The 46743-nt window shown below is 62.3% G+C and carries 39 protein-coding genes and 2 pseudogenes; 24 read left to right on the top strand and 17 right to left on the bottom strand.

All coding sequences use genetic code 11. The features are described from left to right. Positions 1–369 precede the first annotated feature (369 nt). The 8 genes from AC0L3L_RS32555 to AC0L3L_RS32520 form a co-directional block, all read right to left on the bottom strand. Entirely contained in the window at positions 370–774 is a 405-nt protein-coding gene (locus AC0L3L_RS32555) for a Fur family transcriptional regulator (RefSeq protein WP_473641308.1), read from the bottom strand. 268 nt (positions 775–1042) lie between these two features. Continuing rightward, positions 1043–2089 carry an L-glyceraldehyde 3-phosphate reductase gene (gene mgrA, locus AC0L3L_RS32550; RefSeq protein WP_123151711.1) on the bottom strand — a complete coding sequence of 349 codons (1047 nt, stop codon included), beginning with the start codon at positions 2087–2089 and terminating at the stop codon, positions 1043–1045. A gap of 393 nt (positions 2090–2482) precedes the next feature. Then, positions 2483–3646, bottom strand: a complete 1164-nt coding sequence (locus AC0L3L_RS32545) for a Gfo/Idh/MocA family protein (protein ID WP_473641306.1) — start codon at positions 3644–3646, stop codon at positions 2483–2485. Positions 3647–3658: 12 nt separating this feature from the next. Next, the gene (locus AC0L3L_RS32540) at positions 3659–4405 is read right to left on the bottom strand and encodes a sugar phosphate isomerase/epimerase family protein (protein WP_473641304.1); all 747 of its coding nucleotides are present in this window, start codon (positions 4403–4405) and stop codon (positions 3659–3661) included. 54 nt (positions 4406–4459) lie between these two features. Continuing rightward, complete coding sequence (locus tag AC0L3L_RS32535) at positions 4460–5557, bottom strand: ABC transporter ATP-binding protein (protein ID WP_473641302.1); 1098 nt, start codon at positions 5555–5557, stop codon at positions 4460–4462. 2 nt (positions 5558–5559) lie between these two features. Next, positions 5560–6495 carry a carbohydrate ABC transporter permease gene (locus AC0L3L_RS32530; protein ID WP_473641301.1) on the bottom strand — a complete coding sequence of 312 codons (936 nt, stop codon included), beginning with the start codon at positions 6493–6495 and terminating at the stop codon, positions 5560–5562. After that, the gene (locus tag AC0L3L_RS32525; protein WP_473641299.1) at positions 6488–7381 is read right to left on the bottom strand and encodes a carbohydrate ABC transporter permease; all 894 of its coding nucleotides are present in this window, start codon (positions 7379–7381) and stop codon (positions 6488–6490) included. Before AC0L3L_RS32525 ends, AC0L3L_RS32530 begins: the two co-directional genes overlap by 8 nt. Before the next feature lie 112 nt (positions 7382–7493). Beyond that, positions 7494–8732, bottom strand: a complete 1239-nt coding sequence (locus AC0L3L_RS32520; protein ID WP_473641297.1) for an ABC transporter substrate-binding protein — start codon at positions 8730–8732, stop codon at positions 7494–7496. Between the two features lie 400 nt (positions 8733–9132). Between AC0L3L_RS32520 and AC0L3L_RS32515 the strand changes: the two genes are divergently transcribed. Together AC0L3L_RS32515 and AC0L3L_RS32510 are read left to right on the top strand one after the other, a co-directional pair. Next, positions 9133–10203, top strand: coding sequence for a LacI family transcriptional regulator (locus AC0L3L_RS32515; protein ID WP_473641295.1), 1071 nt, complete (start codon positions 9133–9135; stop codon positions 10201–10203). Positions 10204–10529: 326 nt separating this feature from the next. Beyond that, positions 10530–13652: an MFS transporter gene (locus tag AC0L3L_RS32510; protein WP_473641293.1), complete on the top strand. Its 3123-nt coding sequence runs from the start codon at positions 10530–10532 to the stop codon at positions 13650–13652. A gap of 384 nt (positions 13653–14036) precedes the next feature. Here the strand turns inward: AC0L3L_RS32510 and AC0L3L_RS32505 are convergent, their stop codons facing one another. Further along, positions 14037–15050 (bottom strand): IS110 family RNA-guided transposase, encoded by a 1014-nt coding sequence (locus AC0L3L_RS32505; RefSeq protein ID WP_473641310.1) that lies wholly within the window; start codon positions 15048–15050, stop codon positions 14037–14039. Between AC0L3L_RS32505 and AC0L3L_RS32500 the strand changes: the two are divergent. The 4 genes and pseudogenes from AC0L3L_RS32500 to AC0L3L_RS32485 form a co-directional block, all read left to right on the top strand. Next, positions 15049–16421 (top strand): annotated as a pseudogene (locus tag AC0L3L_RS32500) (transposase). The gene AC0L3L_RS32505 and the pseudogene AC0L3L_RS32500 sit on opposite strands and share 2 nt — an antisense overlap. Before the next feature lie 606 nt (positions 16422–17027). Beyond that, entirely contained in the window at positions 17028–17492 is a 465-nt protein-coding gene (locus AC0L3L_RS32495) for an SET domain-containing protein-lysine N-methyltransferase (RefSeq protein ID WP_128185026.1), read from the top strand. 386 nt (positions 17493–17878) lie between these two features. Further along, on the top strand, positions 17879–19645 hold the full coding sequence (locus AC0L3L_RS32490; RefSeq protein WP_473641291.1) for an adenylate/guanylate cyclase domain-containing protein: 1767 nt from the start codon (positions 17879–17881) through the stop codon (positions 19643–19645). 174 nt (positions 19646–19819) lie between these two features. Further along, positions 19820–19993: pseudogene (locus tag AC0L3L_RS32485) on the top strand (carbohydrate ABC transporter substrate-binding protein); the annotation flags it as partial. Between the two features lie 230 nt (positions 19994–20223). Here the strand turns inward: AC0L3L_RS32485 and gndA are convergent. From gndA to AC0L3L_RS32455, 6 genes are all read right to left on the bottom strand, one after another. Then, the gene (gene gndA, locus AC0L3L_RS32480; protein ID WP_473641289.1) at positions 20224–21651 is read right to left on the bottom strand and encodes an NADP-dependent phosphogluconate dehydrogenase; all 1428 of its coding nucleotides are present in this window, start codon (positions 21649–21651) and stop codon (positions 20224–20226) included. 167 nt (positions 21652–21818) lie between these two features. After that, positions 21819–23444 (bottom strand): copper resistance CopC/CopD family protein, encoded by a 1626-nt coding sequence (locus tag AC0L3L_RS32475; RefSeq protein ID WP_473641287.1) that lies wholly within the window; start codon positions 23442–23444, stop codon positions 21819–21821. A 53-nt stretch (positions 23445–23497) separates the two neighbouring features. Further along, a complete protein-coding gene (locus AC0L3L_RS32470; protein ID WP_473641285.1) occupies positions 23498–24016 on the bottom strand; it encodes a YcnI family copper-binding membrane protein in 519 nt (172 codons plus the stop codon). A gap of 58 nt (positions 24017–24074) precedes the next feature. Beyond that, complete coding sequence (locus tag AC0L3L_RS32465) at positions 24075–24614, bottom strand: copper chaperone PCu(A)C (protein WP_473641283.1); 540 nt, start codon at positions 24612–24614, stop codon at positions 24075–24077. A 103-nt stretch (positions 24615–24717) separates the two neighbouring features. Continuing rightward, positions 24718–25071: a DUF2946 family protein gene (locus AC0L3L_RS32460; protein ID WP_473641281.1), complete on the bottom strand. Its 354-nt coding sequence runs from the start codon at positions 25069–25071 to the stop codon at positions 24718–24720. A gap of 95 nt (positions 25072–25166) precedes the next feature. Continuing rightward, a complete protein-coding gene (locus tag AC0L3L_RS32455) occupies positions 25167–26087 on the bottom strand; it encodes a GntR family transcriptional regulator (protein ID WP_473641279.1) in 921 nt (306 codons plus the stop codon). Positions 26088–26358: 271 nt separating this feature from the next. On the opposite strand from AC0L3L_RS32455, the gene AC0L3L_RS32450 reads away from it, so the two are divergent. The 6 genes from AC0L3L_RS32450 (at position 26359) to AC0L3L_RS32425 (ending at position 33943) form a co-directional block, all read left to right on the top strand. After that, positions 26359–27864, top strand: a complete 1506-nt coding sequence (locus tag AC0L3L_RS32450) for a UxaA family hydrolase (RefSeq protein ID WP_473641277.1) — start codon at positions 26359–26361, stop codon at positions 27862–27864. 62 nt (positions 27865–27926) lie between these two features. Beyond that, positions 27927–28925 carry an aldo/keto reductase gene (locus AC0L3L_RS32445; RefSeq protein ID WP_473641275.1) on the top strand — a complete coding sequence of 333 codons (999 nt, stop codon included), beginning with the start codon at positions 27927–27929 and terminating at the stop codon, positions 28923–28925. Positions 28926–29257: 332 nt separating this feature from the next. Beyond that, positions 29258–30253, top strand: a complete 996-nt coding sequence (locus AC0L3L_RS32440; protein WP_292209167.1) for an ABC transporter substrate-binding protein — start codon at positions 29258–29260, stop codon at positions 30251–30253. Positions 30254–30344: 91 nt separating this feature from the next. Then, positions 30345–31898 (top strand): sugar ABC transporter ATP-binding protein, encoded by a 1554-nt coding sequence (locus AC0L3L_RS32435; RefSeq protein ID WP_473641273.1) that lies wholly within the window; start codon positions 30345–30347, stop codon positions 31896–31898. Further along, on the top strand, positions 31895–32860 hold the full coding sequence (locus AC0L3L_RS32430) for an ABC transporter permease (protein ID WP_473641271.1): 966 nt from the start codon (positions 31895–31897) through the stop codon (positions 32858–32860). The genes AC0L3L_RS32435 and AC0L3L_RS32430 overlap by 4 nt, the downstream gene beginning before the upstream one ends. Positions 32861–32926: 66 nt before the next feature. Further along, positions 32927–33943 carry a zinc-binding alcohol dehydrogenase family protein gene (locus AC0L3L_RS32425; RefSeq protein ID WP_473641269.1) on the top strand — a complete coding sequence of 339 codons (1017 nt, stop codon included), beginning with the start codon at positions 32927–32929 and terminating at the stop codon, positions 33941–33943. A gap of 293 nt (positions 33944–34236) precedes the next feature. Here AC0L3L_RS32425 and phnF read toward each other — a convergent pair whose 3' ends face one another. Further along, positions 34237–34989 (bottom strand): phosphonate metabolism transcriptional regulator PhnF, encoded by a 753-nt coding sequence (gene phnF / locus AC0L3L_RS32420; RefSeq protein ID WP_473641267.1) that lies wholly within the window; start codon positions 34987–34989, stop codon positions 34237–34239. A 121-nt stretch (positions 34990–35110) separates the two neighbouring features. On the opposite strand from phnF, the gene phnG reads away from it, so the two are divergent. The 12 genes from phnG (at position 35111) to phnE (AC0L3L_RS32360) (ending at position 45759) form a co-directional block, all read left to right on the top strand. Next, on the top strand, positions 35111–35575 hold the full coding sequence (gene phnG, locus AC0L3L_RS32415) for a phosphonate C-P lyase system protein PhnG (protein ID WP_473641265.1): 465 nt from the start codon (positions 35111–35113) through the stop codon (positions 35573–35575). Beyond that, positions 35575–36186, top strand: a complete 612-nt coding sequence (gene phnH / locus AC0L3L_RS32410; protein WP_473641263.1) for a phosphonate C-P lyase system protein PhnH — start codon at positions 35575–35577, stop codon at positions 36184–36186. The genes phnG and phnH overlap by 1 nt, the downstream gene beginning before the upstream one ends. A 1-nt stretch (position 36187) precedes the next feature. Then, positions 36188–37297 carry a carbon-phosphorus lyase complex subunit gene (locus tag AC0L3L_RS32405; protein ID WP_473641261.1) on the top strand — a complete coding sequence of 370 codons (1110 nt, stop codon included), beginning with the start codon at positions 36188–36190 and terminating at the stop codon, positions 37295–37297. Further along, positions 37294–38205, top strand: a complete 912-nt coding sequence (locus tag AC0L3L_RS32400; protein ID WP_473641259.1) for an alpha-D-ribose 1-methylphosphonate 5-phosphate C-P-lyase PhnJ — start codon at positions 37294–37296, stop codon at positions 38203–38205. Before AC0L3L_RS32405 ends, AC0L3L_RS32400 begins: the two co-directional genes overlap by 4 nt. Beyond that, positions 38202–38978 (top strand): phosphonate C-P lyase system protein PhnK, encoded by a 777-nt coding sequence (phnK, locus tag AC0L3L_RS32395; protein WP_473641257.1) that lies wholly within the window; start codon positions 38202–38204, stop codon positions 38976–38978. Before AC0L3L_RS32400 ends, phnK begins: the two co-directional genes overlap by 4 nt. Before the next feature lie 55 nt (positions 38979–39033). Then, entirely contained in the window at positions 39034–39741 is a 708-nt protein-coding gene (phnL, locus tag AC0L3L_RS32390; protein ID WP_473641256.1) for a phosphonate C-P lyase system protein PhnL, read from the top strand. Continuing rightward, positions 39738–40355: a DapH/DapD/GlmU-related protein gene (locus AC0L3L_RS32385; protein ID WP_473641254.1), complete on the top strand. Its 618-nt coding sequence runs from the start codon at positions 39738–39740 to the stop codon at positions 40353–40355. Before phnL ends, AC0L3L_RS32385 begins: the two co-directional genes overlap by 4 nt. Before the next feature lie 79 nt (positions 40356–40434). Beyond that, complete coding sequence (locus AC0L3L_RS32380) at positions 40435–40875, top strand: hypothetical protein (protein ID WP_473487832.1); 441 nt, start codon at positions 40435–40437, stop codon at positions 40873–40875. A 352-nt stretch (positions 40876–41227) separates the two neighbouring features. Then, positions 41228–42085 carry a phosphonate ABC transporter ATP-binding protein gene (gene phnC / locus AC0L3L_RS32375; RefSeq protein ID WP_473641252.1) on the top strand — a complete coding sequence of 286 codons (858 nt, stop codon included), beginning with the start codon at positions 41228–41230 and terminating at the stop codon, positions 42083–42085. A 143-nt stretch (positions 42086–42228) separates the two neighbouring features. Continuing rightward, entirely contained in the window at positions 42229–43137 is a 909-nt protein-coding gene (gene phnD, locus AC0L3L_RS32370) for a phosphonate ABC transporter substrate-binding protein (RefSeq protein WP_473641250.1), read from the top strand. A 74-nt stretch (positions 43138–43211) separates the two neighbouring features. Further along, on the top strand, positions 43212–44186 hold the full coding sequence (gene phnE, locus AC0L3L_RS32365) for a phosphonate ABC transporter, permease protein PhnE (RefSeq protein ID WP_473487829.1): 975 nt from the start codon (positions 43212–43214) through the stop codon (positions 44184–44186). Positions 44187–44190: 4 nt separating this feature from the next. Further along, positions 44191–45759, top strand: a complete 1569-nt coding sequence (phnE, locus tag AC0L3L_RS32360; protein WP_473641248.1) for a phosphonate ABC transporter, permease protein PhnE — start codon at positions 44191–44193, stop codon at positions 45757–45759. Here phnE (AC0L3L_RS32360) and AC0L3L_RS32355 read toward each other — a convergent pair. Continuing rightward, entirely contained in the window at positions 45756–46610 is an 855-nt protein-coding gene (locus AC0L3L_RS32355; RefSeq protein ID WP_473641246.1) for a sugar phosphate isomerase/epimerase family protein, read from the bottom strand. The two genes, phnE (AC0L3L_RS32360) and AC0L3L_RS32355, sit on opposite strands and share 4 nt — an antisense overlap. Positions 46611–46743: the final 133 nt, after the last annotated feature.

Below are 46743 nucleotides of genomic sequence, written 5' to 3'. Positions count from 1 at the left end.
TTCGGCAATCTGAAACCTCAAATCAGGGGAAATTGTTAAACAGAATCAAAGCATTCCGAGTTCTTCACGGACGACTAAAGCTTGCCCTCTGGCTTCCTGATCTAAGCCGCCTCGACGCCCGCGCCCGCCGACAGCGGCCGACCAGTTGCGATCTGTAGCGATCCTTGGCGCCCCCCTCTGTCCTGCCGGACATCTCCCCCACGAGGGGGGAGATTGGCAGCTTCGGCGCACCGCTCGCTCTTGCGACAGTGGCGGTTCGCGAAGGCGGTGGTGACGGCCGATCTCCCCCCAAGTGGGGGAGATGTCCGGCAGGACAGAGGGGGGCGCTTCCCTCCGCCATCCACCGCTATGTCGCGGCATAACAGACCCTTAAGCCGCCTCGGCCAGGCATTTGGCGCACGTCCCGCGAAATTCTATCACCGCCTTCTTGGCGGCAAAACCGGTCGAGCGCACCCATTCGTCGAGCCGGTGTCCGACATCACGGTCGGAAAATTCGGTCACCTGCCCGCATGTGTCGCAGATGGCAAAGGCGGTCATCGAATGGCTGTGGTCGTGCGGCTCGGCGCAGGCGACAAAGGAATTGAGGCTTTCGAGCCTGTGCACGAAGCCGGACTTCACCAGCGTGTCGAGCGCGCGATAGACTTGCAGCGGTGCTCGAAAACCCCGATCGCGAAGTTGGTCGAGCAATGTATAGGCGCTGAGCGGCCCGCTGGCGGCCTCGAGTTTCTCGAGCACGCACAGCTGGTTTTTCGTCAGCACATCCCTTGCCGCCATGATCCTGTTTCCAACCCGTTTTGCGCCGGTTGCACGTCATTTCCGCATGCAAGCGGCTCCAGTCCTCTCCAGATAGCGACGAACGGGCCTCTTTGCTACTGTTCCTGTGCCGGCATGGCCCAAAGCCGACCAACTCCGACGCATTGGCGGCCGCGTAAATGAAACCAGCGGGAGGAGTTCCCGCACACCTGTTTGGCTATGCGTTGCCAATCACTTGCTAGGCAATCGCTTCAGACCAATTTTCGATGTCTGAAGTGATTGCCCTGAGTCACTTCCGTGGCGGACCCTTGCGCTCGGCGGAGGCGGCCCACAGATTGATGTCGGCTTCGCGCGCGTAGGTGTCGATATCGGCGAGCTCGGCATCGCTGAAGTCGAGCGCCTTCAGCGCGCCGACGCAATCCTCGACCTGTTCCGGTCGGCTGGCGCCGATCAGCGCCGAGGTCACCCGGCCCTTGCGCAGCACCCAGGCCAGCGCCATCTGCGCCAGCGTCTGCCCGCGTCGGCTGGCAATCGCGTTCAGCGCCTTGATGTTGGCGATGGTCTTGTCGTTGATGAAGGCCGGCCTCAGCGACTTGCCTTGGCTGGCGCGGCTGCCCTCCGGGATGCCGCCGAGATATTTGTCGGTCAGCATGCCTTGCGCCAGCGGCGTGAACACGATCGAGCCGACGCCGAGCCCCTCCAGCGTGTCGAGCAGACCATCGTCCTCGACCCAGCGGTTGAGCATCGAATAGCTCGGCTGATGGATGATGCAAGGCGTGCCGAGCTGCTTCAAAATGTCGGCGGCCTCGCGCGTGCGCTGCGAATTGTAGGAGGAGATGCCGGCATAAAGCGCCTTACCCGAGCGCACCGCGTGATCGAGGGCGCCCATCGTTTCTTCCAGCGGAGTATCAGGGTCGAAGCGGTGCGAATAGAAGATGTCGACATAGTCGAGCCCCATCCGCTTCAGGCTCTGGTCGAGGCTGGCCAGCACATATTTGCGCCCGCCCCATTCGCCATAGGGTCCGGCCCACATCTCATAACCGGCCTTGGTCGAGATGATCAGCTCGTCGCGATAGGAGGAGAAATCTGTCCGCAGGATTTCGCCAAAAGCCGTCTCCGCCGAACCGGGCGGCGGGCCGTAATTGTTGGCGAGGTCGAAATGCGTGATGCCGAGATCGAAGGCCTTGCGCGCGATCGCCTGCTTGGTCCGGTGCGGTGTGTCGTCACCGAAATTGTGCCAGAGCCCGAGCGAGATCGCCGGCAATTTCAGGCCGGATCGCCCGCAGCGATTATAGACCATTTTCTCGTAGCGGTTTTCGGCGGGGACATAGGGCATGGGAGATCCTCAAAGCAAAAGCGAGCCCGGCAGTGCCACCGCGAAAAGGTGAGTCGGCTCTGCCCTCACCCTTAGCCTCTCCCCTTTTTCATGGGGAGAGGGGTCGACGGAAAACAGCACGTGTCGCAATCACTGAAGCGCTTAGAGGCTGTTTGGAAAGTCGCTCCGGCGAGTCATATGGTGGTGGTTTCGAGAACCGGAGCGGAGCGGACATTTGGGTCCGTGAGCCCGCATGACCCCGAAAATCGGACGGATTTTCGGAGAGGATCATGCGCAAAATCAAAAGTGCTACAGCGTCCTTTGCGCGTCCAAAGGACGCGCGGCGCTGTAGGTAAGCGCAGAAAACGCCATCAGATGGCGGCTGGAGTAGAGTTTCCAAACAGCCTCTTACGCCTATTTCTTCTTTGCCAAGAGCCCTTTCTTCTTCGCCAACAGCCCTTCCGCGTCCTTGACGCCCAGTGCCGCAGGCCGTTCGCAGGTGGTCTGCATGGCAACGAACTTTCCGCTCGCGCCCGACCGCAACATGCCGGTCATCACATCCACGGCATGCAGCGCAAGTTCCATCGAGCACCGATGCGGTCGACCTTCCGTGATCGCCAGCGCCATGTCGGCGAGACCGGCGGTGCGATAGTTAGCCATCATGCCGTGCGAATGCATCTGGTTGGCCACGCCGAACGGATGCTTCCACTTCGGCAGCTTCTTGACCGGCTTGGCGGCATCGGTGATGCAAACGTCACCGCCGAAGAAATTCGGATCCGGCAAAAACACCGTGCCCAACTCGCCGTAGAGTTCCATCGGCGCATGGCCATGGCTCCACACGTCCCAGCTGGTATTGAGCGTCACCACGGCGCCATTCTCGAACTCCATCACGCCGTGGATCGTCGTCGGCGTGGCGACCAGGACTTTTTCGCCCGCGCGAGGCTTGGACGAGATGGTACGCTCCGTCTTCGGGATCGAAGCGAACGCCGCCACCTGCTTTACCGGCCCGATCAGCTGGATCAAATTGGTGATGTAGTAGGGTCCGATATCGAGCACCGGGCCAGCGCCAGGCTGGAAGAAGAAGTCCGGATTGGGGTGCCAATGCTCCATCCCATGGTTCATCACGTGGCATGTGCCGCTGGTGATCTTGCCGAGCTTGCCACTGTCGATCAGGTTGCGGACAAGCTGGTGCGCGCCACCGAGGAAAGTGTCGGGCGCCGAGCCGATGCGCAGTCCATCTCTCTCGGCCAGTTTCTTCAGGTCGAGCCCTTCCTTGACCGACAGCACGAATGGCTTTTCCGAATAGACGTGCTTGCCGGCATCGAGGATCTGTTTCGACACATCGGAGTGCACCGCCGGAACGGTGAGGTTGACGATGATGTCGATATCGCCGGCCTTGAGCAGCCCTTCGACTGTCTCGGCGCGCAGCTTGAACTCCTTCGCCCGCGCCTTGGCCGCATCCATGTTGATATCCGCGCAGGCGCGCATCTCGATGCCGCGAAACAGCGGCGCGAACGAGAAATACGCCTTTGAAATGTTGCCGCAGCCGATGACGCCGATCCCAAGTTTTTTTGCCATGCTGGTTTGCTCCTAATAGGTCTTGGCGGCTGCGATCGAGCGGCGGGCGAAGCGCTCGATATCGTTGGGGTTGTCCTGTTCCATGACGTAGTATTTGGCGGCGCTCTTGGCGCGCAGCGCCTTGATCAGGCCGGCCCAGTCGATCGTGCCGTGGCCGACATCCGACCAGCCGTCCTCGTCGAGACCCTCGCCAGGCTTGGCAATGTCCTTGACATGGACGGCGGCGATACGTTTGCCATACTTCTCGATCCAGGACAGCGGATCGTCGCCGCCGCGCACCACCCAGGCCACGTCCATCTCCCAGCCGATGTCGGGCGCTGCCGCCAGGATATGGTCCTGCGGCACCGAGCCGTCGGCAAGCTTCTTGAACTCGAAATCGTGGTTGTGCCAGGCAAAGCCGTAGCCGGCCTTATTAGCCGTCTCGCCGACCTTGGCCAGGCGTGCGCCGAAGCCGCGCCAGCCGGTCGTGTCGGTCGGCCTGCTCTCGGCGACCAGATAGGGGCATATGAGCAGACTGATGCCGAGCGCGTCGGCGATTTTGCGCACGCCGTCGAAATCATTCTCGAGCGCATCGATCGAGAAATGGCCGGTCGGCATGGCGAGCCCGTTCTTGTCGAGTTCGGCACGAAACGCCTTGGGATCGTCATAGACGCCGCCGAACCCTTCGACTTGCGCGTAGCCGAGCTCGCCCAGCATCTTGAGCACCCCTTCCCAAGGTTGGAAATTGCGGGCGCTGTAAAGTTGGAATGACCAATTCATCGTCTCTGTCCGTTCTCTGGGGGATGGATGGGCTTGAGGTGAAATTCTGGGGAGTTACAGGCGGTTGCCGGTTGCGGCGTCGAACAGCGAAGCGCGCATCGGGTCAAAACCGATGCTCACCGTGTCGGCATTGTTTGGCGTGCGCTCGGATGTCACCCTAACCGTGAAATTCTGATTTGCGAGCTTCAGCCAGACCAGCGTGTCGGACCCCATGGGTTCGACGACGACGACATTTGCCGTGGCTGTGAACGGCCATCCGGAGCCGCTGTTGAAGGCGACATGCTCGGGCCGGATACCGAACACCGCCGCTCCCGGCACGGGCTCCCTTTCGAAAACGTAAGTGGCGAGCGGGATCCGCACATCCTCGGCGACGAAGTGCCAGTTGCCATCATTTTTCTCCAGCCGGCCGTCGAGGAAATTCATCGCCGGCGAGCCGAGGAAGCCGGCCACGAACCGGTTGACCGGGCGATTGTAGATGGTCTGCGGGGCGTCGAGCTGCTGGATGACGCCGCCCTTCATCACCGCGATGCGGTCGGCCAGCGTCATCGCCTCGATCTGGTCGTGGGTTACATAGATCATGGTGTTCTGCAGCTTGCTGTGCAGCAGTTTGATTTCGACACGCAGCTCGGCGCGCAGCTTGGCGTCGAGATTGGAAAGCGGCTCATCGAACAGGAAGACGTCGACGTCGCGCACCAGCGCCCGCCCGATCGCCACACGCTGGCGCTGTCCGCCCGAAAGCGCCGACGGCTTGCGCTGCAGCAGCGGCTCGATCTGCAGGATCTCGGCGGCCCGCGCGATGCGCTTGGCGATCTCGTCCCTGGGAATACCGGCAACGCGCAGCCCGAAGGACAGGTTCTTCTCCACCGTCATCTGCGGGTAGAGCGCATAGGACTGGAACACCATGCCGATGCCACGGTCCTTGGGCTCCTCCCAGGTGACGTTCTTGCCCTTGATGAAGATGCGGCCGTCCGAAACGTCGAGCAGCCCGGCGATGCAGTTGAGCAAGGTCGACTTGCCGCAGCCGGACGGCCCGAGCAGCACGATGAACTCACCCTCGGCGACATCGATGTTGAGGGTTTCCAGCACCGAGATTGCGCCGAAATTCAGCGACAGGTCCTGGATCGAGACGCTGGGATTTTCGAGTCTTGTCATCATCATCCTTTCACCGCGCCGGCGGCGATGCCACGCACGAAAAGCTTGCCGGAAACGAAGTAGACGACGAGCGGTACCAGGCCGGTCAGGATGGTGGCGGCCATGTTGACGTTGTATTCCTTCACGCCTTGCACCGAGTTGACGATGTTGTTGAGCTGCACCGTCATCGGATAGGTGTCGGGGCGGGTGTAGACGACGCCGAACAGGAAGTCGTTCCAGATGCCGGTCACCTGCAGGATGATGGCGACGACGAAGATCGGCAGCGACATCGGCAGCATGATGCGGAAATAGATGCCCCAGAAGCCGGCGCCGTCGACGCGCGCCGCCCGGAACAGTTCTTCCGGCATGGAAGTGAAATAGTTGCGGAACAATAGCGTCAGGATCGGCATGCCGAAAATGGAATGGACGATCACCAGGCCGCTTAGGCTGCCGTAGAGGCCGATCTCGCGCAGGATGATGACGATCGGATAGATCATCACCTGATAGGGGATGAAGGCGCCGACGATCAGGATCACGAAGAAAGTATCGGTGCCCTTGAAGCGCCAGTTGGCAAGCGCGTAGCCGTTCACCGAAGCGATGGCGATCGACAGGACAACCGACGGAACGGTGATGCGCACCGAATTCCAGAAGCCGCGCGAGAGCCCGTCGCAGTTGAGGCCGGTGCAGGCGCTGGACCAGGCCTTCACCCAAGGCTCAAAGGTGATCTCCAGCGGCGGCGAGAAGATGTTGCCGAGGCGTATCTCCGGCATGCCCTTGAGCGATGTCACCACCATCACATAGAGCGGCAGCAGATAATACAGCGCCACCACGATGAGCGTGCCGTAGAGGAAGATGTTGCGGCGCGAGAACACATGCCGCGGCTTGGGCCCTCGCGGCCCGGATGCCTCAAGCCCGATAGAGCCCGTACCGGCAGGCAGGGGAACGGCAAGGTCAGCCACGCTTCTTGCCTCCGAATTCGAGATAGGCCCAGGGAACGATGACGACCACCACCGACAGCAGCATCATGGTCGAGGCGGCGAAGCCCTGGCCGAGGTTCTGGGCGAAGAACATGTAGTCATAGACATATTTGGCCGGCACTTCGGAGGCGATGCCGGGACCGCCGCTGGTCTGGGCGACAACCAGGTCATAGACCTTGACGATGCCGGCGGCGATGATGACCAGCGCGGTGATGAAGACCGGTCGCATCATCGGGATGATGATGAAGAGATAGGTCTTCAGGGTGGGTATCCCATCCACCCGCGCGGCCTTCCAGATATCCTCGTCGATGCCGCGCAGGCCCGCCAGCATCAGGCACATGATGAGGCCGGTGCCTTGCCAGAGCGCGGCGATCAAGATGCCGTAGATGACGATGTCGGAATTGTAGAGCGGATCGAAGCTGAAGCTTTCCCAGCCGAGGCTGCGCACCACCCCCTGGATTCCGAACTCCGGGTTGAGCAGCCACTGCCAGACAAGGCCGGTGACGATGAAGGAGAGCGCGAACGGGTAGAGAAAGATGGTGCGGAACGTGTCCTCGAAGCGGATCTTCTGGTCGAGCAGCGCCGCCAGTATGAAACCGATGACCAGAGAGAACACCAGCGACAGCACGCCGTAGACCAGCAGGTTCTCAATCGAGACCAGCCAACGCGGCGTCGACCACAGTCGATAATACTGGTCGAGCCCGACGAAGTTCAGCCGCGGCAGCAGTTTTGAATTGGTGAAGGAATAGAGCACCGTCCACGCGCTGCCGCCGACGAAGATCACCAGTGCGGTGAGGACCATCGGAATAGAGGCGACCTTGGCGTTAAGGTTGCGGAAGAGTTGGTTGGGGCGTTCGCTCTTGCTCATCTGCACAGCCGGGCTGGATCGGTAAGGCGGAAGGGTCAAGGCCGAAGGGTAAGGGCCTTGACCCGGAGCTCCCGGCCCCGCGGCGGGCCGGGAGCGAGCGGTTCGTCGACCGTCAGTCCGCTGAGGCGACGATGTCGGCGAAGCGCTTTTGCGCCTCTTCCACAGTCATGTCCGGCTTGGCGAAGAACTCGGAGAAAAGGTCCTCCTTCTGCTTTTGGGTGTCTTGCGACAGCAGCTGGTCCGTCCAGGGCATGACGCTGCCCTTGGCCAGGATGTCGAGCCCTTTCTTCATGCAGTCGTTCGCCGCCTTGAGGTCGATATCGCCGCGCACCGGCAGCGAACCCTTTTTGAGGTTGAAGGCGACCTGCGTCTTGGGATCGAGCAGCGTTTCGGCCAGCGCTTCCTGCGCCTTGGACTTTTCAGCGTCCTGCAGCAGCGGGAAGTAGAAGGCGTCGCCGCCGGTGGCGATGACCTCGTTCAGGCCAAGGCCGGGAAGACACGTATAATCCTTGCCGGCGGTCTGGCCGGCAACCTGGAACTCGCCCTGCGCCCAGTCGCCCATGATCTGGCCGCCGGCCTTGCCGGAGATGACGAGATTGGTGGCCTGGTTCCAGTCCTGCACATTGGTGTTTTTCGCCATCTTGCGGGCATCGTCCGCGGCCTTGAACACCTTGGCGACCTCGGGTCCGGCGGCGAATTCGGCATCCTTGTCGCGATAGACCTTCAAGAAAGTGTCCGTGCCGCCGACCGCCGTAAGCAGCACATCAAAGGCGCCCGAGGATTGCCAGGGCTGCCCGCCGACCGCCAGCGGTATGATGCCTGCCTTCTCCAGCGCAGGGGCGGCTGCAACATATTCATTCCAATTCTTCGGCACCGGCACACCGGCCTTTTCGAAGGCCGCGTTCGACAGCCATAGCCACTGCCAGGAGTGAATGTTGACCGGCACGCAATAGATCTTGCCGTCGAGGGTACAGCCGTCGAGCAGGCTCTTCGGCTGAACGATTTCCGCCCACTTGTCCCTGGTGGCGAGATCGGTCAAATCGCGCATCAGACCGGCCTGCACCAATTCTTCCGCTTGCCGGCCGTGGTTGAACTGGGTGGCGCCCATGGGGTCGCCGCCAGTGATGCGGCTGATCATGATCGGCCGCGCCGTGCCGCCGGAGCCGGCGATAGCGCCGTCGACCCAATGATTGCCTGTCGCGTCGAACGCCTTGGCGAATTCGGCGACCGCCGCCGCCTCGCCGCCTGAAGTCCACCAATGGGTGACTTCCAGATCCGTCGCTGCCGCCGGGCCGGCGAATGGCAGCGCGGTTGTGACCGCCAACGCAGCGGTCATGAATTGGTATCGCATTTCGGCTCCTCCCAGAATCTGAAACGTTACAGATTTTCGATACGGCAATTGTTGGAAGCGCGCAACCCCCGAACTGGAGCAGCTCGGCATTTTTTCGAGCCGCGAACAAGCTCGCCGCGCAATGTCCGTCCACCGCGCCGCAGCAAGATAGGTTGCATTGCAAAATTATGCCACAATGCGTGAAATTCGGCAAAACCTTGCTCCGTGGGCAAGTCCTTGCCGACGCCCACCGACTTTGCGTCGAACGGAGCGCCGCTCATCCAAGTTAGCTTTTACTGGGCCGCTGCGCGATGACAAGTGACAATCTGTAACGTTTCAGTATATAGGGTGTTCATCAGGCGGGCGACCCGCCGATTGCCGACCTGCACGGCAACTGCTATGCGCCTGACGGGCGGGATGAATGGACAGAGATCAGACGGAAAAGGACGACGAGGCCTCGGCACTGGGCCGGCCGACATTGAAGACGCTTGCCTTCATGACCGGGCTGGGCGTCACCACCGTGTCGCGGGCGTTGAAGGACGCGCCCGAGATCGGCGCCGAAACCAGGCGACGCGTCCAGCTCGTCGCCAGGCAGATCGGCTACCGCCCCAACCGTGCCGGTGTGCGCCTGCGGACCGGCAAGACCAACGTCATCAGTCTCGTGCTCAACACCGAGCGCGAGATCATGAGCTTTGTCTCGGACATCATTTACGGCGTCTCGGAAGTCATCGCCGACACACCCTACCACCTGATCGTCACGCCCTATTCGCGCTCGCAGGATCCCCTGGACCCGATACGTTATCTGGTGGAAACCGGCTCCGCCGACGGCGTCATCATTTCGCGCACCCAGCCGAATGACCCCAGGGCCCGTTACATGCTGGAGCGTGGTATCCCCTTTGCCACGCATGGCCGCACCGATATGGGGCTGATCCACCCCTATCATGATTTCGACAATTATGCGTTCGCGACCGAGGCCGTGCGCCACCTGGCCGGCATTGGCCGCCGCAGGCTGGCTCTGCTGGCGCCTCCAGTCGAGCTGACCTACCACAGTCATACGCTGAACGGCTTCACCGATGCGCTGAGCGAGGTCGGCGCCAGCGAGATCCCGTTCAACACCGTTTCGGTCGACCATTCGATCGAGCAGATCAGGATGAGGACCGCGCAGCTGATGCGCCGCGACGTCAGGCCGGACGGTTTCGTCAGCAGTGCCGCTGCCGCGACACTCGCCATCGTCGCCGGCATCGAGGACGCCGGCCTCAAGCTCGGCCGGGATGTCGACGTGGTGTCCAAGCAGTCGTCCGACCTGCTGCACCTGTTCCGCAGGGAATTGCTGGTGGTCAACGAGAACTTCCGGCTGGCCGGCGCGGAGCTCGCCCGCTCGGTGTTGGGCTGGATCGGCGGCGCAGCACCTGGCTCCCTGCAGAGCCTGAGCAAGCCGACCGGGGTTCTGGCCTATCGCCCTCCCGACCAGAGCGGGATACGTTCAAATTGAACTGGGCATCCCGCTCCATCTATTTGTCTTAGCCGCATTTCTGCGACGCCAAGTGAGTCCACTTGGCTGAAAAATGCGCGCTGCTGACTGGCAGCCTTGGGGCCGGAAGCAGTAGGTCCGCTTGTGGTGTAGGAAGGCTGATAGCGGACGTTCAACTCCCAAGTTCCGATGTCGTGAGTGACCCAAAGGTGACATTTGCCGGTCACCGGTTCCCGTCGTGCGTTCTGGGAGCGCTTCTACCGCAAGGCACTATCCTTCGCGCCAATGAAATGGTCTGGTTCCAAGAGACCCTATTGGCGCAACTTAGCTATTCGTGAATGCGACGTTTGACCAAGGCGGAAAAGATTTCGAGTGGCCAACCCATGAGTGCCCCCTCGGGAATTGAAATGCTCCTTCGCTGGCTTCGCAGGCTGCCGATTCCCAACGATCGCATCGGGCATCTCGTACTGAGCGCCTTCCTGCTCGCGACCGCAAACACCTTCGGTTCCTCCTTGGCGGCTGCCCGGTTTCTATCGACCCAAGGCGGCGAGGGGATCGCGATTTACTACATGGTGTTCGCTCTCGTCTCGATTCCCGCGTGGGTTGTCTATGCCCGGATGATCGACCGCGGCAGCCGTGTTGTCCTGCTGCAGCGGTTCATGGTCGCCGTCATTGTGATGACAGCATTGTTGATCCTCGCCAGCGGGTTTGGCGGTACGGCAGCGGACTATGCGCTCTACGCAGGAATCAGCGTGTTGGAGTCGCTGCTCTACAGCGTCTTCCAAGTGGTGTTGATCGACTATCTGACTGCGCGCGAAATGACGCGCTATTCGACGCGTGTCGCTGTCGCCTTGTCCGCAGGGGGCATGGTGGGTGGCAGCCTCGCCGGCTTGCTTGCAGGTTTCGTATCGCCCTTCTGGCTGCTCTTCGGCATGCCGCTGATACTGTGCCTCTGCCTCGCGCATCTGGCCTGGCTGTCTCTCCGCTGGAAGCCGGCGGGCGAAAGGGAGGAGCAGGGAGAGTCCGGAATACTTGAAAACCTTCGCAGCATAGGCAGCATGATGCGGGGATTTTTAATAGCAATTCTGCTTTCAACCGCACTTTTCCTGAATATTGTTACGCAATGCATCGCTGAGTATATGGTTTTCAACATCTACACCGACAGTTTTCCGGACGAACAGTCGCTTGCCAAGTTCTTCGGACTGATGAGCGGCGCCCTGAATTTTGTTGGCATGGCGATCGGGTTGTGGCTGACCAGCCCGCTGATGCAACGGCTCGGCATCGCGCGCATGAACCTTGTTTTCCCAGCCGCGTGCGGAGTGAGCTTCATCGCCATGCTTGCCAGTCCGGCGCTGCCGGTCGCGATGTTTGCGCACGTCGTCTATGATGGTCTTTCCAAGAATATCGATGCGCCGGTCACGGCAATCAACTACAACGCAGTTCCAGGGCGGTTTGCAAGCCGGCTGCGCGCCTTCAACGACAGCCTGATCTATCCGATGGCATTGGCCGTATCCGGGCTGCTGGTCTGGGTGGTGGCGCAATTCGCAGGTCTTTTCGGTGTCGGCGTGCTCGGCGTTGTTCTTAGCCTCTGCTTCCTCGCATGCGGATGGAGTATCGGCTGGCGCTATGTCAGCGGGCTTGTAGGGATACTGCGAGAGGGGGCTGTCGATCTCGATCGCGACGAGTTCCTGATACGCGAAGCATCGGCCGTCGCCGCGAGCAACAGTGCGGACCTCGTCGTGATGCTAAGTGGACAGGACAGAACTGCGACCGAACTTGCTCTGCGTATTGTTGCCCATACCTCGATAGGACCATTCCTCGAACCAATCACCGAGAAACTCACGACATCGGGCGACGAAACGGTCATCGCCCTGGCTCGTGGAGGCGACCGGCATGCAGCAGATCTGCTGACACTCTGGCCCAATGCGGAACCGGTGCTCCGCGTCCGCATCGCCCAGTACCTTGTGGCAGTGGGGCGATCCCTGCCCGAGGATCGGGATCAGGCACCGGTGATGATCGCGCTCGATTTGGCTGCACGCCTCGGCAAATCGCCGGAAGCGGCGCAAGCGCTCGTAACGATGGCCCAGTCTCAATTGGAGGTAGCCACGGCACTGCTGCCGCTCGCCGCCGCGCGGTGCGACGACGCGTTCACGCCGATGCTCGTCAGCATCATTCGCAATCATGCTTCGCTTGAAGAGGTCATAGTCAAGACGATCGCTGCCCTGCCTTATTCCAAGCCCGGGAGTACTGGTCTGCCCCAGGACCTGCTCGAGGAAGCCGTCCGTTCCAACGACACGGGACGACGAGTGATTGGTTATCAACTGGCGGTGCGAGGAGGCTGGCCGGCGAAGCGTATCGCTGTCGGGCTGACGGATCGGGATGAATCGGTACGCCGCGTCGCAATCGCGGCATTGGTCGCCCGCAAGGATTCCGTGGCAGCGGTATTGCCTATGCTGCGAGACGAGAATCCATCCGTCCGCCTCGCCGTCATCGAGGTGCTCGGCCACGTAGGCGCCACCGAAGCCCTCTTCAGCTATCTGCAGAAAGATGCCTTCCCCCGTATTGACAGGTATCGCCAATGGCGTCAGGCAGTGCCCGACAGCAACCTCGCCTGGGCTGCGATCGCCAGAATTGCAATGGCAGAGGCCAATCAGGCCGCGATCGACGAGGTCCTGGTGACGCTTGCTGCCCTGGGCCACAAACAGACGGTCAGCTATATCCGGCGCTTCCTGAGCGCCCGCGACGAGCGTATGCGTGCTCGCGCGGCAGAGGCAATTACCGCCGTCGACCAGCGGCGGTTGGTGACGCCGCTCATCCCACTGCTTGACGGTGATACGGCCAAGCGTGGCAAGACCCTCCCTATCAAAACCGTGCTCGATGCCATGAGCACCTCCTCGTTGCCCTGGCTACGCCGGGCCGCTGTGGCTGCACGATCATTGGAGTCCGATATGCCGAATGCCGAACACGGTTTGCTCGACCGCCTGCTTTTCCTGCGCAATGTGCCAATTTTCGAAAGCTGCTCGCTCGACGATTTGTATGCAGTGCAACAGGTCATGAAGCGCACCGACTACCTATCCGACGAGGTTATCGTCAAGCAGGGCGCGCATGGCGAGGAGCTTTTTGTCCTCCTTGAAGGCGAAGTCAAAGTGAGACAGCGCGGTCCTTCGGGCTTCACCGACTTTGCAACGCTGAAACCCGGCTCGATGTTCGGAGAGATGGCGCTGTTCGGCGAAGGTGAGCGCTCGGCGGATATAGTTGCGGTCGGGTACGCAAGCTGCCTTGTGCTGGAGCGTTCGCATTTCGAGGACCTTGCCCGGCAGCGGCCGGGTATTCTGCTGCAGATCTGCCGGGTGTTGGGTGGAAGACTGCGTGCCGCGAACCAGAAACTCCATGACCTGCAAACAGCGAAGTCAGCAAAGAGTGGGTTGCTGGAATCCAGTTCTACAGCCCAATCGCGCGGATTGCAGTGATTTTCAGGTAATCGGAATGTCCATTGCGCGGCGCAAAGCGGACGTTTCGGAACGCCATCGCTCGACGCCGTTAATTAGCCACAACATCAGCACGAGCGGCCCGCCAGCCAATTGTCGGCTTTTGACCGATTGTGTTCTCTAATGAGTCAAGGGCGGCCGCTCGGTTGTGAGCGTTCTCGACGCTTTCGGGTGCCTGGGTTCTCTTCGTGCTCACGTGGCACTTGATGGGGTAAGCTGGGTATGGAGCGGCTTGGTTGAAAGCGCAGTCGGCCGATCTGGTTGGCCGCATGCTACACAATCGGCGCCGTCATCCACTCCCTCCCTCGGGCGTCGCTCCGCTCGGGAGCTCGTTTCGGCCTCCTGTCTCGTTCGTCCTCGATTCCGCTATGCGGCCTTGAACACGGTGCCCTGCCTGAGCATCGCATGCATGATGATGGCCAGGCGGCGGGCAAGCGCGATCCGCGCCTTGCGCATGGTGGAGCGCTTGGCGATCGCCAACGCCCAAGCCTTCAGCTTCAACGCCCCTCGGTAACGCGTCAGCATGACGTTGGCCGCTTCATAGAGCAGCGTTCGCACCCGCCGGTCACCACATTTTGAGATGCTGCCGGTGTAGTCGACCTCGCCCGACTGGAAGCGGCGCGGCACCAGGCCGAGATAGGCGCCCAGATCGCGGGACCGTCTGAAGCGGTCGGGATCGTCCACGACAGCGGTAAAGGCGAGCGCAGTGAGATGGCCAACGCCGGGGATCGTCATCAGTCGGCGGCAGGTCGTGGAAGCTTTGGTCATCTTCTTGATGTCGGCATCGATCGCCGCGACGGCCGAGAGCACCGCGGCACGCGCTGCAATGAGGCCCTCCATGGCGGCAGACAATCCGGCTATTCCCTCGCTGGCCCGCAGCGCCTGTTTGATGAAGGCGGGGCTGAGGGCCCGCGGCAGGCGGACACCGAATACCACGGCGAGTCCACGGATCTGGTTCTCCAACATGACCCGCTGGCCGACTAGCTTCTTGCGCGCGATGATCAGCGCGCGGACGGCATGCGCCGGGAGCGACTTCACGTGCACAGGCTTGAAGAAGCCGGTGCGGGCCAGATGGGCTAGGCCACGGGCATCGTTGCGATCGGTCTTGTGGGTCGCAAGGGTCTTCAGCGCCTGGTACGCCTGCCGGCTTTCGATGCAGACGACCGGCAGGCCGAACGCTGCCAGCCCATGGTAGAGCATCGGCGCCATGCGGCCGGTCTCGAACACGATGCGCCGACAAGAGGGTGCTTTTGCCAGCGAGGCGACGATCGCCTCCGGCGTCGATGTCGTCTTCTCCTCGTGAACGACTGCTCCCTCGCGGTCGACGACGCAGACGTGCGTCTCTTCCATCGAGATATCCAGGCCGGAGGCGCTGCCGATGATGGGCGAACGGACGAACGTTCAGGATGCTCTGTTCTACGAGTTCAGCCTCGAGCGCCATGTGCCGGCCAATCACCTGTTGCGGTCGATAGACAGGTTCGTTGACCTGTCCGGCCTGCGCGCGCATCTGAAGCCATTCTACAGCGAATTGGGCCGCCCTCGGTCGATCCCGAATTGATGATCCGGATGCTGCTGGTGGGCTATTGCTTCGGCATCCGCTCGGAACGGCGGCTGTGCGAGGAGGTCCACCTCAATCTCGCATATCGCTGGTTCTGCCAGCTCGGGCTGGAAGGCGATGTGCCCGACCATTCGACCTTCTCGAAGAACCGCCACGGCAGGTTCCGCGATAGCGGCCTTCTGCGCGAATTGTTCGAGACGACGGTGCGCCGTTGCATTGCGGAGCGACTGGTAGGCGGCGAGGGTTTTGCCGTCGACGCCAGTTTGATCCGCGCGGACGCGCATCGTCAGAACGGCGTGAAGGTGAAGGAAGAGCTTGACCCATCCGCCAAGCGGGCCGTGGCCGAGTATCTTGCTGTCCTGGACGATGCGGCGTTCGGCGCGGCCACGCCGGTTGAACCGAAGTTCATCTCGCCTGTCGATCCCGCCGCGCGCTGGACGGCTTCCTGGGGCGGCCCGGCCGTCTATGCCTATTGCGCCAACTATCTGATCGACGTGGAGCACGCTGTCATTGTCGATGTGGAGCCATCGACTGCGGTGCGCCAGGCCGAGGTCACTGCGGCCAAGACGATGATCGAACGCTCCCACGACGATCACAATCTGTGGCCCGAGCGGCTGATCGCCGACGCTGGCTATGGCTCGGCCGAGATGCTGGCCTGGCTGGTCCATGAACGCGGCATCGAGCCGCATATCCCTGTCTTCGACAAATCCGAACGCCGGGATGGAACCTTTGAACGGGCGGACTTCGAATATGACCGCGAGCGCGATCTTTACGTCTGTCCCGGCGGCAGGGAATTGCGGCAAAGACAGCGCAACTTCACAAATGAGCGTCCGCCACCGGTCGACGACATCGGCATGGTTCGTTACCGCGCTCGCAAGGCCGACTGCGATGCATGCGCCTTAAAGGCCAGATGCTGCCCGAAGGCGCCGGCCCGCAAAATCCTGCGCTCCATCCACGAAGGCGCCCGCGACATGGCCCGGAATATTGCAACGACCGACGCCTACGTCGTCTCCAGACGACAACGTAAGAAGGTCGAGATGCTGTTTGCACACCTCAAGCGCATCTTGAGACTGGACCGCTTGCGCTTGCGCGGACCGAACGGCGCAAAAGACGAATTCCATCTCGCCGCCGCAGCCCAAAACCTTCGCAAACTCGCAAAACTGATACCGATGCCAGAACCGAGGCCGGTCTGAGGGCCGAGCGCCCACATTCAGCTCAAAGGTCCGAAAGTCGCCCCGATCAGAACATCGACTTCTTCAACACAATCGACCCGATACGAACGTCGAACTTTCGAGGCAATCGGACAACTACTCTTGAACGCTGCCGTCGTCATCTGACCTCGGCAGTGGTCCAGGTCGATCGATCCCAACTGTTTCGCTCGCCGACGCAGTGCCTTTTTTCAGCACGGCAACGTCGAGCAGTGCGGTGAGGGAACCGATTGCGGCGCGTGCCGGCCTTGGTGGTCACCTTTTGACCTCAAGGCACCTTTCTATCGCTGCAGCGCGAACAGTTTTCATATCTGCTCGAACGTGCACCGCACCTACGGGCGCGGCTGGAACAGGTGCTGACCTCGAGAGAGGCAGAAGGTGAAGCGGAGCGGCCTTTGACAAAGGGCGCTGCCCATGATCCTCTGACCCGAGGCGTCGGTTTATCGACGGCATGATCCCGACCGAAGCGACTATACAGTAATGATGCATCACACAAGCCTTCCCTTCGGAGCAAGATGCTAATTACGATAGTAGAGCCGCATCGTCGATTTCCCGAGTCCAACGAACCATCCGTTACGCAGGAGTTTGCTGATGCAAAACGAAATTGTTTTTGCCCATAATCCTTTTAGCGAGCTGACGGAAGTTCGCGCTAGCGCCTTGCATGGTTGGGGTGTGTTCGCGAGACGACTCATCCCTAAGGGGACAGTTTGGTGGCAGGCGCGTTCGCAAGATGTGCTGGTGATAGAGCGAGATCAATACGAAGCTATTGACTCCTTGCCCCGTACCGTTCTTGTCAATGGGCTTCTGGACGCCATTTTGCATTATAGCTACTACCCGAGTGGTCTTAACCGGCTTATTTTGATCCTGGATGGAGCACAATTCACCAACCATTCATTCACCCCCAACTCCGTCGACGACCCAACCAAACTTCAAAGCTTAGCGCTTCATGACATCGGACCGGGAGCCGAAATCCTGGAAGACTATTCCCACTATGGAAAATGTCCGTGGGCCCCTCTGTATGGCGAATTCGCGAAAGCGATTTGGGAACGGAATTGATGCTGCTGTCACGTTTTTCCGTTGATCTCATTACCAAAACTTGCTGATCAGAACCATGGCCCCATTTTCGCATTCCGGCCCGCGCGCAGTGTCGGCCATGTCGCTCAGGGGGGCTTTCCGGAGCCCGGAACGCGACCATTTCTCGGATTGCCTCTTGCTCGGCCTCGTGCGGGAGGTGTTCGCCATCGCCTCCGAACGTCCGAAAGGGGGCCGACAGCGGACAAGCAGCTTTCGGCCTCCGGAAAGCAAGAGCGGACGCGGCGCGACAGGTGCATTGTCTGGAGTTGACCGCCACAAGCCGACATCCTGGTGGGCATGGTTGACGCGACCCCTTGGATCGCTTGACCTGGGCGAATATGATCCTGACGCCTTGGAAAGGGACTCGGATGGAAATCGGCCGCATCGAGCGCAAGCTCTCGGCGATCCTTGCGGCTGACGTCGCCGGGTACAGTCGGCTGATGGGCGCCGACGAGGAAGGTACCCTCGACCGCTTGAACAGCCATCGCCGTGAGCACCTCGATCCCTGTATTGCCAGGCATCGCGGCAGGATCGTCAAAACGACGGGCGACGGGCTGTTGGCGGATTTCGGCAGTGTCGTCGACGCGGTGCGCTGCGCCGTCGAGGTGCAGGCCGGCATGGCAGAACGCAATGCCGCCGTGGCAGCTGACGAACGGCTCGAATTCCGGATCGGCATCAATGTCGGCGACATCATCGAACAGAACGGTGACGTCTTCGGCGAGGGGGTCAACATCGCCGCGCGTCTGGAGAGGATCGCCGAGCCGGGCGGGATCTGCGTTTCCGCACGCGTGCAGGAAGATGCAGCGGGAAAGATCGGCCTGCGCTTCGAGGATATGGGCGAGCAGGCGCTGAAGAACATCGCCCGGCCGATCCGCGCCTATCGTTTGCGCCCGGATGGAGCAAAGCAGTTCGGCCCATCGCGTCCAACGGAGCGCCTGCCCGACAAGCCGGCGCTTGCGGTGTTGCCGTTCCAGAACATGAGCGTCGACCCGGAGCAGGATTACTTTGCCGACGGCATTGTCGAGGACATCATCACGGCGCTCAGCCGGTTCAAGTCGTTTGCGGTGATCGCCCGCAATTCGAGCTTCGTTTACAAAGGCAAGGCAATCGATGTGCGTCAGGTGGCCAGGGAGCTCGGAGTTCGCTACGTGCTCGAAGGCAGCGTACGACGCTCCGGCGAGCGGCTGCGCATCACTGCACAGCTCATCGAGGCCGTATCCGGGGCGCATCTTTGGGCCGACAGGTTCGATGGCGTCGTCGCAGACGTATTCGACGTGCAGGACCGCATTGCCGAAAGCGTCATTGGCGTCATAGAACCACAGATCCGAGAGGCCGAAATCGAACGCTCCCGCAGGAAACGCCCGGAAAGCCTCGATGCCTACGATCTCTACCTGAGGGCACTGTCGAAGACTCACAGCGCGCGGCCCGAGGACAATGCCCAGGCTTTTGCTCTAATGATGGAAGCAGTCGCGCTCGAGCCGCACTACGCGCCGTTTCTGACCGGTGCCTGTTTTGCCCTTGAATTCCGCGTTGCCATGGGCTGGCCAGCGCTGACCGGCGACGACCGGGCAGCCTGTCTCGATCTGGTGCGCCGCGCACTCGCCGATCCGCAGGGCGATGCGACCGTGCTGGCGCAATGCGGCCTGACGCTGGCGACCCTGCGGGATTACGACCGGGGCATGCAGATCGTCGCCAATGCCGTCGAGGCGAACCCCAACAGCCAGTTTGTGCTGATGACCGCAGGTATCGCCGAATTCCATTGCGGGAATCTGGAGGACGCGCTCGCCCATAGTCGGCGCGCGATCCTGATGAGCCCGGGCGATCCGACGGTGCCGTGGGCCATGACCAATATTGCGCTCATACATATGGCGCTCGGCAACTATGCTGAGGCGATGAAGGCCGCGGAGCGGTCAATGGCGATCAATGCGGGCCTCGATCCGAGCTACTGGACCTTGATCGCGGCAAATGCCCAGCTCGGCCGAATGGATGAGGCGCGACGATACCTGGCAAAATTCCGGGCACTCGCGCCGGACGTCACGATCGCTAGGATCAGGGCAGGACTGCCAGAATACGATCCATCGCGCATGTCAGCGATCCTCGAGGGCTTGCGGATCGCAGGACTGGAGGAGGGCTAGCCACTGCGCGGATGAGACCCCCTGGCCGAGGTGCGATGCAGCTCCTCGGCGAGGGTGATCGCACACCTCCGAACGTCCATCGCCCATGACCGCTTTGCGTCCTCAAGGACTTAGGCGCGGTCTTTTCAAGAGAATCGGTCAAAAGTTGACCTACCCAAACGTCGGCTTGGCGGCAGCATGTTCGTCGTGAAAGACTTCTGGGCTGTGCCGTCCTATCCAAGGCTGCTTGAGCAACTGAACAATCGCCTCGGGCCCTACATGATTAGTGGGACGGGCACGGCAAAGGAGGCGCTCGACGCACTGGCACTCGATTGGGATGCGACGCTGCGGGACGACCGCTGCAACTAGCGGAACATAACGTGTCAGATATGCAGCGCGGGGCCGAGCGCCCTCGTCGCCGATTCCGGGAACGTCTTGCTACGACTTGGATGCGCGACCATGCGCGCCGGACTGAAGGTCGTCGGCGAGTCACGTACAGAACGTCTGCATATCGCGCGCAGAGCGCACCTTCGTGCCTGTTCGCTCGAATATCTGCTTTTGGGATACGGCTATAGTCTCCTGAACGACCGACCTGGGCGCTAACCTGCCGCTCCGCTCCCCCAAGGGCCATGGAAAGCGCCCGGCCCGTCGATGCGTTCGAAGCCGTGCGCGCCGAAGAAATCGCGTTGCGCCTGGATCAGGTTCGAGGTGCCGCGGCCCTGGCGGTAGCTGTCGAAATAAGCAAGCGCGGACGACAGCGCCGGCACGGGTGAGCCGGCTTCCGACGCCCGTGCCACGATGCGCCGCAGCGATGGATGCGCTTCCTGCATCATCGCAATGAAAGCCGGCGCCATCAGCAGATTGGTGGCCGCCCCGCCGGTGCCGAAGGCTTCCGCCATCGTGTCCAGCAATTGCGAGCGGATGATGCAGCCTGCCCGCCAGATCTTGGCGATGGTCGGCATCGGCAGGTTCCAGTTGAATTCCTTCGACGCGCCGCTCATCACCGCGAAGCCTTGCGCATAGGCTGATATCTTGCCGGCGAACAGCGCCAGTTCGAGATCGCCAAGAAGCGCGTCCTTGTCTCCGGAAATCTTGGTCACGCCGCCATTGCCATAGGCCTTTTCGGCGGCCAAGCGCTCGTCCTTGATCGACGACAAGACACGCGCCGCCACCGCGGCCTCGATCACCGTGGCCGGAATGCCGAGCTGCTGGGCCTCGATGACCGACCATTTGCCGGTGCCCTTCTGGCCGGCACGGTCGAGGATGATGTCGACCACCGGCTTGCCTGTCTTCGGATCGTCGGCGGCCAGCACCTTGGCGGTGATCTCGATCAGATAGGAGTTGAGCCGGCCCTTGTTCCAGCCGGCAAAAACCTGTGCGATCTGCTTCGGCCCCATGCTTAAGCCGTCGCGCAAGATGCCGTAGATCTCGGCGATCATCTGCATGTCGGCATATTCGATGCCGTTGTGGATGGTCTTGACGAAATGCCCCGCACCATCGGTGCCAAGCCATGCCGCGCAGGGCTCATCCCTGAACTTGGCCGAAATGGCGGTCAGCACCTTTTCGACGCGTTTCCAGGACTCTTCCGTGCCGCCGACCATGATCGACGGTCCATGGCGCGCGCCCTCCTCGCCGCCGGACACGCCCATGCCGATGAAGGTGAGACCCGAATCGGTCAGCTCGGAAAAGCGTCGCAACGTATCGCGGAAATTGGCGTTACCGGCATCGATGACGATGTCGTTGGCCGACAACACACCGCGCAGCGCTGCGATCTGCTCGTCGACCGGCTTGCCGGCCAGCACCATGATGATGATCGGCCGCGGCGGCCGAATGGCGGCGGCGAGTTCCTCCAGGCTGTAGCAGGGCACGACCATGTTCTTCAGCGCGCCGGCATTCTCGACGAAGGCGTCGGTGCGCGCGGCGGTGCGGTTGAAGACGGCTATGCGGTGCCCCTTCTCGGCGATATTGAGCGCCAGGTTGGAGCCCATCGTGCCAAGGCCGATCAGGCCGATTTCGGCTTTTTCCATCGTTTCTTCCCTGCTTTCGGATCTTTTGCCTGGCCGCGATTTGCGATGACCATTTTTGTTGGGATGCCATTCTTGCCGCGATGCCATTCTTGCCGAAATGAATGACGGGCCTTCAGGCCCGCGTCAACCGCACTCGCCGAATTGTGTTGCAAACGGCAAGCTTGTCCTCACGGCCTGATGTCGATCGGCGCCTCTATCTTCACGATCTCAAAATCCGAGACGAGAATATCGAGCCGCGCCGTCCATCGGCCGGGAACCGGGACGACGAGATCGTCGACGCGCCAGGTGCCGTCGCCTGGTTTTTTCGCCGCGCGTTTGATCGGCTCGATGCCGGAGTCGGGTTTTGACAGCACCAGCGTCACTTGCTCAGCGTCGAGCGGGCCGAAATCCCCGGTCATGATGACGATCGAGGCGGCAACAGCTCCAACATGGCCGGGCGTGATGCTGAGGTCGGCCATCGCCTTCGGCGTGTGGATATGCACCGATGCCGGCTGCGCCGCTGCGATCGCCAGGGCGCGTGGCGGCGGCGTGAAACGCCAGCCGGTGGCAACGCCGAATATCGCCAGAACGATCAGCATTTCAATGCCGATCGAGCGGACCAGCCTCTTCTGTGCTTCCGTCTCTCCCGCTTCCGCCGGACCGGTCAGCTTCCAGCGGTTGGTCGCGGCCAGCGTGAACAGAAAGAACAGCAGCGCCAGCTTGACCAGCAGCAGCCGGCCATAGGCGGTCTCGAGCAAAGCTGCGGGCGTCTGCACCTGGACGACAGCCAGCACGAAGCCGGTGGCCGCAAGCACGGCCACGACAGGCAGGATCGCTTGGGAAAACCGATGCAGGAAAGGCGCGGCCTCGGGCGGCTTCCGCCGCATGGCGAGACCGAGCGGCGCCAGCGCCCCAGCCCAGAAGGCAATGCCGGCGCCGTGCAGAAACACCATCGGCCCTGTCAGCCATTGCGGTTCGGCGGCACTTGCATGCCCGCTGGCGGCGAGGGCGGCGCCGACACCGGCCAAACCGGCAGCGGCAAACAGTTTTGCGCCGCCGCGCGGCCCGACCAACGACAGCAGGCCTAGGCCAAGCGCCACCAGCGCGACCAGCACCGTCCGGCCGAAGCTGGTGGCGAGCCCGGCCTTCCAGATGTCCGGCTGCGCCAGCCGGGCGAGCGGTGCACCGAGCGCGTCCAGTCCCTGCAAGCCGAGCGACAAGGGCGCCGCGGCAAGGCCGCACAGGATCGCGGCGATGACGAAGCGCTGGCCGGCACGCCCGCCCTTTGCCAGCCAGGCGATGGCAAAAGCGCCGCCGACGCCGAGAAACAGGCCGACATAGAGAAAGACCTTGCCGATCCAGATTGCCGACCTCAGGCCCCGGTCGACAGCTTCGGAGACGGCCGGCGCAGCGCTCGGCGCGCCGATGGAAAACAGCGCCGAGCCGCCGACCGGATGGCCATCGGCGGAGATCACCCGCCAGCTCAGCACATGCGTGCCGGATCCGAGCCTTTGCGGATTGTCGATGTCGAGCGTCTGGGCATTGAGCCGAAAAGACGTCAGCGAAACCGGCGTTCCATCAGGCCGCACCAAGGTCAGCACCAGCGGTGACACCGGCTCGCTGAAGGTCAGCGAGAATTGAGCGGGGCTCTGCGCCAGCACGGCGCCGTCCGCCGGCTCGGTTGTGACCAACGCCGCGTGGGCGAAGGCCTGACTTGGCGCGGCAATGGTGGCAAGCAGCACGATCGCAGCCAGCAGGCAGATCGCAGGTCGGCCGGCTGTGCAGACCGTTCGCAGGAGGGGTGCAGCACTCATGTCACGGCCACAAAAACAGCGGCGTGCTCTTTCGAACAAGGCGCCGCCAAAAATCACTTCTTCGGCAGCAGCTTGAGACCAGGCGCCGGATATTCCAGCGCGTCCTCATCCTGGCCGGCCGTTGGTATCTCGATCCAGCGTTCGGCGGCGCCGTCGCATTCCTGCACCACCGGGAAGTAGAGCGTTTGGCCTGCCGGCAGATCCGCCGCCAGTGTGCCGCGGAAGACGAATTCGTCGTAGAATTCGTCCGGCAGGCTGCCGCCGCTCCAGTTGACTTCCTTGACGCCGCTGGACACCTCTTGACCATGTAGCTGATAGGATTTCTCGTATCTGCCGTTCTTGACCTGCAGCGTCCAGCCGGCTTTCGGCATCGGCTTCACTGAAATCACTCCCTCCGGGATCTGCACGCGCACGGCGGTCGTCGCCTTGCCCTCACAGCCATGCGGCACGCGCAGCATCGCCTTATAGGTCGAGCCGACAGGCGCCTCCTGGGTTTCGAGCGTGACATGGGCGAAAGCCGTACCCGTCCCGAAGACGAGAAACGCGCAAGCCGAGAAAAGATACTTGTTCATGATGGTCTCTCTGATTTCATGATGGTTTCTGATTGCGAATTTTAAGATTTTGTCCGGATCAATTGGCATGGTCATCCATGCCGCCCGTTTCGCCGATGCCTTCCACGGCGAAGTCGACGGTGACGGTGCCGGCCTTCTCGAAGGTCAGCGTGGCTGGAAACGTCTCGCCTTGCTTCGGTTGCCGCTTTAAGCCGACGAACATCAGATGATAGCCGCCGGATGCCAGCGCGACCTTGCCGCCGGCCGGAATTTCAAGGCCGCCGCTGACCGGCCGCATGGTCATGACCCCATCCTTGACGCCCATTTCGTGCAGTTCGGCCTTGGCCGAAATTTCAGAGGAGATCGACAGCAGCCGGTCCGGCGAACTGCCGGTGTTGGTGATGGTGAAATAGCCGCCGGCCACTTTGGCGCCAGTTGGCGTGGCGCGCGACCAGGGATGCACGATCTCGAGGTCGCCAACCCTGAACTCATGCGCGAAAACGGCCTGGGCGCTGACGAACAGGAGGGCGAGGAGGAACACGGTGATGCCGAGTCGCTCCTCGAAGCTGTGCGGGAAGGACCTGTTGCGGCCGAACCGCGCGCGGAAAAAGTGAGACATGATAGCTCCAGAACTGAGAGATCGCGCCGGCAGCCGGTCGCGAACAGTTTCGATTTCGAATGAATGCGCTCGCCAAGGCTTCCGCAAGGCGATCTGGGACGGATCAGGCCGTCACTGGCGGCGCGCGCGGATTCGACGGAGAGCGGTCGCGGGCAAAGTCGAGATGCCTGAACGCCGGCAGCACAAAGGCGACGGTTTCGATGGAAAAGTCGCCGGCCACCGTGGCGGCAGCGGGTGGCGGCGCATAGGCAGCCGCGGCCACACCGCAGCCAAGCATGCAGCAAGCCGGCATGTGCTGCTGCGGATCGCCGCCTGGAAGCTGGGCCGCGCCCTCCTGGGTGCAGATGACATTGCCGAAAGCGTCGAGTTGCGAAGCATTCGGGCTTAAGCCGAGGGCGAATGCGCCAAGCGCCGACTGAAGCACGAGCAAGCAGGCCACGGCGAACGCGGCCGGCATGCTCCATCGTCTCCGCCGGATTGTCAAAGACCTGCCTCTTCACGCAGCAACGGCCAGATGTCTAGCACGGGCTCAGCAGGTGGAAAATCGCCAAATCACTGCTGCGGCAACGCGGCGCGATCGGGGCGCTGCTGGCCTTCCGGAATCGACGTCAGCAACGTGTGCCGTGCCGACTTCAGATGCTTGCGGCAGGCGGCGTCGACCATGCTTAGATCGCGCGATTTGAGCGCCGCGATATAGGCCAGATGCTCCGCGACCGCCACTTCGTTGCGCTCGCGCTCCTGCGCCTTGTTCCACTGGTAGTGATAGTGGAAGATCATGGCGATGACGTCGTAGAAATCGACGATGAAGCGATTGTGCGACGCGCGGTGAATCAGCCGGTGAAAGCGCTCGTCGAGCTCCGAGAATTCGTTGAAGCGCGTGGCGATCTCGCGCGCCAGCAGGCGATGCTCGTTTTCCAGCAGGTCGAGGTCGGCCCAGACCGGGCTGTCTTCCGGCAGGGCGGCGAAGGCGGCAGCCGAGCGCAATTCGAACATCTCGCGGATTTCGGTCAATTCCAGCGCGAAAGCGCGGGTAAAACCTTTCAGCACCCAATGGCTGTTGCGGCGTTTCTCGATCAGCCCGAAGCGGGAAAAGCGGATCAGGAACTCGCGCACGCTGGTGGTGCCGACGCCGATCTCGCGCGCCAGCTCGAGCTCGTTGATCTGCATGCCGGGCTCGGCGCCGCCGGCAAGCAGCCGCCGCATGAAGGAGCGCTCGATGATCTGCGACAACGTGTCGGTCTCTTCCTCGGGGAAAAAGTCGTCCGGCCGCGGCACGCGCAAAACCGTCTTGCTGCGTTTGTTCCAGGCGATCAGCCCCGTTTCTTCCATGCGCGCAAGGATGGTGCGGACCGTCGTGCGGCTGACGCCAAGCAGGGCGCCCAGTTCGGGCTCCGACGGCAGGCTTTTCGTTTCGTCGAGCAGCCGCAGACCGCGATTGTAGGCGTCCTTATAGACGTTATTGCTCTTCGACATCCCTGCCCCATTGCGCGCCGGCGCTTGCGGCGGCCGGCTTGAAGCGCGATATTGACAAACGTTCCTAGCGCGGGCCCCCAAAAAGCGGAATTGCTTTTCAGAAGTCAGCCTGGTTTCAGTGTCCGGTCCTCTGCGCATCCATAGGATACGCGCCGCGCTGTCACGAAAAAACAATTGACGCAAAACTGTTTTTTCACGATAAAAGACATTAACTGTTAACAGGCGCATGTCAATCCGCTTGCCCATCCCAGGAACACCCAGGAAACAGCCCGTGAACGCCGCAAACAGCATTCTTCTGTCTCCCGCCGACAATGTCGCGGTCGCCAATGGCCGCATCGAGATCGGCGCGGTGCTGCCGGGCGGCGCCGTCGCCACGGCGCTGATCGAACCCGGCCACAAGGTGGCGATCAAGCCGATCGCCGCCGGTGAAGCCGTGGTCAAATACGCCCAGGCGATCGGCCGCGCCACCCAGGACATCGCACCCGGCGAGCATGTTCATTCGCACAATCTGGTCTTCGAGTCCGGGCGTTTGCCGGTGGTGCCGCCGAGCGAAGCCGTGCACGCGACCGAGGCCGACCGCGCCCGCACCTTCATGGGCTACTGTCGTGCCGACGGCCGTGCCGGCACGCGCAACTTCATCGGCATTCTCGCCAGCGTCAATTGCTCGGCCACCGTTTGCCATGCCATCGCCGACGAGGCGAACCGCACGCTCCTGCCCAGATATCCCGGCATCGACGGCTTCGTTCCGATCGTCCACGGCCAGGGCTGCGGCATGAGCGCCACCGGCGACGGCATGATGGTGCTGCACCGCACGCTGGCCGGCTATGCCCGTCATCCGAATTTCGGCGGTGTGCTGATGGTCGGTCTCGGCTGCGAGGTCAACCAGCTCACCCTCTATGGCCAGAAGGGCGTCGCCGCGGGAAAACGCCATTTCAACATCCAGGAAGCCGGCGGTTCGCGCAAATCTGTCGAGAAGGCAATGGTCGTGCTGGCCGAGATCGCCGAGGAGGTCGGCAAGCTTGAGCGTGAGCCGATCCCGGTCAGCGAGATCGTCGTCGGCCTGCAATGCGGCGGCTCGGACGGCATGTCCGGCATCACCGCCAATCCGGCACTGGGCGCCGCCGTCGATATCCTGGCCGGCGTCGGCGGCATCGGCATCCTCTCCGAGACGACGGAAATCTACGGCGCCGAGCATCTGCTGGCCTACCGTGCGGCGAGCCCGGAGATCGCAGCCAAGCTGGACGGCTATGTGAAGTGGTGGGAAGACCATGTCGCCAAGCACGGCGCTTCCATCGACAACAATCCGTCGCCCGGCAACAAGCGCGGCGGCCTGACCACCATCCTGGAAAAGTCGCTGGGCGCGGTCGCCAAGGGCGGCCAGACGCCGCTCAACGGCGTCTTCGGCTATGCCGAGAAGGTCACCGGGCACGGCCTGGTGTTCATGGACACGCCCGGCTACGACCCGGTCTCCGCCACCGGCCAGGTCGCGGGCGGCGCCAACGTCATCGTCTTCACCACCGGCCGCGGCTCCTGTTTCGGCTGCCGGCCGACACCGTCGATCAAGGTCGCCAGCAACTCAACCATGTACCACGTGATGGAAGAGGACATGGACGTGAATTGCGGCGTCATCGCCTCGGGCGAAAAGACCATCGCCGGCATGGGCCGCGAGATCTTCGAACTGATCGTCGAGACGGCTTCCGGCCGCAAGACCAAGAGTGAGGAGTTCGGCTACGGCGACAACGAGTTCGTGCCCTGGCACCTCGGAGCGACCCTCTAGACCAGCCACTAACTGACTTAAGACATAGACGGGCCAGGCAAATGGCCGGTGGGAGGCTTTGCATGAAGAAACGCTGTGTTGGCAGCACTGCGCTGGAAATAACCGAGGTCAGCTTCGGCGGCGCGGCGGTCGGCGGCCTCTACCGAGCTTGCCCGCGCGAGGCGGCGATGCAGACGCTGCAGGTCGCCTGGGATGCCGGTTTGCGCTATTTCGATACGGCGCCCTTCTACGGCTTCGGCCTTTCGGAACGCCGCTTCGGCGATTTCCTGCGTGACAAGCCGCGGGACTCCTACGTGCTGTCGACCAAGGTCGGGCGCCTGTTGCGGCCGGTGCCGGAAGACCAGATTCCGGACCATTCCTATGTCGATCCGCTGCCCTTTGCGCTCGACTACGACTATTCCTACGACGGCATCATGCGTTCGGTCGAGTTCAGCTATGCGCGGCTTGGCCTCAATCGAATCGACATCCTGTTCGTCCACGACATCGGCGTCTACACGCATGGCGTCGAGAAAACGAAGCTGCATTTCCGCCAGTTTATGGATGGCGGGCTGAAGGCGCTGGAAGAGCTGAAGTCGTCCAGGGTCATTTCCGCCTACGGCCTTGGCGTCAACGAGGTGCAGATCTGTCTCGATGTCCTGCGCCAGGCGCCGCTCGACTGCATCCTGCTCGCCAGCCGCTACTCACTGCTCGACCGCACCGCCGAAGCCGAATTGCTGCCGCTTTGCCGGCAACTGCAAACCTCGCTGATCATCGGTGGCGTCTTCAATTCCGGCATCTTGGCGACCGGCCCGGTGCCGGGTGCGCATTTCGATTACCTGCCGGCCACCCAGGACATTCTTGACCGCGTCGGCGCCATGGAAAAGATCGCAACCGAGGGCGGCTACCCGCTTGCAGCGGCGGCGTTCCAGTTCCCGCTGCACGAGCCTGTGGTAGCTTCTGTGCTGACGGGCACCGCCAAACCGACCAACCTGGCGCGAAATCTCCAACTGCTCGACATCCAGGTGCCCGAAACCGACTTCGCCAAATATGATTCCTACACGGTCGTACAGAAACTCGGCTGATGACCTGCGGCCTTCGCCGGTTAACGGCGGACGGTGCGGTCAGGAGGCGTCACAATCGTACCCTGAAGAAAAGAATGAATATTCCATCTTGACTGGATGTTGGAATTAATATTCCATTCCTTTCGGAGAGGATCTGGAGGGTTTCCAATGAGGATCGGCACTCCCTTCCGGTAGAGGCATACGGAGGGCGTGCGAAACACCGCTTGCGTCGACCCAACCTATGCACTATCAAAATGCGGTAAATGTTTTTTATTGATAAAGTTCTGTTTGGGCAGCGCCTATCCAAACCGGGCTTCCGCAACATTCACCGGGCGACTTAGGGAGGAAGTCTAATGAAATTCGTGACCAGCATTCTCAACCGCCGCGCATTCGTGGCGCTCGCCGCCGCCTCGATGCTTGCCGGCGTGATGCATTCAGCGCCGGCTTCGGCGGCGGACGTAACCATTCCGATCATCGTCAAGGACACCACCTCTTTCTACTGGCAGATCGTCCTGGCCGGCGCCCGCAAGGCCGGCAAGGACCTCGGCGTCGACGTGCCGGAACTCGGCGCCCAGGCGGAGACCGACGTCAACGGCCAGATCTCGATCCTTGAAAACGCCGTCGCCGGCACCCCGGCTGCCGTCGTCATCGCGCCGACCGAAGCCAAGGCGCTCGGCAAGCCGATCGATGAGGCTGCCACCAAGGTCAAGATCATCGGCATCGACTCTGGCGCCGACTCCAAGGCCTTCACTTCGTTCCTGACCACAGACAATATCCAGGGCGGCCGCGTCGCCGCCGACGGGCTGGCGGCCGCGATCGCCGAAGCCAATGGCGGCAAGATCGAGGGCGACGTCGCCCTGATCACCGCGCTTCCGGGCGCTGGCTCGCTCGAACAGCGCGCCCAGGGCTTCAAGGAACAGCTAGCCGCCAAATATCCCGGCCTCAAGCTCATTGCCGACAAATACGCCGACGGCCAGGCCACGACCGGCCTCAACATCGCGACCGACCTGATCACCGCCAACCCGAACCTCAAGGGCATCTTCGCCTCCAACCTGATCATGGCGCAGGGCGTCGGTCAGGCGATCGCCGAGAACAGCCTGGCCGGCAAGGTCGGGCTGATCGGCTTCGACAGCGACGAGAAGCTGGTCAAGTTCCTCAATGACGGCGTCATTTCCGGCCTCGTCGTCCAGGACCCGTACCGGATGGGCTATGACGGCATCAAGACGGCGCTCGCTGCCTCGAAGGGCGAGAAGGTCGAGGCCAATGTCGACACCGGCGCCAACCTTGTCACCAAGGCCAATATGAAAGATCCGAAGATCGACGCGCTGCTCAATCCGAAGCTCGACTGAGCACCGGCATTGGCGCACCGTTTCCGGGGCTTTTTGCCCCGGAAACGACCTACACTCGTGCCACTTGTGAGGCCGATCTGGGAGGATTGTCATGACGTCGATGGCGCAGGAACTGCATCCCGCCCCAACGCTGGAACCGGGCAGGACGATCCTCGAACTCAAGGGACTGGAAAAGCAGTATCCCGGCACGCACGCTCTGAAGCCGATCAACCTTGCCTTCAAGGCCAGCGAAATCCACGCCATTGTCGGCGAGAACGGTGCCGGCAAATCCACCCTGATCAAGCTTCTGACCGGCGTCATGCCGCGCACCTCCGGCGACGTCATCTGGGAGGGCAAGCCCGCCGCATTGGCGACGCCGCATGAGGCGATGGCGCTCGGCATCAATGCCGTGCATCAGGAGGTCGTTCTGTGCCGCCATCTCACTGTCGCGGCCAACATGTTCCTCGGCGAGGAGGATTCCCGTTTCGGCATCCTGCAGCAGCGGGCCATGGTCAGGGAAGCGCAGAAGATCATCGACGATCTCGGCTTCGATCTGCCGGCGCATGTCGTGCTGGGTGACCTGACCATAGGCCAGCAGCAACTGATCGCCGCCGCCCGCGCCACCGTGCGCGGCACCAAGTTCCTGATCTTCGACGAACCGACTGCCTATCTCACCCGCAAGGAAGCCGACCAGCTGTTCACGCTAATCCGCCGGCTGAAGGGCGAAGGCGTCACCATCATCTACATCAGCCACCGCATGGAAGAGGTGTTCGAGCTCGCCGACCGCGTCTCGGTGCTGCGCGACGGCACGCTTGTCGGCACCCGGAACATCGCCGAGACCAACGACGCCGAGCTGGTCAAGATGATGATCAACCGCTCGATCGAGCAAGTCTATCACAAGGAGCATTTTACCCCGGGCGCGACGCTCCTCGAAGCCAGAAATCTTTCCGGCAAGGGCTTCGAAAATGTCTCGATGACGGTCCGTGCCGGAGAAATCGTCGGGCTCTACGGCCTGATCGGCGCCGGGCGCAGCGAGTTCGTCACCACGCTCTACGGCCGTCATCGCAAGTCGGCCGGCCAGATCCTCTGGGAGGGCAAGGAGGTTCAGGTCAACTCCGAGCATGACGCAATCAGGCTCGGCATGGCGCTGGCGCCGGAAAGCCGCCGTGACCAGGGCCTCTGCCTTAACCTGCCGGTCGGCCTCAATCTCAATCTGCCGATCTACAAGCGCATCTCCAGCAATCTGCTGATCTCCAGCGCACAGGAGAAGGCCGAAGCGGATCGCCAGATCGCTAATCTCAGGATCAAGACGCCGACGCGCAACGCGCTCGCCTCCAGCCTGTCCGGCGGCAACCAGCAGAAGATCGTCATCGGCAAATGGCTGGCGCACGGCGCCAAGCTGTTCATCTTCGACGAGCCGACAGTTGGCGTCGATGTCGGCACCAAGGCCGAGATTTACCGCCTGTTCAGTGCGCTTTTGTCCAATGGCGCCGGCATCATCCTGATCTCGTCCTATCTGCCCGAGGTCTATGAACTGGCCGACACGCTGCATGTGTTCCGGCGCGGCAAACTGGTGGCCACTCATGGTTTCCACACTGCCGACCATGAGGAGATCCTCACCCAGGCGCTGGCCGAGAAACAAGAAAAACCGGGAGGACAGATATGAGCACCGAGGCGATACCGGCCGAAAGGCCGAAACGCAACTACAACGCCCTGTTCGGGCTGACACTGCTGGCGCTGCTGGTATTATTGTGGGTCATCCTGTCGGTGGCGACGGCGAGCTTCGCCTCCGCCAACAACATCTCGAACCTGCTGCGGCAAGGTTCGATGATCGCCATCCTGGCGGTTGGCCAGACCTTCGTCATCATCACCGGCGGCATCGACCTTTCCGTCGGCGCCGTGGTCGGCTTCGCCACCGTCATCGCGGCGATGTTGATCAATGCCGGCGTGCCGATTTTCCTCGCCATCCTGATCACCTTGCTGGTCGGCGTCGCCATCGGCCTGTTCCACGGTTTCGGCATTGTCAAGATGGGCCTGCCGCCCTTCATCATCACACTGGCGACACTGACCTCGCTTCGCGGCATCGGCCTCTTGATGACCAACGGCAACTCGATCTCGATCAACAACGATGCCTTCCAGACATTTTCGCGCAGTTCCTTCGCCGGCATCCCCAATCTGTTCTGGATGGTGATCCTCGTCGGTATCCCGGCGTATGTCTTCCTGCATCACAGCCGCTGGGGCCGGTATCTGTTCTCGGTCGGCTCCAACGCCGAGGCCTCGCGTCTGTCCGGCGTCAACGTCCAGCGCACCATCTACATGGCCTACACGCTATCGGGCCTCTGTGCGGCTTTTGTCGGCGTGCTGCTCGCGTCGCGCATCGGCATCGGCAATCCGACACAGGCCGAGGGCTGGGAGTTGCAGGCGATCGCCTCGTCGGTGATCGGCGGCACTTCATTGTTCGGCGCCGTCGGCTCGGTGCACGGACCGCTGCTCGGCGCCTTCATCCTCGCCACCATCAACAACGGCGCCAATCTCTTGAACGTCAATGCCTTCTGGCAGCGCATCATTACCGGCGTGCTGATCATCGTCATCGTCTATTTCGACGGACTGCGCCGCCGCGGCAAGTAGACCATCTTAACAACCGCCGGCTCGCGTTAGCGGGCCAGCGGTTCCATGAACCGACTGGATCAAAGCATGAAAGCCGTCGTCTGCCGTTCGCCCGGTGAGCTTGTTGTGGAAGACCGCCCGGCGCCGGGCACTCCGCCCTCTGGCTGGGCATTGGTCGCGGTCAGTCATGTCGGCATCTGCGGCACCGACTATCACATCTTCGAGGGCAAGCATCCGTTCCTCGCCTATCCCCGCATCATGGGCCACGAGGTCTCCGGCACCGTGATCGAGGCTGGCGAAGGCGTCGATCTGGCCGTCGGCGAACCGGTGATCATCAACCCGTATCTCGCCTGCGGCAAATGCATCGCCTGCCGCCAAGGCAAGCCGAATTGCTGCGTCAGGATCGAGGTGCTCGGCGTCCACCGCGACGGCGCCATGTGCGAACGGATCCTGGTGCCGGCGCAAAATCTCTATCCGGCCAACGGCCTGTCGCTGGCCGACGCCGCCGCCGTCGAATTCCTGGCGATCGGGGCGCACGCCGTGCGGCGCTCGCTGGCTGATCCCGGCGCGCGCACGCTGGTCATCGGCGCCGGGCCGATCGGCCTCGGCACGGCGCTATTTGCCCGTATCGCCGGTCTCGACGTGACGCTGCTCGACATGAGTGCCGAGAGGCTGGGCTTCGCCGCAAGCGAACTCGGCTTCGCCACCCTCGACGGTTCGCAGCAGTCTGCGACCGACCTGGTGCGCGAGGCGACCGGCGGCGAAGGTTTTGACGTGATTTTCGATGCCACCGGCAACACCCAGTCCGTCCAGTCGGCCTTCGCCCATGTCGCGCATGGCGGGACGCTGGTCCTGGTCAGCGTCGTCAAGGACGACATCGTCTTTTCCGATCCTGAATTCCACAAGCGCGAGATGACGCTGATCGGCAGCCGCAACGCGCTGCGCGCCGACTTCGACCATGTCGCCGCCTCGATCCGCGACGGTGCTGTTCCGCTGGCAAAGCTCGTCACCCATCGCACGACGCTTGGCGACACACCGCGCGACCTCGCCCGCTGGGCGCATGAGAAATCCGGCCTGATCAAGGCTGTCATCCAGGTCGGATGAGATGTCGGTCTGGCACGAAAAATTCGGCGGGCGATATTGCAGGATTGGCAGAGCGCATGCCTTGGCGATTAGCCGAAACATCCATCACTTCGTCATCCTATGGCGGAGCAAAGGAGCGAAGCGACGCGGCGAAGACCATAGGATCCATGCCGTTACATACGAGCGTTGCAGCAGTACAGAACGACCTCTGTCTTGCGCCGTCTTTACTCTTCGCGCGAGGTCACGGCATGGATCCTTGGGTCTTCGCGACGGAGCTGCGCTCCTGCTTCGCCCAAGGATGACGACGTTGAAGGCTAATCGTTCACCGACAGCCTCAGCTCCACGCGCTCCGCTGAAAAGCGCGACTCCGCAAACTGGATCGGCTGGCCGTCCGGCGTGACGTTGACGGCGACCGTGACCAGCACGATGGCGCCGGGCTGCAGATCGAGATCGGCAAGGTCGGTGGCGTCCGCGTGGCGGGCCGACAACACCGTCGATTGCCTGAGATAGTCAGCGATGCCGAAACGCTGGAGTGAGGCGGTCACCGATCCGGTTTCGGCCATGGCGGCATCGATGCCGGCGAAGCGTCCCGCATCAAACCAGCCGGTGGCACGCGAGACCGGTTGCCCATCGGCTTCGCCGCGTGTCTCGAGGCGTATGACAGTCGAACCCTTGGCGAGCCCCAGCCCTTCGGCGACGCGCCGGCTGGCCGGCTCGACCGCCGATTCGAGCAGCACGCTGCGACGCTCCGACGCCTGCCCTTGCAAGCCCTCCGAAAACCGGGTGCGCGCGCCGATCGGATAGGACAGGCGCTTGCGCGACAGCACGAAGGTGCCGCGCCCCTGTTCGGCCCGGAGCACGCCATCCTGCACCAGTGCTGCGATGGCGCTGCGCACCGTATGGCGGTTGACGCTATAGCGCTCGGCCAGTGCAACTTCCGGTGGCAGCGCAGCATTCTCGGCAAAGTCGCCGACGGCGATCGAATGCAGGATCTGCTCGGCGATCTGCCGCCACAGCGAGACGCCGCTGCGCCGCTCCAAGCTGCTGGCCATCTGCTGACCGATCATCTCTTTGCCCCGGGCTTTTTCGCCGTGTCATCCATCCGTCATGGACAGGCTTTAGAGAATAGGTATAATTTGTATAATTGTCTACATCATTATACAAATTGGAACGAGAAGGAACGGCGCCATGCGAGAACAGGAAGCGCGCGATCAGCAGCTTGAGCGCAAGGCCATCATGGCGACGCTGGCGCAATCGACCGGCGACGATATCGTCCGTCTCTGGAACGAAGCCGGCCTGCCTTCGCAAGCAGAACTCCTGCGCGGCCCCGAAACCGGCCTGGTCACCGTGCGTGGCCGCATCGGCGGCGGCGGCGCGCCATTCAACGTCGGCGAGGCGACGGTCACCCGCGCCACCGTCCGGCTCACATCCGGGCAGGTCGGCCACTGCTACGCGCTCGGCCGTGACAAGCAGAAAGCAAAACTGGCGGCGATCGCCGACGCGCTCTGGCAGGATCCCACCCGCCGCTACGAGGTCGAGACCAAACTCATTGCGCCGCTGCAGGCCGCACTGGCCAGCGCACGTGAACGGCGGCGCGCCGAGACGGCGGCAACGAAGGTCGATTTCTTCACCATGGTGCGCGGAGAAGACTGATGGACATCGCAACGCAAGCGATCGAGGGCGGCTTTTCCGATCCGGTGTTCGACGCCCAGACAGTGTTCCGCGCCGTGATGGATGCGATGGCGCGGCCAGGCACCCTGCAGCCCACGCCGATCTTTGCCCGCCCGCCGGCGCCACTGTCGGCCACCGCGGGCGCCATCGCGCTGGCGCTGTGCGACAACGACACGCCGCTCTGGCTCGATCTCGCTTTGCAGGCCCCGGCAGCGGTAAAATCCTGGCTTGGTTTCCACACCGGCGCGCCGCTGGCCAACACGCCGGCCGATGCGCATTTCGCGCTGATCGCCACGCCGGCCGAGATGATGGCGCTCGACGGCTTTTCACAAGGCACCCAGGACTATCCCGACCGCTCGACGACGCTGATCCTGCAGGTGAGCGATCTCGTCTCGGGCGCCCCTCTGCTGCTCGAAGGTCCTGGCATCGAAAGAACCGCGACAATCGCGCCGGCGCAGATGCCGCGCCACTTCGTCGAACAATGGAAGCAGAACAATCAGCGTTTTCCCCGTGGTGTCGACATTATCCTCGCCGCCCCGGAAGGCGTTGCCTGCCTGCCGCGCACGACGCGCATCAAGACCATGGAGGCGTGATATGTATGTCGCAGTAAAAGGCGGTGAAGCGGCCATTGCCAACGCCCACGCCCTGCTTGCCGACCGCCGCCGCGGCGACCGTTCCGTGCCGGCGCTCCGCCTCGACCAGATCGTCGAGCAGTTGGCGCTCGGCGTCGACCGGGTGATGAGCGAAGGTTCGCTCTACGACCGTGAATTGGCGGCGCTGGCCATCGTTCAGGCGCGCGGCGACATGATCGAGGCGATCTTCCTGGTTCGCGCCTATCGCACCACGCTGCCACGCTTCGGCTACACCAGGGCGATCGACACCGGCGCGATGCTGGTCGAGCGGCGCGTGTCGGCGACCTACAAGGATCTTCCCGGCGGCCAGCTGCTCGGCCCGACTTTCGACTACACCCACCGGCTGCTCGATCCCGAGCTTGCGGCCGGCGGCGATGTCGCCGAGCCGCTGCAGCGCGCCAGCGAGGCGGAAGCCATGCCGCGCGTCTCCGCCATCCTCGCCCGCGAAGGCCTGATCGAACCCGATGGTGACATGCCGCAGGACCATGTCCCCGGCGATATCACCCGCGAGCCGCTGGAATTCCCGATGGCGCGCGACATCCGCCTGCAGGCGCTGTCACGCGGCGATGAGGGTTTTTTGCTGGCGCTCGGCTATTCCACCCAGCGCGGCTATGCCCGCAACCATCCGTTCGTCGGCGAGGTTCGCATCGGCGAGGTCGAGCTGGAACTCGACGTGCCGGAGCTGCCATTCGCCGTACCGCTGGGTACTGCGCGTGTCACCGAGTGCCAGATGGTCAACCAGTTCAAGGGCTCGGCCAAGGCGCCGCCGCAATTCACCCGCGGCTACGGCCTCGTCTTCGGCCAGAGCGAGCGCAAGGCGATGGCCATGGCGCTATGCGACCGCGCGCTTCGTGCAACCGAATTCGGCGAAGATGTCGTCGCCGCTGCCCAGGACGAAGAATTCGTCATCTCGCATTCCGACAATGTCCAGGCGACCGGTTTCGTCGAGCACCTCAAGCTGCCGCACTATGTCGACTTCCAGGCAGAGCTCGACCTGGTGCGCCGCATGCGCGCCGAGCATTACGCCCGCGAGAACGGCAAGATGGAAGAAAAAAGGGAGGCCGCGGAATGACCGCGCGACCAGCTGACATCGCCAGCTACAACTTCGCCTATCTCGACGAGCAGACCAAGCGGATGATCCGCCGCGCGATCCTCAAGGGCATCGCCATTCCCGGCTATCAGGTGCCGTTCGCCTCGCGCGAGATGCCGATGCCCTATGGCTGGGGCACCGGCGGCGTCCAGGTCACCGCATCGATCATCGGGCCCGACGACGTGCTGAAGGTCATCGACCAGGGAGCCGACGACACCACCAATGCCGTCTCGATCCGTGCCTTCTTCAAGAAGGTCGCCAATGTCGCCGTAACCACAGAGACGGCCAAGGCGACCATTATCCAGACCCGCCACCGCATCCCCGAGCACCCGCTGACCGCAGGCCAGGTGCTGGTCTATCAGGTGCCGATTCCCGAGCCGCTGCGCTTCCTCGAGCCGCGCGAGACGGAAACGCGGAAAATGCATGCGCTGGAAGAATACGGCCTCATGCATGTAAAACTCTACGAAGATATCGCCAGGCACGGCCGCATCGCCACCACCTACGCCTATCCGGTCAAGGTCGAGGGCCGCTATGTGATGGATCCCTCGCCGACGCCGAAGTTCGACAATCCGAAGATGCACCGTTCGCCGGCTCTGCAACTATTCGGCGCGGGCCGCGAGAAGCGCATCTATGCGCTGCCGCCCTTTACCGAAGTGGTCAGCCTCGACTTCGAGGACCATCCGTTCGAGGTGCAGACCTTCGACCAGCCCTGCGCGCTGTGCGCGGCCGAAAACGTCTATCTCGACGAGGTCATCCTCGACGACCATGGCGGCCACATGTTCGTCTGCTCCGACACCGATCATTGCGAGAAACGGCGCGAACAAGGCCATCGCGGCCACCTTGCGGCCGAAACCCCTCCTGCCCTGGAAAAAAGGGAGCCGGCGCAATGACCGACGAACCACTGCTGCGCGTTTCAGCGCTGTCCAAATTCTACGGCTCGCGCGTTGGTTGCGAGAACGTGACCTTCGACCTGTGGCCGGGCGAGGTGCTGGCGGTGGTCGGCGAATCCGGTTCCGGCAAGACGACGCTGCTCAACTGCCTCTCGACCAGATTGCTGCCGAGTTCTGGCACCGCCAGCTACCGTATGCGCGACGGCCAGTTCCGCGAGCTCTACCGCATGAGCGAGGCCGAGCGCCGTTTTCTGATGCGCACCGACTGGGGCTTCGTCCACCAGAACCCTGCCGACGGACTGCGCATGACGGTGTCGGCCGGCGCCAATGTCGGCGAGCGGCTGATGGCGGTGGGTGACCGCCACTATGGAAAAATCCGCGCTACCGCCGTCGACTGGCTATCGCGCGTCGAGATCGACGAGGACCGCATCGACGACGAACCACGCGCCTTTTCCGGCGGCATGCGCCAGCGCCTGCAGATCGCCCGCAACCTCGTCACCGGGCCGCCGCTGGTGTTCATGGACGAGCCGACCGGCGGCCTCGACGTTTCCGTGCAGGCGCGCCTGCTCGATCTGTTGCGCGGCCTGGTCACCGATCTCGGCCTCGCTGCCATCGTCGTCACCCACGATCTTGCGGTGGCACGTCTGCTGTCGCAGCGCATGATGGTGATGAAGGACGGCCGCGTCGTCGAAAGCGGCCTCACCGACCGCGTGCTCGACGACCCGCGCGCGCCCTACACCCAGCTTCTCGTTTCCTCGATATTGCAGGTGTGAAGATGATTGTTCCGGGTGTTGGCCCGCAAACGAATGGCGAATGGAGCACCTTCTGATGGCAACCCCGCTCGTCGTCTCCGATGTCGCCAAGAGCTTCACCATGCATCTGCGCGACGGCATCAAACTGCCTGTCGTCACCGGCGTGTCGTTCTCGATCAGGAGCGGCGAATGTGCCGTGCTCGGCGGCCCGTCCGGTGCCGGCAAGAGCTCGATCCTGAAGATGCTCTACGGCAACTATGCCGTCGATGCAGGCCAGATCATCGTCCAGCACGAGGACGGGCTCATCGATCTCGCGACGGCCAGCCCGCGCACCGTGCTTGCCGTGCGCCGGCTCACGATCGGCTATGTCAGCCAGTTCCTGCGCACCGTGCCGCGCGTCTCGGCGCTGGATGTCGTCGCCGAACCGCTGGTCGAGCGCGGCGAGGACCGTGAGGTCGCGCGCGGCAAGGCGCGCGCCTTGCTGGCGCAACTCAACCTGCCGGAAAAGCTCTGGATGCTGCCGCCGGCGACCTTTTCCGGCGGCGAACAACAGCGCGTCAACATCGCGCGCGGCTTTATCACCGAGCACCCGATCCTGCTGCTCGACGAGCCGACCGCTTCGCTCGACGCCAGGAACCGCGACGTGGTGATTGCGCTGATCGCGGCCAAGAAGGCGGCGGGCGTCGCCCTGCTCGGCATCTTCCACGACCACGACGTGAGCGAGGCAGTGGCCGACCGCGTCATCGACGTGACCGCTTTTGCCGCCGGAAAAATCGCCGCGTGACCCGAAAACTGTCGGAAACGCCGCTGGTCCACGAAACGGCGGAAGTCGAGAACTCGACGCTCGGTCGCTGGACCGAGATCGCCGAACGCTGCCGGGTTTCGGAGAGCACGATCGGCGACTATTCCTACATGATGCAGGACTGCAGCGCCTGGTGCGCGACGATCGGCAAATTCGCCAACATCGCCGCCAGCGTGCGCATCAACGCCACCAACCATCCGACCTGGCGGCCAACGCTGCACCATTTCACCTATCGTGCCTCGGACTATTGGGACGACGCCGAGCACGAGAGCGAATTCTTTGCCCAGCGCCGTGCCAGGCGCGTCACCATCGGCCACGACACCTGGCTTGGCCACGGCTCGACCATCCTGCCCAGCGTCACCATAGGCGATGGCGCGGCGGTCGGCGCCGGCGCCGTGGTGTCGAAGGACGTCGCGCCCTACACCATCGTCGGCGGCGTGCCGGCCAAACCGATCCGCGAACGTTTCGACCGCCGCACGGTGGAACGCTATCAGGCACTCGCCTGGTGGGATTGGGACCACGCCCAACTACGCGCCGCGCTCGACGATTTCCGCGCGCTTGCGGCGGAAGCGTTTCTGGAAAAATATGGCGGCTAACGTCCCTTGCTCAACGCTGTCGCCTTTTAATTGACGATTGCCGGGCAAAAAGTCGTAAGAAAAAAACGTAAGGATTGGCATGATCAGACGATGGGTAGGATTTTGCCTGGTTGCGCTGGTGACTCTCTTGCCTCAACAAGCGCCTGCCAACCAGGTGCCGAAGATGGATCCTCGCGGCGCGGTCCTTTGCATCTGGATGATCTATGCATCAATCCACGCGATCGGTGAAAACTGCGCTCCGAAGCAAGATCGTGATTTTCTCGACTTCCTTCAGTCAGGGATCGACCGCATGAACGCCTTCATCATCAGGAACTCGGACACCACGCAAGCTGCGCTGGACGAACGGCAGAACCAGATCCGTGCGCGCCAAGCTCAACGCGGCACCGCCTCTTGTGAGCTGGAGGGCGAGAGCATGGCACTCTACAATTCGCTCAAGTCTGTCGATCCCAGCCAGAGCACCGCCAACATGGACAAGTTGCTCGAAGTCGATCGCGAGCCCTTGTTAAACCCCTGTCTTTGAAGGTTCCTTTCATATGCATGACACATGACTCGGACAGGAGGCGGTCTTCCCTGGAGATCGCCATGCTTCACTCCGTGAAACCTTCGCTAGCCGGATTTTTGCCGGCTCTAACCCGAACCCTCCCGTGCATCTCGGCAAGCGCTCCAACAGCGCATACAATTTGCTCGTCGAGCCCGGCAAACTGTCGTCTGCCATACATTCTCGAGGACCCCCTGGTCCTGGGTTGACAGCGCGTCGCCTCTGCACCTGTGGACGGTAACAAAACTGACATCAATCCGACACCGCGGTTTCATGCGGCTGCGCTAGCGAAGGTTAACGGACCTTCGAAACGCGACTGGACTGGAACTTGCCTATGTCAGCAACCTCAGCCACGCTCGAGATCCGCGGTGTCACCCGCCGGTTTGGCAGGAACACCGCCGTCAGCAATGTCGACATCTTGATCCCGCACGGGCAGATGGTCGGCATCATCGGCCGCTCGGGCGCCGGCAAGTCGACGCTTTTGCGGATGATCAACCGCCTTATCGATCCGAGCCAGGGCTCGATTTTCTTTGACGGCGCCGAAGTTTCCAACCTGCGCGGTTCGCTGCTCAGGCGGTGGCAGCGCGATTGCGCCATGATCTTTCAGCAATTCAACCTGGTGCCGCGTCTCGACGTGCTGACCAATGTGCTGCTCGGCCGGCTCAATCACCGCTCGACCCTTGTCAATCTGCTCGGTGTCTTCTCCCGCGAGGAACGGGCCGAGGCGATCGCGGCGCTCGAGCGTCTCGACATCGCCCGCACGGCGCTGCAACCGACCGGCACGTTGTCCGGCGGCCAGCAGCAGCGCGTTGCGATTGCCCGCGCCATGATGCAGCAGCCGAAAGTCATCCTCGCCGACGAGCCGATCGCCTCGCTCGACCCGCTCAACGCCAAAGTGGTGATGGATTCGCTGCAGGACATCAATCTGCGCGAGGGCCTCACCGTCGTCACCAATCTGCACACGCTGGATACCGCGCGCACCTATTGCAACCGCATCATCGGCATGGCCGCCGGCAAGGTCGTGTTCGACGGCCCACCCGAAGAGCTCAACCGCGAGGCTGTGCGCATGGTCTACGGCGCCGACAGCAATGGCGGCGAAATCTCCGAGGCCATCACCTCGACCAGCGTCACCATCAAGCAAAAAATCGCCGCATCCACCGGACCGCTCGAGCCCGCATTTCCAGGCTACTAGTTCCATGATCCCGGAAAGTGGATACCGGTATACGAAAGGTCATGGACAACCGAAGAGCGCCTGGATCGCCAGCCCGCGTCAAGGGCGCTGTCAAAATTCGAACGCTGCCGGCGCGATGCCGGAACCAACAGGAGAGACGCGAAATGTTTAGAAAGATAGTCTTCGGTGCCGTTTCCATCCTCGCCATGGCGGTGGGCACGGTCCAGGCACAGGACCTGAAGGAGTTCCGCGTCGGCATTCTGGGCGGCGAGAACGAAGCCGACCGTCTGCGCAATTACCAGTGCTTCGCCGACCACATCAAAGAAGTCCTCGGCGTCGAGAAAGTTTCGCTGTTCCCGGCCGCCGATTACGACGGCGTCACCCAGGGCCTGCTCGGCGGCACGCTTGACTTTGCCGAACTGGGCGCTTCCGGCTACGCCAAGATCTATCTCGAAAACAAGGACGCGGTTCAGCCGATCCTGACGACGGTCCAGACCGACGGTTCGACCGGCTACCATTCGGTCATGGTTGCCCGTGCTGATTCCGGCATCAAGACGCTCGCCGACATGAAGGGCAAGAAACTCGGTTTCGCCGATCCCGATTCGACTTCTGGTTACCTGATCCCGGTCACTTCACTGCCCAAGGACATCGGCATGGACGTGAAGAGCTATTTCGCGTCGACCGGTTTCGGCGGCGGCCATGAACAGCTTGTCCTTGAAGTCCTGAAGGGTACGTTCGATGCCGGCACCACCTGGGCCTCCGGCGTCGGCGACTTCAAGGACGGCTACAGCTCGGGCAATCTGCGCAAGATGGTAGACAAGGGCGTCCTCAAGATGGATGACCTCGTCGAATTGTGGCAGTCGCCGCTGATCCCGAACGGCCCGCTGGTCGTGCGTACGTCGATCGACGTCGGCGCCAAGCAGAAGATCACCGACTTCCTGACCAAGCTTCCGGAAACCGATCCGGCCTGTTTCTCGGCGATACAAGGCGGCGATTACAAGGGCTATTCGCCGGTTACCCCGGAATTCTATCAGGCAATCATCGACGCCCGTAAGGCGAAGATCGGCTCGTAAAGCAAGCTGCCAAAACGCCGCCGGGGCCATGAGCCGCCGGCGGCGTTGCCGCATCAGGGGCCGGGGATCTATCGATGAGTGCGACCGACGTTTACCGCGCGCCTGCCCTTTCCCCGGAGGGAGCCACCGTCGAGCGGCACTGGCGCGACCTCGCCGCTCGCCGGCGCCTTTACACGATCGGAGGCCTGGTTTTCCTATTTCTTGCACTCTCTGGCTCGCTCTGGTTCGCCAACGAAACCAACGCCGGAAAGTTCTTCGACCGCCTTCCCTACGTCGCCGACTTTTTCGCCGAGTTGAAGCCACGCGACTGGTTCGACCCGGTGCGCGCGCTGTTCGACCTGCCGTCCCCCTATGACGATGGCAGCCTCAAGTTCGACTACCCAGAAGGCCGGGTCTATCTGACCCAAAGCATCTACATTCCGGAGTATTTCCACCGGATGATCGAGACGCTGAACATCGCCCTGTTTTCAACGCTGGTAGGCGCCACATTCGGTTTCCTGCTCTGCTTCCTAGCTGCAGGCAATATCACGGCCAGCCGCTGGCTCCGTTTCGCCACGCGCCGCTTCCTTGAAATTGTCCGCGCCTTTCCGGAAATTGTCATTGCCGGTTTTTTTCTGGCGATCTTCTCGCTAGGACCCATTCCGGCGATCATTGCGGTCAGCATCCATACCGTCGGCGCGCTCGGAAAAATGTTCTTCGAAGTGGTCGAGAATGCCGACATGAAGCCTGAAGAAGGTCTGCGCGCCGTTGGCGCCAACTGGGTGGAGCGGGTGTGGTTCGGCATCGTGCCCCAGGTCCTGCCCAATCTCATGAGCTATTTCCTGCTCCGCTTCGAGATCAATGTGCGCGCTTCGACCATTCTCGGCGCCGTCGGCGCCGGCGGCATCGGTGAATCGCTGCGTCTTTCGATCGGCCGAGGCCATGAGGCCAAGACCATCGCCATCGTCTTCCTGCTGTTCTGCACGATTGTCGCCGTCGACCAGTTTTCGGCATGGCTGAGACATCGTCTTGTCGGTCGGCAGGCGTTCGCATACGGGCGCGGAGAGTAAGCGAATGAACGCCGATGCCATCAACGACATCGCCATTCGCCATCCGGATGCGTTCCGGCGCTCCCTATGGAAGCGCTACGCCGCCCCGATCGGCATCCTTCTTTGCATTCTCTACACCTTCTATTGCGCGTGGTTCTTCTCGATCGCCAGCGTTCTTGAAAAGGCGAACTGGAACCTTGCCGGCGCGTATCTCGCCGACTGGGTGTCTTACGAAATCCGGCCCGACATCGAATTCAAGGACAATTATCTGACGATCGATTACTCCCGCTTTTCCAAACTGGGATCCAATCCAGATCCCGACTGGGTGGCCAAGCAGATGGGTGTGATCGAGCGCCGGGTCGACGCAGCACCAGCACCGGCAATCGCGACCAACAAGTCGTCGCAGGATTCGTTTATGGCGCCTGGCGCGCCAACCGCCGAGAGCCCAACCGCCCCGTCAAACCAACCCGCTCCGGCTGTGCCTGAAACGGTGCGCGAAAACGCCGTCGTGGCGGCGACCGTCGTTCTTGGCAATGGCCGGATCGCCATCACGCCAAACCTCGTCACAGTGACGCGCGGCGCCGAAAGCGTCATCTTCGACATCGCCAAGGACAGTTCCGTCACGCCGCGCACACCGCTGCCTGACTGGATCGAGCAACGCAGGCCAGGCTCGACAGCCTATGTCTCGTTCGGATTTCTCGGCCGCGCTGAGGTGCAAAGTGACGAAGTGGTCGCCTGGAGACGTTTCTTCGGCTGGGCCAATTTCGTGTTCGACACGAATTCGCCATTCTGGGGAAAGCCGTTCGGCGAGGTCGCTTCACTGGTCGTTTCCGGGGCACGCATCGACCCGTCGCGGTCAAACGCAGCGCTCGCCTGGGATAACGTCCTCAACAACGCCGAATGGCAGCACGGTGACGTCTGGCTGAAACTTTTGCAAACCATCGTCATGGCTTTTGTCGGCACTGTGCTGGCCTCGATCGTCGCCTTTCCGCTCGCCTTCCTGGCTGCGCGCAACGTCACGCCGAGCCGGATAGCCAACCAGCTAACAAAGCGCTTTTTCGATTTCCAGCGCTCGGTCGACATGCTGATCTGGGCGCTGTTCTTCACGCGCGGCTTCGGTCCGGGGCCGCTGGCCGGCATGTCGGCGATCTTCTTCACCGACACCGGAACCCTGGGCAAACTCTATTCCGAGGCGCTGGAAAACATCGACGACAAGCAGCGCGAGGGCATCCGCTCGGTTGGCGCCACGCCGGCAATGGTGCAGCGCTACGGCGTGCTGCCCCAGGTTCTGCCGGTGTTCCTCAGCCAATCCCTCTATTTCTGGGAATCGAACACCCGGTCAGCGACGATCATCGGTGCTGTCGGCGCCGGCGGCATCGGCCTGAAATTGTGGGAGGCCATGCGCACCAACACCAACTGGGCCAATGTTTTCTACATGGTTCTGCTGATTCTGCTCGTCGTCTTCATCTTCGACAACATCTCCAGCTATCTCCGCCGCAAGCTGATGGGGACCGTCGCAACAGCAACGATGAGCGGCGCGTTTCCGCCCGTCCGGCGGCAGCTCAGATCGCCTGAGAGGAAGGCTGCGTCCTAGGCTCCGGCCCTCTTCCAGCCGCTCTTGATGTGCTTGTAGCCGTCGCGGTAGACGGCTTCCGGGCTTTCCGAAAAATCGCGCCACACCTTGGTAGCCGCCGCCAAATCTTTCAGCGAGCGGCCGAAGGCCTCGATCGTCAGCCAGTCGTCATAGCCGCTCTTGCGGATCGCCGAAAACGTCTCTTGCCACGGAATGTGACCGCGCCCAGGCACGCCGCGATTATTCTCCGAAATATGGATATGGACGATATTTTTGCGGTGGCGCGTATAGGCGCCGATCGGGTCGGCCTCCTCGATATTGGCGTGGAAAGTGTCGTACATCGCCTTGATATGCGGCCGGTCGATCGCGTCGACATGCTCCGACAGATCGTCCATCGTGTTGAGCAGATAGCATTCGAAGCGGTTGAGCGCCTCCAGCCCGATGGTGACGTTTTTCTTGCCGGCATGGTCGCCGATGGCGCGTTGCGAGGCAACGGAGCGCTTCTTCTCCGCCGCCGTCGGCCCACTGCCGGAGAAGGCGCCGAGCGTCGAATGCAGCGGGCCGCTCAGCGTTTTGGCGCCAAGCGCTTGTGTGCAGTCGATCGCCCATTTCATATAGTCGATGCCGGCCTTGCGCGTTGAGGCATCGGCCGAGATCAAATTCATCGCCGGATCGCCCATCGCCGAAACGGCGGTGCGCTCCAGTCCGATGCGGTCGAGCAGTTCACCGAGCTTCTTGTAGTCGTCCGGCGTGCCGGAGAAGATCGGTATCTCGACGCCATCGAAGCCGGTCGCCTTGATATCCCTAAGCAGTGGCTCGTGTCTCTTCGACACGGCCGTCGTCCACAAGAACATGCACATGCCGATTTTCATCGACGCCCCTCCCCATTTGACGGACGGCTGGCTCCTCCGCCGACTTCGCCATAAGCCCCCTTGTATCTGCACGGAAGGTTTTTTGTGCGATGGAAGCGACTGTGCCTCGGGTCGGATGGCCATCCGGCCCGAG

Source organism: Mesorhizobium sp. WSM4849 (genome assembly GCF_055811385.1).
Note: the sequence above shows the minus strand (reverse complement) of the source record. Positions and strands in the feature narration are given on the sequence as shown.

Coding starts and splice junctions, on each gene's coding strand:
- AC0L3L_RS32555 (WP_473641308.1), bottom strand. CDS start 774: ATGGCGGCAAGGGATGTGCTGACGAAAAACCAGCTGTGCGTGCTCGAG.
- mgrA (WP_123151711.1), bottom strand. CDS start 2,089: ATGCCCTATGTCCCCGCCGAAAACCGCTACGAGAAAATGGTCTATAAT.
- AC0L3L_RS32545 (WP_473641306.1), bottom strand. CDS start 3,646: ATGGCAAAAAAACTTGGGATCGGCGTCATCGGCTGCGGCAACATTTCA.
- AC0L3L_RS32540 (WP_473641304.1), bottom strand. CDS start 4,405: ATGAATTGGTCATTCCAACTTTACAGCGCCCGCAATTTCCAACCTTGG.
- AC0L3L_RS32535 (WP_473641302.1), bottom strand. CDS start 5,557: ATGACAAGACTCGAAAATCCCAGCGTCTCGATCCAGGACCTGTCGCTG.
- AC0L3L_RS32525 (WP_473641299.1), bottom strand. CDS start 7,381: ATGAGCAAGAGCGAACGCCCCAACCAACTCTTCCGCAACCTTAACGCC.
- AC0L3L_RS32520 (WP_473641297.1), bottom strand. CDS start 8,732: ATGCGATACCAATTCATGACCGCTGCGTTGGCGGTCACAACCGCGCTG.
- AC0L3L_RS32515 (WP_473641295.1), top strand. CDS start 9,133: ATGGACAGAGATCAGACGGAAAAGGACGACGAGGCCTCGGCACTGGGC.
- AC0L3L_RS32495 (WP_128185026.1), top strand. CDS start 17,028: ATGCAAAACGAAATTGTTTTTGCCCATAATCCTTTTAGCGAGCTGACG.
- AC0L3L_RS32490 (WP_473641291.1), top strand. CDS start 17,879: ATGGAAATCGGCCGCATCGAGCGCAAGCTCTCGGCGATCCTTGCGGCT.
- gndA (WP_473641289.1), bottom strand. CDS start 21,651: ATGGAAAAAGCCGAAATCGGCCTGATCGGCCTTGGCACGATGGGCTCC.
- AC0L3L_RS32475 (WP_473641287.1), bottom strand. CDS start 23,444: ATGAGTGCTGCACCCCTCCTGCGAACGGTCTGCACAGCCGGCCGACCT.
- AC0L3L_RS32470 (WP_473641285.1), bottom strand. CDS start 24,016: ATGAACAAGTATCTTTTCTCGGCTTGCGCGTTTCTCGTCTTCGGGACG.
- AC0L3L_RS32465 (WP_473641283.1), bottom strand. CDS start 24,614: ATGTCTCACTTTTTCCGCGCGCGGTTCGGCCGCAACAGGTCCTTCCCG.
- AC0L3L_RS32460 (WP_473641281.1), bottom strand. CDS start 25,071: ATGCCGGCCGCGTTCGCCGTGGCCTGCTTGCTCGTGCTTCAGTCGGCG.
- AC0L3L_RS32455 (WP_473641279.1), bottom strand. CDS start 26,087: ATGTCGAAGAGCAATAACGTCTATAAGGACGCCTACAATCGCGGTCTG.
- AC0L3L_RS32445 (WP_473641275.1), top strand. CDS start 27,927: ATGAAGAAACGCTGTGTTGGCAGCACTGCGCTGGAAATAACCGAGGTC.
- AC0L3L_RS32440 (WP_292209167.1), top strand. CDS start 29,258: ATGAAATTCGTGACCAGCATTCTCAACCGCCGCGCATTCGTGGCGCTC.
- AC0L3L_RS32435 (WP_473641273.1), top strand. CDS start 30,345: ATGACGTCGATGGCGCAGGAACTGCATCCCGCCCCAACGCTGGAACCG.
- AC0L3L_RS32430 (WP_473641271.1), top strand. CDS start 31,895: ATGAGCACCGAGGCGATACCGGCCGAAAGGCCGAAACGCAACTACAAC.
- AC0L3L_RS32425 (WP_473641269.1), top strand. CDS start 32,927: ATGAAAGCCGTCGTCTGCCGTTCGCCCGGTGAGCTTGTTGTGGAAGAC.
- phnF (WP_473641267.1), bottom strand. CDS start 34,989: ATGATCGGTCAGCAGATGGCCAGCAGCTTGGAGCGGCGCAGCGGCGTC.
- phnG (WP_473641265.1), top strand. CDS start 35,111: ATGCGAGAACAGGAAGCGCGCGATCAGCAGCTTGAGCGCAAGGCCATC.
- phnH (WP_473641263.1), top strand. CDS start 35,575: ATGGACATCGCAACGCAAGCGATCGAGGGCGGCTTTTCCGATCCGGTG.
- AC0L3L_RS32405 (WP_473641261.1), top strand. CDS start 36,188: ATGTATGTCGCAGTAAAAGGCGGTGAAGCGGCCATTGCCAACGCCCAC.
- AC0L3L_RS32400 (WP_473641259.1), top strand. CDS start 37,294: ATGACCGCGCGACCAGCTGACATCGCCAGCTACAACTTCGCCTATCTC.
- phnK (WP_473641257.1), top strand. CDS start 38,202: ATGACCGACGAACCACTGCTGCGCGTTTCAGCGCTGTCCAAATTCTAC.
- phnL (WP_473641256.1), top strand. CDS start 39,034: ATGGCAACCCCGCTCGTCGTCTCCGATGTCGCCAAGAGCTTCACCATG.
- AC0L3L_RS32380 (WP_473487832.1), top strand. CDS start 40,435: ATGATCAGACGATGGGTAGGATTTTGCCTGGTTGCGCTGGTGACTCTC.
- phnC (WP_473641252.1), top strand. CDS start 41,228: ATGTCAGCAACCTCAGCCACGCTCGAGATCCGCGGTGTCACCCGCCGG.
- phnD (WP_473641250.1), top strand. CDS start 42,229: ATGTTTAGAAAGATAGTCTTCGGTGCCGTTTCCATCCTCGCCATGGCG.
- phnE (WP_473487829.1), top strand. CDS start 43,212: ATGAGTGCGACCGACGTTTACCGCGCGCCTGCCCTTTCCCCGGAGGGA.
- phnE (WP_473641248.1), top strand. CDS start 44,191: ATGAACGCCGATGCCATCAACGACATCGCCATTCGCCATCCGGATGCG.
- AC0L3L_RS32355 (WP_473641246.1), bottom strand. CDS start 46,610: ATGAAAATCGGCATGTGCATGTTCTTGTGGACGACGGCCGTGTCGAAG.